The organism is Gibbsiella dentisursi, assembly GCF_039539505.1.
Taxonomy (GTDB): Bacteria; Pseudomonadota; Gammaproteobacteria; order Enterobacterales; family Enterobacteriaceae; genus Gibbsiella; species Gibbsiella quercinecans.
The window spans coordinates 806,967-864,042 of record NZ_BAABDG010000007.1; the positions used below are offsets into that span (position 1 = coordinate 806,967).

General features: G+C 56.1%; 55 protein-coding genes (2 of these 55 only partly in view). 30 read left to right on the top strand and 25 right to left on the bottom strand.

What is annotated here, in order from left to right; genetic code table 11:
- The 3 genes in view from ABFX35_RS17815 to ABFX35_RS17825 are tightly spaced (at most 51 nt apart) and all read right to left on the bottom strand, a layout consistent with a single transcriptional unit that may run on beyond the window.
- Positions 1-361: the beginning of a reverse transcriptase family protein gene (locus ABFX35_RS17815; RefSeq protein WP_346082339.1), read on the bottom strand. 611 nt of this gene lie to the left of the window's left edge; only the first 361 of its 972 coding nucleotides appear in the window; it begins with the start codon at positions 359-361; the stop codon falls past the left edge of the window.
- A complete protein-coding gene (locus tag ABFX35_RS17820; RefSeq protein ID WP_004104673.1) occupies positions 342-632 on the bottom strand; it encodes a helix-turn-helix domain-containing protein in 291 nt (96 codons plus the stop codon). The genes ABFX35_RS17815 and ABFX35_RS17820 overlap by 20 nt, the downstream gene beginning before the upstream one ends.
- Before the next feature lie 51 nt (positions 633-683).
- The gene (locus ABFX35_RS17825) at positions 684-923 is read right to left on the bottom strand and encodes a hypothetical protein (RefSeq protein WP_004104674.1); all 240 of its coding nucleotides are present in this window, start codon (positions 921-923) and stop codon (positions 684-686) included.
- Between the two features lie 1,011 nt (positions 924-1,934).
- On the opposite strand from ABFX35_RS17825, the gene ABFX35_RS17830 reads away from it, so the two are divergent.
- The 11 genes from ABFX35_RS17830 to ABFX35_RS17880 all read left to right on the top strand — a co-directional run bounded on the left by ABFX35_RS17830 (position 1,935) and on the right by ABFX35_RS17880 (position 9,323).
- A complete protein-coding gene (locus ABFX35_RS17830; protein WP_346082340.1) occupies positions 1,935-2,345 on the top strand; it encodes a GNAT family N-acetyltransferase in 411 nt (136 codons plus the stop codon).
- Between the two features lie 415 nt (positions 2,346-2,760).
- Positions 2,761-4,122, top strand: a complete 1,362-nt coding sequence (locus ABFX35_RS17835) for a hypothetical protein (RefSeq protein WP_346082341.1) — start codon at positions 2,761-2,763, stop codon at positions 4,120-4,122.
- A gap of 246 nt (positions 4,123-4,368) precedes the next feature.
- Complete coding sequence (locus ABFX35_RS17840; protein WP_346082342.1) at positions 4,369-5,238, top strand: GTPase family protein; 870 nt, start codon at positions 4,369-4,371, stop codon at positions 5,236-5,238.
- A 260-nt stretch (positions 5,239-5,498) separates the two neighbouring features.
- Positions 5,499-6,188 carry a transcriptional regulator gene (locus ABFX35_RS17845; protein ID WP_346082343.1) on the top strand — a complete coding sequence of 230 codons (690 nt, stop codon included), beginning with the start codon at positions 5,499-5,501 and terminating at the stop codon, positions 6,186-6,188.
- A gap of 22 nt (positions 6,189-6,210) precedes the next feature.
- Complete coding sequence (locus ABFX35_RS17850) at positions 6,211-6,840, top strand: hypothetical protein (RefSeq protein WP_346082344.1); 630 nt, start codon at positions 6,211-6,213, stop codon at positions 6,838-6,840.
- Positions 6,816-7,337 (top strand): IrmA family protein, encoded by a 522-nt coding sequence (locus ABFX35_RS17855; RefSeq protein ID WP_346082345.1) that lies wholly within the window; start codon positions 6,816-6,818, stop codon positions 7,335-7,337. Before ABFX35_RS17850 ends, ABFX35_RS17855 begins: the two co-directional genes overlap by 25 nt.
- Positions 7,338-7,467: 130 nt before the next feature.
- On the top strand, positions 7,468-7,887 hold the full coding sequence (locus ABFX35_RS17860; protein ID WP_346082346.1) for an antirestriction protein: 420 nt from the start codon (positions 7,468-7,470) through the stop codon (positions 7,885-7,887).
- Between the two features lie 14 nt (positions 7,888-7,901).
- Positions 7,902-8,369, top strand: a complete 468-nt coding sequence (radC, locus tag ABFX35_RS17865) for a RadC family protein (RefSeq protein WP_346082347.1) — start codon at positions 7,902-7,904, stop codon at positions 8,367-8,369.
- A 10-nt stretch (positions 8,370-8,379) separates the two neighbouring features.
- Positions 8,380-8,706, top strand: coding sequence for a type IV toxin-antitoxin system YeeU family antitoxin (locus tag ABFX35_RS17870; protein WP_346082348.1), 327 nt, complete (start codon positions 8,380-8,382; stop codon positions 8,704-8,706).
- A gap of 30 nt (positions 8,707-8,736) precedes the next feature.
- Positions 8,737-9,117, top strand: coding sequence for a TA system toxin CbtA family protein (locus tag ABFX35_RS17875; protein ID WP_346082349.1), 381 nt, complete (start codon positions 8,737-8,739; stop codon positions 9,115-9,117).
- Positions 9,114-9,323 carry a DUF5983 family protein gene (locus ABFX35_RS17880; protein ID WP_346082350.1) on the top strand — a complete coding sequence of 70 codons (210 nt, stop codon included), beginning with the start codon at positions 9,114-9,116 and terminating at the stop codon, positions 9,321-9,323. The genes ABFX35_RS17875 and ABFX35_RS17880 overlap by 4 nt, the downstream gene beginning before the upstream one ends.
- A gap of 804 nt (positions 9,324-10,127) precedes the next feature.
- Here the strand turns inward: ABFX35_RS17880 and ABFX35_RS17885 are convergent.
- Genes ABFX35_RS17885 through dapA form a run of 5 tightly spaced genes read right to left on the bottom strand, consistent with a single transcriptional unit; the run spans position 10,128 to position 14,818 of the window.
- Complete coding sequence (locus ABFX35_RS17885) at positions 10,128-10,814, bottom strand: GntR family transcriptional regulator (protein ID WP_279026338.1); 687 nt, start codon at positions 10,812-10,814, stop codon at positions 10,128-10,130.
- Between the two features lie 49 nt (positions 10,815-10,863).
- Complete coding sequence (hydA, locus tag ABFX35_RS17890; RefSeq protein ID WP_346082351.1) at positions 10,864-12,282, bottom strand: dihydropyrimidinase; 1,419 nt, start codon at positions 12,280-12,282, stop codon at positions 10,864-10,866.
- Positions 12,282-13,028: an amino acid ABC transporter permease gene (locus tag ABFX35_RS17895; RefSeq protein ID WP_346082352.1), complete on the bottom strand. Its 747-nt coding sequence runs from the start codon at positions 13,026-13,028 to the stop codon at positions 12,282-12,284. The genes hydA and ABFX35_RS17895 overlap by 1 nt, the downstream gene beginning before the upstream one ends.
- A gap of 23 nt (positions 13,029-13,051) precedes the next feature.
- On the bottom strand, positions 13,052-13,882 hold the full coding sequence (locus tag ABFX35_RS17900) for an ABC transporter substrate-binding protein (RefSeq protein WP_346082353.1): 831 nt from the start codon (positions 13,880-13,882) through the stop codon (positions 13,052-13,054).
- Positions 13,883-13,918: 36 nt separating this feature from the next.
- Positions 13,919-14,818, bottom strand: coding sequence for a 4-hydroxy-tetrahydrodipicolinate synthase (gene dapA / locus ABFX35_RS17905; RefSeq protein WP_121554535.1), 900 nt, complete (start codon positions 14,816-14,818; stop codon positions 13,919-13,921).
- A gap of 86 nt (positions 14,819-14,904) precedes the next feature.
- Between dapA and ABFX35_RS17910 the strand changes: the two genes are divergently transcribed.
- Genes ABFX35_RS17910 through ABFX35_RS17920 form a run of 3 tightly spaced genes read left to right on the top strand, consistent with a single transcriptional unit; the run spans position 14,905 to position 19,818 of the window.
- Positions 14,905-17,838, top strand: a complete 2,934-nt coding sequence (locus tag ABFX35_RS17910) for an FAD-dependent oxidoreductase (RefSeq protein ID WP_346082354.1) — start codon at positions 14,905-14,907, stop codon at positions 17,836-17,838.
- Positions 17,839-17,852: 14 nt separating this feature from the next.
- The gene (locus ABFX35_RS17915; protein WP_346082355.1) at positions 17,853-19,088 is read left to right on the top strand and encodes a M20/M25/M40 family metallo-hydrolase; all 1,236 of its coding nucleotides are present in this window, start codon (positions 17,853-17,855) and stop codon (positions 19,086-19,088) included.
- Position 19,089: 1 nt separating this feature from the next.
- The gene (locus tag ABFX35_RS17920) at positions 19,090-19,818 is read left to right on the top strand and encodes an amino acid ABC transporter ATP-binding protein (protein ID WP_279026351.1); all 729 of its coding nucleotides are present in this window, start codon (positions 19,090-19,092) and stop codon (positions 19,816-19,818) included.
- Positions 19,819-20,181: 363 nt separating this feature from the next.
- On the opposite strand, the gene ABFX35_RS17925 is transcribed toward ABFX35_RS17920, so the two are convergent.
- Positions 20,182-21,150 carry a LysR family transcriptional regulator gene (locus tag ABFX35_RS17925; protein WP_279026353.1) on the bottom strand — a complete coding sequence of 323 codons (969 nt, stop codon included), beginning with the start codon at positions 21,148-21,150 and terminating at the stop codon, positions 20,182-20,184.
- A 267-nt stretch (positions 21,151-21,417) separates the two neighbouring features.
- On the opposite strand from ABFX35_RS17925, the gene ABFX35_RS17930 reads away from it, so the two are divergent.
- From ABFX35_RS17930 to ABFX35_RS17940, 3 genes are read left to right on the top strand one after another with little or no spacing between them, the layout of a single operon-like run.
- Positions 21,418-22,860, top strand: a complete 1,443-nt coding sequence (locus tag ABFX35_RS17930; RefSeq protein ID WP_346082356.1) for an NAD(P)-binding domain-containing protein — start codon at positions 21,418-21,420, stop codon at positions 22,858-22,860.
- Positions 22,853-23,350: a CMD domain-containing protein gene (locus tag ABFX35_RS17935; protein WP_346082357.1), complete on the top strand. Its 498-nt coding sequence runs from the start codon at positions 22,853-22,855 to the stop codon at positions 23,348-23,350. Before ABFX35_RS17930 ends, ABFX35_RS17935 begins: the two co-directional genes overlap by 8 nt.
- A 1-nt stretch (position 23,351) precedes the next feature.
- Entirely contained in the window at positions 23,352-23,927 is a 576-nt protein-coding gene (locus tag ABFX35_RS17940; protein ID WP_346082358.1) for a peroxidase-related enzyme, read from the top strand.
- A gap of 87 nt (positions 23,928-24,014) precedes the next feature.
- On the opposite strand, the gene ABFX35_RS17945 is transcribed toward ABFX35_RS17940, so the two are convergent.
- From ABFX35_RS17945 to smrA, 11 genes are all read right to left on the bottom strand, one after another.
- The gene (locus tag ABFX35_RS17945) at positions 24,015-25,499 is read right to left on the bottom strand and encodes a tripartite tricarboxylate transporter permease (protein WP_279026360.1); all 1,485 of its coding nucleotides are present in this window, start codon (positions 25,497-25,499) and stop codon (positions 24,015-24,017) included.
- Positions 25,496-25,978, bottom strand: coding sequence for a tripartite tricarboxylate transporter TctB family protein (locus tag ABFX35_RS17950; protein WP_346082359.1), 483 nt, complete (start codon positions 25,976-25,978; stop codon positions 25,496-25,498). The genes ABFX35_RS17945 and ABFX35_RS17950 overlap by 4 nt, the downstream gene beginning before the upstream one ends.
- Positions 25,969-26,895 carry a tripartite tricarboxylate transporter substrate binding protein gene (locus ABFX35_RS17955; protein WP_230472620.1) on the bottom strand — a complete coding sequence of 309 codons (927 nt, stop codon included), beginning with the start codon at positions 26,893-26,895 and terminating at the stop codon, positions 25,969-25,971. The genes ABFX35_RS17950 and ABFX35_RS17955 overlap by 10 nt, the downstream gene beginning before the upstream one ends.
- 435 nt (positions 26,896-27,330) lie before the next feature.
- A complete protein-coding gene (locus tag ABFX35_RS17960) occupies positions 27,331-28,338 on the bottom strand; it encodes a family 8 glycosyl hydrolase (RefSeq protein ID WP_413541299.1) in 1,008 nt (335 codons plus the stop codon).
- A 3-nt stretch (positions 28,339-28,341) separates the two neighbouring features.
- Positions 28,342-28,824 (bottom strand): cellulose biosynthesis protein BcsD, encoded by a 483-nt coding sequence (gene bcsD / locus ABFX35_RS17965; RefSeq protein WP_346082360.1) that lies wholly within the window; start codon positions 28,822-28,824, stop codon positions 28,342-28,344.
- A 15-nt stretch (positions 28,825-28,839) separates the two neighbouring features.
- The gene (locus ABFX35_RS17970; RefSeq protein WP_346082361.1) at positions 28,840-32,793 is read right to left on the bottom strand and encodes a cellulose biosynthesis protein BcsC; all 3,954 of its coding nucleotides are present in this window, start codon (positions 32,791-32,793) and stop codon (positions 28,840-28,842) included.
- Between the two features lie 61 nt (positions 32,794-32,854).
- On the bottom strand, positions 32,855-35,251 hold the full coding sequence (bcsB, locus tag ABFX35_RS17975) for a cellulose biosynthesis cyclic di-GMP-binding regulatory protein BcsB (RefSeq protein ID WP_346082362.1): 2,397 nt from the start codon (positions 35,249-35,251) through the stop codon (positions 32,855-32,857).
- On the bottom strand, positions 35,248-37,347 hold the full coding sequence (gene bcsA / locus ABFX35_RS17980) for a UDP-forming cellulose synthase catalytic subunit (RefSeq protein WP_279024520.1): 2,100 nt from the start codon (positions 37,345-37,347) through the stop codon (positions 35,248-35,250). Before bcsA ends, bcsB begins: the two co-directional genes overlap by 4 nt.
- Before the next feature lie 55 nt (positions 37,348-37,402).
- Entirely contained in the window at positions 37,403-38,176 is a 774-nt protein-coding gene (gene bcsQ / locus ABFX35_RS17985; protein WP_279024522.1) for a cellulose biosynthesis protein BcsQ, read from the bottom strand.
- Positions 38,167-38,880 carry a cellulose biosynthesis protein BcsO gene (locus tag ABFX35_RS17990; RefSeq protein WP_279024524.1) on the bottom strand — a complete coding sequence of 238 codons (714 nt, stop codon included), beginning with the start codon at positions 38,878-38,880 and terminating at the stop codon, positions 38,167-38,169. The genes bcsQ and ABFX35_RS17990 overlap by 10 nt, the downstream gene beginning before the upstream one ends.
- 298 nt (positions 38,881-39,178) lie before the next feature.
- The gene (gene smrA / locus ABFX35_RS17995; RefSeq protein ID WP_346082363.1) at positions 39,179-39,751 is read right to left on the bottom strand and encodes a DNA endonuclease SmrA; all 573 of its coding nucleotides are present in this window, start codon (positions 39,749-39,751) and stop codon (positions 39,179-39,181) included.
- A gap of 204 nt (positions 39,752-39,955) precedes the next feature.
- On the opposite strand from smrA, the gene ABFX35_RS18000 reads away from it, so the two are divergent.
- Both ABFX35_RS18000 and ABFX35_RS18005 read left to right on the top strand, forming a co-directional pair.
- Positions 39,956-40,294 carry an MbeD/MobD family mobilization/exclusion family protein gene (locus ABFX35_RS18000; protein WP_095847515.1) on the top strand — a complete coding sequence of 113 codons (339 nt, stop codon included), beginning with the start codon at positions 39,956-39,958 and terminating at the stop codon, positions 40,292-40,294.
- A 49-nt stretch (positions 40,295-40,343) separates the two neighbouring features.
- The gene (locus ABFX35_RS18005) at positions 40,344-40,790 is read left to right on the top strand and encodes a DUF1198 family protein (RefSeq protein ID WP_279024528.1); all 447 of its coding nucleotides are present in this window, start codon (positions 40,344-40,346) and stop codon (positions 40,788-40,790) included.
- Between the two features lie 31 nt (positions 40,791-40,821).
- Here ABFX35_RS18005 and ABFX35_RS18010 read toward each other — a convergent pair whose 3' ends face one another.
- From ABFX35_RS18010 to ABFX35_RS18020, 3 genes are all read right to left on the bottom strand, one after another.
- Positions 40,822-41,157 (bottom strand): DUF2002 family protein, encoded by a 336-nt coding sequence (locus ABFX35_RS18010; RefSeq protein ID WP_095847513.1) that lies wholly within the window; start codon positions 41,155-41,157, stop codon positions 40,822-40,824.
- A gap of 101 nt (positions 41,158-41,258) precedes the next feature.
- Entirely contained in the window at positions 41,259-42,464 is a 1,206-nt protein-coding gene (locus ABFX35_RS18015) for an MFS transporter (RefSeq protein WP_346082364.1), read from the bottom strand.
- Positions 42,465-42,542: 78 nt separating this feature from the next.
- Positions 42,543-43,565, bottom strand: coding sequence for a helix-turn-helix domain-containing protein (locus ABFX35_RS18020; RefSeq protein WP_346082365.1), 1,023 nt, complete (start codon positions 43,563-43,565; stop codon positions 42,543-42,545).
- Between the two features lie 146 nt (positions 43,566-43,711).
- Here ABFX35_RS18020 and ABFX35_RS18025 point away from each other — a divergent pair, with 146 nt between their 5' ends.
- Positions 43,712-44,758, top strand: coding sequence for an alpha/beta hydrolase family protein (locus ABFX35_RS18025; RefSeq protein ID WP_346082366.1), 1,047 nt, complete (start codon positions 43,712-43,714; stop codon positions 44,756-44,758).
- A gap of 111 nt (positions 44,759-44,869) precedes the next feature.
- On the opposite strand, the gene asr is transcribed toward ABFX35_RS18025, so the two are convergent.
- Positions 44,870-45,262 carry an acid resistance repetitive basic protein Asr gene (gene asr / locus ABFX35_RS18030; RefSeq protein WP_279024537.1) on the bottom strand — a complete coding sequence of 131 codons (393 nt, stop codon included), beginning with the start codon at positions 45,260-45,262 and terminating at the stop codon, positions 44,870-44,872.
- 213 nt (positions 45,263-45,475) lie between these two features.
- On the opposite strand from asr, the gene ABFX35_RS18035 reads away from it, so the two are divergent.
- The 10 genes from ABFX35_RS18035 to proX (ABFX35_RS18080) all read left to right on the top strand — a co-directional run bounded on the left by ABFX35_RS18035 (position 45,476) and on the right by proX (ABFX35_RS18080) (position 56,632).
- Positions 45,476-45,784 carry an ElaB/YgaM/YqjD family protein gene (locus tag ABFX35_RS18035; protein ID WP_279024539.1) on the top strand — a complete coding sequence of 103 codons (309 nt, stop codon included), beginning with the start codon at positions 45,476-45,478 and terminating at the stop codon, positions 45,782-45,784.
- 476 nt (positions 45,785-46,260) lie between these two features.
- A complete protein-coding gene (gene nrdH / locus ABFX35_RS18040; protein ID WP_095847504.1) occupies positions 46,261-46,497 on the top strand; it encodes a glutaredoxin-like protein NrdH in 237 nt (78 codons plus the stop codon).
- 9 nt (positions 46,498-46,506) lie between these two features.
- Entirely contained in the window at positions 46,507-46,911 is a 405-nt protein-coding gene (gene nrdI, locus ABFX35_RS18045; RefSeq protein ID WP_095847503.1) for a class Ib ribonucleoside-diphosphate reductase assembly flavoprotein NrdI, read from the top strand.
- Positions 46,893-49,037: a class 1b ribonucleoside-diphosphate reductase subunit alpha gene (nrdE, locus tag ABFX35_RS18050; RefSeq protein WP_095847502.1), complete on the top strand. Its 2,145-nt coding sequence runs from the start codon at positions 46,893-46,895 to the stop codon at positions 49,035-49,037. Before nrdI ends, nrdE begins: the two co-directional genes overlap by 19 nt.
- Positions 49,038-49,045: 8 nt before the next feature.
- Positions 49,046-50,005: a class 1b ribonucleoside-diphosphate reductase subunit beta gene (gene nrdF, locus ABFX35_RS18055; protein WP_279024543.1), complete on the top strand. Its 960-nt coding sequence runs from the start codon at positions 49,046-49,048 to the stop codon at positions 50,003-50,005.
- A 147-nt stretch (positions 50,006-50,152) separates the two neighbouring features.
- Entirely contained in the window at positions 50,153-51,748 is a 1,596-nt protein-coding gene (locus ABFX35_RS18060; RefSeq protein WP_346082367.1) for an ATP-binding protein, read from the top strand.
- A gap of 418 nt (positions 51,749-52,166) precedes the next feature.
- Positions 52,167-53,366 (top strand): glycine betaine/L-proline ABC transporter ATP-binding protein ProV, encoded by a 1,200-nt coding sequence (gene proV / locus ABFX35_RS18065; RefSeq protein WP_095847499.1) that lies wholly within the window; start codon positions 52,167-52,169, stop codon positions 53,364-53,366.
- Positions 53,363-54,520, top strand: coding sequence for a glycine betaine/L-proline ABC transporter permease ProW (gene proW / locus ABFX35_RS18070; protein ID WP_346082368.1), 1,158 nt, complete (start codon positions 53,363-53,365; stop codon positions 54,518-54,520). The genes proV and proW overlap by 4 nt, the downstream gene beginning before the upstream one ends.
- A 63-nt stretch (positions 54,521-54,583) precedes the next feature.
- On the top strand, positions 54,584-55,579 hold the full coding sequence (gene proX / locus ABFX35_RS18075; protein WP_346082369.1) for a glycine betaine/L-proline ABC transporter substrate-binding protein ProX: 996 nt from the start codon (positions 54,584-54,586) through the stop codon (positions 55,577-55,579).
- A 51-nt stretch (positions 55,580-55,630) separates the two neighbouring features.
- A complete protein-coding gene (proX, locus tag ABFX35_RS18080; protein WP_279024550.1) occupies positions 55,631-56,632 on the top strand; it encodes a glycine betaine/L-proline ABC transporter substrate-binding protein ProX in 1,002 nt (333 codons plus the stop codon).
- Positions 56,633-56,662: 30 nt separating this feature from the next.
- Here the strand turns inward: proX (ABFX35_RS18080) and ABFX35_RS18085 are convergent, their stop codons facing one another.
- A protein-coding gene (locus tag ABFX35_RS18085) for a LysR family transcriptional regulator (RefSeq protein WP_279024551.1) crosses the window boundary here: on the bottom strand, positions 56,663-57,076 show its 3' portion. Its footprint extends 465 nt past the window's final position; the window shows 414 of its 879 coding nt (coding positions 466-879); its start codon lies off the right edge, out of view — the gene reads right to left on this strand; the stop codon is at positions 56,663-56,665.

The window sequence follows — 57,076 nt, forward strand, 5'->3', positions numbered from 1 at the left end:
ACGGGAAAAAACGCGTGATATCTTCATTAATAACAATCGTAGAACCAGCGTGTAAAGTTGCATTAGTTTTATAATCACAACCTTTCAGACTACCTGTCAAATATGCTGGATAAATAACGTAATCAAGAATATTGCGCCTGATATTGCGTTGTACTTTTTTTAGAGGTGCATATGCATCCCAAGTCTGGCGCGAACTTCCGTCAGGCTTAGTGATAGTGCTGGCGAGTCGGTACATATTGTCCGCACGATTGGCTAGATTAAGTAGTTCGATAGGAGAGATGTTCAGCGCTTTTGATAGCGCTGTCATACTGCTGATGCGTCGTTTGCTATAGAAGGGTGAGTCAGACAGAGTGTGAATCATTAAGCAGCTCCAACGCAGTACGCGCAAGTTCCCCCTGGAGTCCCTTATCAATACCGTTAAGATCACCGGCCTCTGCAGCAATAAAGAAAATAATGCTGACAGGAATGTTGAGAGCAGAAGCAATGCTGTTAAGGGTTGAAAGCGTCGGATCTCGCTTATTGTTTTCGAGCATGGAAAGATAAGAAACAGAACATTCTGCCTTCCGAGCTAAATCCGTCTGTGATATTCCCCTTCTGGTTCGGCATAACTTGATAGCCTGTCCGATATTCATAATTAACTCCGCAAATAAATATTGGGCCTGCTGCGTCTTGGCTCTGTTGCATTATTTCATCCAATCATCAATGTTTGTGATCAGACGAACCACAACGTCAATAATACGCAGTGCCCGGAAGACTATATCGTCAAACCGGAACCCGCTTCTTACCGGGCTGTCACGATGTATGCGTAACTGACGCAATACATCTTCCAGCTCTGCCAGAGCGCCAGCATCGAGTTGGCTGCAGTGAGCATCGCGCAGCTTTTCAAGCGTTGCGATGGTGTTCTTTAAAGTATCGTGATTCATGTTGCTCTCCTTTGAATCGGCAAAACGCCGAAGCCCCGTAACAAGGCGATGGCCGAAAGGAGCCAACCCGATGCGCAAGCCCAACACCAGTCTTCGCGACGATGAAGCCCCGTTAACTCCGATAGTGCAGTTGCCTAGTAGCCGCGTATCGCGACTGGCTACATATCACCATCATGACGAACGTGCTTCAGACTGACCGATTACGCTGGTCTGCCCGTCAAAATCTCCAACACCGGATGAAGGAGCGGCCTGATAAACAGGCAATTACGCTAGACCTTCGCTGTTACGATGAGAACAATCATTTTAAAGAACACAGCTCAGGCGAAACGCCTGACCTGTGATGAGTAGACCATAGACTTCGATCAAAATCAATAAAATTTCACTGGCAGTGAAATTTTATTGCTTATTAAATACACCTTATACACACAATTTCATGTTGAATAGACAGCCCCCTATGATTGTTCAAGATTGCTGCATAACTATTTCTTCAGTTAGCTTACATAGCAAGTTGAACTGGCGCTGACAATATTCTCACTATTTCAATTGGCTCGGTCTGCGCAATCAGCGAGACTTCAAGCAACAGGGCTAAAGGTATGTAATGGTTAACTAAATGTGCTATTAAGTCCGCGATCTATGCTTTTACACAAAGCGGGCGAGTTATCTGAAATGAAGATCCGCCGTGAGCGAAATCGGACATTAAAAATGGCCATAAATCTTGTCGTTAACACTTCTGATCGAGATGGGCCAAGCAGGCTAACATAAGCGGTGTCCATAAGTTCTGACACCGGGAACTGTCTGTGTTTAACCTAAAAGGGATATAGGTAAAGGTTGAAATCGTAACTATAAGCTAGGTAGCAGCCAATGGATTTGTCTGGAACCCGTTCAGCAAGTCCATTGAAGCTTTCAAAACCTAGAGAGCATTCTCATTTCCCAGATTTATCACTCTCACTCAGGACACAAAGAAGTGTATTGTTGAAATGATTAATATCATTTCATAACAAGAGGATGAACATGGATATCGTTAACGCCCCACAGGAACATCTCCTGGACCAACTCCAGAAACAGATGGACGATGAAAATCGGAACAGTTCGCCTGAAGGCATTGGGATTATGGATTTGGGCAGCAATGTTGATTGCTGGCACTGTATGGCTCTTGAGGATGGAGTGCCACTCGGCGCCGCTACCGTACAACTAGGAAATGAACTATACAAACTTTATGTGGCACCGCAGCACAGGACCAGACATATTGCTGAAAAGTTGGTTAGTCATGTAATGGCCTCTTTGAAAGAGAAAGGTGAAACGGAAATGTTCATCGAAATGACCAATAACTCTCTTCCGTTCTGGGCAAGATTTGTTGAGAAGCATCAGTTAGAGTACGACACCGTTCACGGACAGCTTAAAGCGTTTATAAAACTGAAATGACGTCACCTTGACAGGTTACGTATCACTCGTTAAAAAGTTCAGAGAGCAGTGTTAACGAAGGGGGCCGTTCGGTTCCCTTCATCGTTGGTTATTACTGTCAGTAAATTATGTTTTTCTGTTTACAGAGTCTGAACATAGCTGTTCGTTATTGCGGTTTTCAGTATCGGGTGCATCATCTGACACAACGGCAGGATGCTGCTGTGGCTAATTCTGCATAGAAGCCCCTCCTTGATTAAGAATAGCGTTGCATCGACCCATTTAACTCACAGCGAAAGGCGGACATTCGTGCATTGCATCGTTATCTTTCAAAATTACTCGAGCTAGTTTAGGCGCATGTTTACATTGATAAACTCTTCGGTGGATGAAGAAATGCTATGATATTATCTCCAACACTTCAACTTATTGAATTTTAATTATGGACAGTGGATTCATAGATCTCGATATACTTCTCACCCGAATTAGACATACTCAATCGAAGGCATATTTTCTTGATGCTGTTAAAGCCTACAAAGCGGGCGCATTACGCGGTGCATTAACCTCTGCCTGGGTAGCACTTGTCTACGATCTGATAGCAAAATATCGTGAACTTAGCGCCATGGGCGATGCGGCCGCAATTGCATTTCTTCAGTCTTGGGATAACGCGACTAAGTCAGGCGACATTTCCAAACTCCTTCAACTTGAGGGAGGTATTCTCGAAGACGCAACCGGCAACACTCAGGTAGTTAATAGAATAGCGAGGACTCATTTAAACCGTCTTCGCGAAGATAGGCATCTTTGCGCGCACCCGGCATTTTCGGCTGAAGCCGATTTATTCGAGCCGTCTCATGAGTTGGTGCGGCTTCATTTAGTAAATGCTGTGGAGTTCGTGCTATCGCAAGAACCTCTGCAAGGAAAAGCGATCTTCGAACTTTATGATGTTGATGTCCAGTCGCCGGGCTTTCCCACGGATAGTAAACGCATTATTGATTATGTCGAACAACGTTATCTCACTCGCGTTCGCTCTCAGAATGTAAGTAACTTTGGTACGGTTCTCGCAAAATCACTTCTTAAAGGAGTACCGGGCCAATGGGAGTCGCTTAATCACCAGATTACAACCTCACTAGTCGCAGTACGGGACCGTGCCGGTAACGCTTGGCCAGACGTTTCTCTGACAGTTGTAAGGCTGATCGATAGACTAGAGCCACAACACCGACTTAGAGCGATAGCTTTTATTGCAGCATTTAATGAATTCTGGCCGCAGCTTCAGGAACCGACGCGAACAGCCTTGCTAGAGACTATCGAGAAGGCTGCTCCTGGCGGGATTACTGATTACAGTATCCTAATGGGCGTGACATTCCAGCCGCTTAGGGGCGTGCTTCTAAAACTAATAGCCGGATTCACTCAACAGCAGTTGATTGGGGCAATCAACTTTCGCCCCCTTCCAGATCTCTGGGATAGAGCAATCGAGTTCTACCAAGAATCAGAAAGCTGGCGTGGATCAGAGGGGAACTTTGCTTCTCTCATCACACCGTTCGCTGGTCATCTTAACCAGCAGCAGTTTGCTCAACTTCTGGATGCTATCATTGCTAATGGACAGAATTGGGATGCCGCTGGAACGAATAAACTTCTTCTGGGAATGCTCCGCAATGCAATGCCCGCAGACCTACCAAACCCTGACGCGCGTGCTCGCTTTTATCAACATTTGTATGGTCATAGAAATGTCGCCAAGTACAATGACGTAATCACTATTTTCCAATCCGATGGCTGGCAATTGCCACCGCCAGAGGAGGACGATTAAGGCAGCATACACATTGGGGGAAACGTCCGTTGTTAGCACAAAGTAGCCCGCCATAACCTCAATAAGATACACATTGTCCAAATTGCACTCAGTCACGGTGTATTTTTCGTAGTTAGCCAAAATCGAACTCATCGCCCATCTTGGCTATCATACATTTCATTTAATTTCAGATAGATATAATCTCAGTGACTCCCCCGCATCCTTTATGGATTGCGGGGATTTTTATTTCAACGCTGAGATCTCTGTATGACTAAATCTGACGGCCTTCAAGCCATCGAGAAGCCACTGTCTTCCCTTCCCACAACTGTTCGAAATCTTATCCTCAATCACTTCCACACACTCACCAGATACGAACCCGTGATTGGCATCATGGGGAAAACAGGGTCGGGCAAAAGTAGTGTCTGTAACGCGCTATTTGCTGGTAACGTTACTCCAGTGAGCGATGTCACTGCATGTACCCGAGAGGCGCTGCGTTTTCGTCTTTACAGTAACGAACACAGTCTGATACTGGTCGACTTGCCCGGCGTTGGCGAGAGTGAAATGCGCGATGATGAGTACGAAGCTCTGTACCGCAATATTCTTCCTGAGCTAGATCTGATCCTGTGGGTTATCAAAGCTGATGATCGCGCTTTCTCGATTGATGAGCGTTTTTATCAGCAGGTGATGGCTGGCTATCAACACAGGGTGCTGTTTGTCGTTAATCAGGCCGATAAAATCGAGCCCAGCAATGAATGGGACGCCACCAGCAATACACCATCATCGAATCAGTCGGCTAATATTGATGCAAAAAAGGAATCCATTCGTCACCTGTTCTCCCCCTTTAACCCAGTATGCAGCATCTCTGCCAGAACGGAATGGAACCTTCCGATGCTGGTCGAAACCATGATGCGTTGTCTCCCGGATCGAGCGACCAGCCCTCTGGCAACGCAACTGCACGAGAGGTTGTGCAGTGAATCCGTAAAAAAGCAGGCGCGTGAAGATTTCGGTCGTGCGACAGGCGCAGTGTTTGATTCTGTGACAACGACTCTGCCTCAGTCATTCAAAGCCGTGATTAATAGTATCCAGGATGCCGTAGTGTCGATGGCGCGTGCCGTCTGGGACTGGATTTTCTTCTGACGAAATGAAACATCATCATGTCGATGGTGAATTATTTCGTTTATCCATAGGTTTACAGACAATTCCAGCATCACCGACACAACCTGTCGGCACAACAAGAAGATAATACCAGCTGTAAACTTGTACCCCCTCCCTATCTCGCACCCAGAGTACCAATCCGCACTAACCATGTGGCCACGCGTCACCGACATAACCTGTCCACCGCGCACATTACAGTAACGCCATCTTTATTAATTACTTACCTGTTTTGGAGATCATAAATGTCTCAGGCTGAGCGTCGCTCTGATCGCTTGTCTGTCCGGCTGTCGCTGATTATCAGCCGCTTGATCGCTGGTGAAACGCTGAATGTGCGTTTGCTTGCGGCAGAGTTTGGTGTTTCGGAACGCACGCTGCAGCGTGATTTTCGCGAACGGTTGATTTACCTCGATCTCGAATATCAGAACGGCTGCTGCCGTCTGTTAACGGGAGGGCGACATGAACTCAGGGAAGAAGCTGCGATGCAATTTGCCCGGCAGTCAGGTATTGGCACGCTGTTTCCGGATATGGACAGCCATCTGGTCAGCTCACTTCTCAATCGTCAGGGCTCGCCGCCGTGCCTTGTCTGGCATCAGGAATCGCCAGCTTCCCCACCCCGTCCAGGTATTTTTACTCGCCTCGTCAGAGCAGCGACTGAACAACGCCTTATTACCCTGCTGGCCGACGGATGCCGTTTTGATGGCCTTGCACCTTACCGGTTGATTTTCAGTGCCGGTGACTGGTTCCTGGTGGGGGAGCATCTTGGGCAAATAACCGTTTTCCCGCTGCATATCATCCATTCCGTCACGTGTCATTCAGAAATGTTTACACCGAAAAGAGAGTTCACCAGCGTGCTTTCCCGCCCGGAATTTCTCCAAGCATTACCTCATTTTCGCTTTTTCCATTCACTGCTCGTCGCACCAGCGGTGGGTTGATACTTCAAAAGGAATAATCACTATGAAACTGCTTACTACTACAGCGCTGGTCGTCAGCATTTGTCTTGGGGCTGTTTTTGCAGCTGAAGCTGGAAATATTGTCGGCACTGTTAAGGCCTGGCAATACATGCAGGCTGAAGGCTGGAAATCAGCCGATGGCTTGGATGACAACACACTTCACAACACGCTCTATCAGGCCAGTGTTGTTGATAACTACCCGTGGACAAAACAGTTTCTGATACGTGTGCGTGGTGGTGGTGCACTGTTTCTTGCCGATAAGAAGACTCACACGATTCGACAACTGAAAGTGGAGCCTGTAGGTGAAACCTTCAATGACATTGAAACGGTTTATCAGGGAGAAAACAAAGGTGAAGGATGCTATTTCGCTATTATCGACAATCAATCTTCAGCACGGCAAAAAGCGATTGATGACCTTCTTAGTTACCCGCCCGTTGATGATGTCGATGCTAAAGCAAAAAAGATCAGACAGCAGATGACCCCGAAAGTCGTTATGGTCATGCCGGATAATTGTGTGAATAAGCAGCAACAGGCTGCTCTGGCAGCTAAACGTTCGGAAGAGGATCGGAAGTTACAGCAATGGGTAGCACAGCAAAGTCTGGCGGAATTATGTCGTCGTACGGGCAACTGCTGAAGTCCTTCCAGCAACAGCAAAGCGACCCTTTATCAAAATCAGGAGCATCATTTTTGAACCGATTTGTTAAAGCCTTACCTTTTATCGCAGGTTTTACGTGGTGCCATTTGCAACCCGCACAGGCCGACGAACAACGCTACATCAGTATCCGTAACACCGATACCGTCTGGGCTCCCGGCAATATTTGCGTTTATCAGTTTCGCCTTGATAACGGCGGAAGCGGTACAAGCTTCGGCCAACTGAATGTGTCACTGCGTTTGAAAGACGAAGCTGGCAAAACACTCGCACAAGGCGTCATGGAAGTGGCTCCCTTTGGAGAAAGTGACGCAACACGTTCACAAGACGCTTTTCTGGAACACGAATGTGTTGAAGGTGTCAGTGCTGTTGAAATTCTGAAGGTAACAGAATTGCATGCAGGTCATCAGACCGTTCTGCCACTGACCATATTCGATCCGCAGTATTACCAGCCATTGTCAGTATCAGTTGCCTTAAATTAACCGTCACGACTGGCTGAGAGGCGCAACTGCCATACCCCACCTTATCAGCACCCACTTAAAAAACTTCAGGCCATGCCTCCTCCGGGAAGCATGGCCTTTTTTGTTTTCAAACCACTAATACGGAATCAACATGGATCAAATCACTTCACACATCACCGCGTCACCCGTAACGGACAGGCAGCGCCTTGACTTCTGGCCGAAGCACTTCGGCAAAATCCCCCAGTGGATGCTGCTGGAGCCTCGTGCTTTCGCCTGGATGGATCGCCTGTGCGATGCCTACAACGGCGGATACTGGAATTATTACACGCTCAGCAACGGAGGTGCCTTCATCGCACCTGACAGCGAAGATAGCTGGGCCATGTTCAACAAACTGAATGGCAACAGTGCGGAGATGGGCAGCGAAGCCGCTGGCATTACCGTTTGCCTGCTGAACTGGAGCCACCATTCCTGCAGAACCGGAAGCCCCGCCATGAGTGAGCACTACTATCAGCTTCGTGAATTTGCGCTGAGCCATCCTGAAAGCAGCGCCATCATGCACATCATCGACTGACAGCGGAGAACACTATGGAAAATACCGTATTGCCTCACCCGCTCACTTCACACCGCACCATAAAACGCGCCCTGACACTGCTGGAAAATTATCTGCGTGAACCGGGCGTGGCGTTTGCCTCAGCAAACGCTACCCGCGACTGGCTGCGGCTGAACCTTGCCGGACTGGAGCGGGAAGTGTTTATAGTGGTGTTTCTGGATAATCAGAACCGGCTACTGGCACACGAAACGCTGTTTTGCGGCTCCATCGCCAGCACGGAAATTCATCCCCGCGAGGTGGTGAAAGCCGCATTGCGGCATAACGCCGCCGCAGCCATCTTTGCCCACAACCATCCATCCGGATATGCCGAACCCAGCAATGCGGACCGGCGCATTACCGAGCAGCTAAAAAAAGCGCTGGCGCTGGTTGAGGTGCGCGTGCTGGATCACCTGATTGTCGGCAGCAAAGAGATTGTTTCGTTTGCCGAACGTGGCTGGTCCTGAAGGAGGACATATGCATTCTCAACAATGGGGGCTTACGTGCAGTAAAACGCCGTACTTCGGTGCTAGGCTGGTGCAGGAAGGCAACCGACTGCACTTTCTGGCTGACCGGGCAGGATTTACCGGCGACTTCAGCGACGATGAAGCTCTTCGCCTTGACCAGGCTTTTCCGCTGATAATGAAACAGCTGGAGCAGATGCTGTCAGCCGGTAAGCTGAATCCCCGACAGCAGCAACGCGTTACCCTGCATCACATCGGATTGACCTGTGAAGCCGACACGCTCGGTTCGCACGGTTATGTTTACATCGCGATTTATCCCTCTTCGACTGTAACCGGCTGACCGGCCACCTCCCAAAACAGGACACACCCCATGCAAACTTTACCCTTACCCGAACCACGGGCGGCTGAGCCATGCCCGTCGCCCGTGCAGGTCTGGCAGCTGCTGCTCACGCATCTGCTGGATAAACATTATGGCCTCACGCTTAACGACACGCCGTTTGGCGACGACAGAGTGATTCAGGCGCACATCAACGCCGGTATCTCCCTGTGTGATGCTGTCAATTTCATTGTGGAAAGGTATGAACTGGTGCGCACCGACCATAGCTGTTTCAGCCTCACCGAACGCTCTTCACTGATTGGTGCCATCGACATTCTGCGTGCCCGTCGTGCGACCGGACTGATAGTAAGCAGCGGCTACAGCACCATTACCCGCATCACAACGGGCCGGTATCAGGGAGGAGAAGCACAGTGAAAATCCGCCTGAACCTTAACGCTGACAGCATCAATGTGCTGGCGCTGAACATGGGGAAAATCGCGGTCGATGTTGACGGTATTGAGATCGCGGAGCTGATAGCTGCCGTTAATGCTCAAGGGCTTACGCTGCGTATCGCGGAGGAACCCGGCGAGGTGATTGTGGAAACCAGCTCTCACCTTCTCCTAAGTAGCCTTGTAAGATAAGGCCAAGCGGACCGATAAAATGAAAATTAGTTTTAGGCACCATCTTAGGCACCAAAGAATAATTGAATTGAAGAATTAGCATTTTAATTCAGGTGGTTAGCGGACTAATTCAGACTCCGCCAGCCCACGGACTTTTTGTGCCAGCTAAATGCGGTGGCGGCCTTATCGCTGGCGTAGCTGCAACCAAGCATTCCGGCGGCAGCTCTGTCATCAGATACACATGTTTTGCGCCAACTCTTTTCAACCAATTTATCAGAGGAGAACTAAACCGATGCCAGGGCAGGCTTTCAGCCTGAGTGTCTACTGTACCTGCCTGCTGAATGTGTACCACTGTATGAAACTGAAGAGATTGCGCTAAAACCAATCATGTGCCCTTAATCCATTCATTTACCCCAGTGAAGGCTCAATAATGAGTATAAAACAGTCAGCGGCCGCAAATATTCAACACTTTGCCTGAAGAAACGCAGTGGAACGATATCGGAAAGGAAGGCATTCGTCATCACGTCCGCTCCTCGCAGGGATAGCGGATATTTACTTAATCATAATATATTGGTCATGCTGCAAGTTGCAGGTATGTTGGCTTGGTTACCCGGCTTATCCTGATAGCTCTTTGCATCGCCGCCCTGCTGCAACGCGAATGGTTTTGGTATATACTCACCGTATTTCAGGCTGCAGATACGTCGGCAGCACTTAATTATATGGCCCACGACGGGGCCTCAACTACCAGCAGCGCTGAAATCCCGGCCGGCATATTTTTCTGCTATCCGAATTATTTAGAGTATATATTTTTATTCCTGGTGAAAATTAGCCAGATAAAGAAACAATCACGTCATTGCGCAATTTACTAATATGCGTTCTCATCGCCTCAACGCTTTTTACCGCATCGCGCTGAGTCAGGTAATGAATAATATCCTGATGCTCGACATGATTTTCACTCTGGCGATGCAGTGGGCTGTGCAGGCGAAACAGGCGCACATTAATACGCAGCTTTTCCAGCATTTGCACCAGCACTTTATTGCCTGAGGATTCGGCGATAAAATTGTGCAGCCGGTCATCAAAGCGCCAGTATACATGTTCCTCATGCTCGCCAGACATCAACGCCTGCAGCTCGCTGGCATACTGGCCGAGTTCGTCCAGGTCGATACGCTCTACCGCGCGGTTTACCGCCTCGCACTCCAGCACCTCGCGCAGCGCCATGGTGTCCAGATATTCTTTAATATCCACGGAACGCACCGCATAAGAGCGAGCGCCGCGCCTCACCAGCAGATTCTCGCCCGCCAGTCGGACCAATGCTTCACGCATCGGCGTACGCGATACCTGCAATTCATCAGCCAGCCGCGATTCAGACATCTCGCTGCTGCCCGGAATTTTCCTTTCCAGAATCAACTCCCGCAGCAGCAGGTAAACCTGCTCAGAAAGACTGGCTGATTTCAGATAAAGTGGCTTAGCCGCCATAATCGCGGCAAGCACGTGATCCTGATAGTCTGACATGGAGCATGTTTACCTGTGTCCATAAAAGTAAGGGCCTAAGTGTAACGAATTATATGGCCGGAGGGAAAGGCGCCGCGCAGGGTAAAAAGCGCCCGTCGCCCGCCTGGCCACAAAAAGCCCCATCGACCCATACTACTTTGCCGCGCGCCAGCGTGATCGATGGCCAGGCGCGCAGCGCCTTACCCTCATACGGCGTGTAATCGGCGGCCGAATGCAGATCCGCATGGCGGATCGTTTTATCGCTCTGCGTATCCCAGATAACAATATCCGCATCGGCGCCAATCGACAGCGTGCCCTTCTGTGGATACAGCCCATACAACTTTGCGGGCGCCGTCGCGGTCAGCTCGACAAACCGCTGCGGCGTCAGCCTGCCGCTCAACACCCCTTCGCTCATCAGTAACGGCATACGCGTTTCCAGCCCCGGAATACCGTTGGGCACCCGATCGAACGAGGCGTTATCGCCATGCAGCTTCTTGCCGTGCGGATCGTCATAGTTATAGGGCGAATGATCGGACGAAAAAATGCTAAAGGTGCCGTTGGTCAGCCCGGTCCAGATCGCGTTTTGGCTGTCGGTATCGCGAGGCGGCGGGCTGCAGATACATTTCGCGCCGTGGAAATGATCGTCGATCCCCAGATCTTCCGCAGTCAGGAACAGATACTGTGGACAGGTTTCAGAGAAAATATTCAGCCCCTTGCCACGCGCCCAATAGATCTGCTCCAGCGCAGAGCGGCTGGAGACGTGCACCAGTAAAATCGGTACATCGACCAGTTCGGCCAGCGAAATCGCCCGGTGCGTCGCCTCCCTCTCGCCGATCTCGCTATGCGCAACGGCATGGAAACGCGGCGCGCTCTTACCCTGCTTTAACAGACGTTCAGTCAGCCAACTGATGCAGTCGTCGTTCTCCGCGTGGATCATGCTAAGCGCCCCCAGTTTGCGCGACGCATCCAGCACGTCAAGAATGTCGCGATCTCTGAGTTTCAGCGCGTCATAGGTCATGTAAATTTTAAATGAGCTATAGCCGGACGCCACCATGCGTGGCAGTTGTTCATTCACCACTTCAGGCGCGGCGTCGCTGATGATCAGGTGGAAGGCATAGTCGATACAGGCCTTACCGTCGGCGCGCCGATGGTAATCGGCCACCGCATTATCCAGGCTTTGCCCCTTAAACTGCATGGCGAACGGGATCACTGTCGTGGTGCCGCCGCAAGCGGCCGAGCGGGTGCCAGTGAGAAAGTCATCGGAACCGACAGAACCGTCGGCCGAAGGCTGATCGAGATGACAATGCGCGTCGACCCCGCCCGGCGTCACCATCCGCCCCGCCGCGTCAATAGTCTGTTCCGCCAGCGCCGGATCAAGCCGTTCGCCAATGGCGGCAATCCGCCCCTGATGAATACCGATATCGCCGGTAAAGCGATCCGCCGCAGTTACGATGTCGGCCCGGCGGATGATCAGATCATATGCTTTCATTAGCGCGTCTCGTTATTTAATTTGTTGCCGGCGCCGATCGCCGCCCCGGCCTTTTCGTCCTTCGGCGTATGCTCGCTGCGGTAAGCGTTAGCGTAATGTCGCTCAATGCGCCGCTGTATCAGATCCCACAGCGTGGTCAGAATCAGGTAATAAGTGGCGGCCACCATAAACAGCTCCAGCACCATAAACTTTTCCTGAATCAGCATCTGCGTACGGCGCAGCAGCTCTTCCATCGAGATCACCGAGGCAATCGAGGTGGTTTTCAGCAAGCCGTTAAAACTGTTGCCAAGAGACGGCAGGATCAGCCGCATCGTCTGGGGAAAGATAACGTAGCGCAGCACGCCCACACCGCCGAACCCCAGCGCTTTCGCCGCGTTGATCTGGCCACGCGGGACCGCCTGCACGCCGCCGCGGATAATCTCGGCCAGATAAGCTGCCTCATTCAGAATTAGGCCAATCAGCACCGCCTCCACAACGGTAAAGCGAATACCTATCTGCGGCAGGCCGGTATAGATGATGATTAACTGCACCAGCAATGGCGTGCCACGGAATATCCATGTATAGAATTTGGCCGCCTGGCTCAACCAGACTATCGGGGAGAGGCGGGAGAAAGCGAGTAACGCACCCAGCAGTAGGCCTCCGACCATCCCCACCAGGGTAAGACAGATGGTATAAACAACACCCATCATTAAATAATGATTGAACAGGTACTCGAAGTAACCTGCCCAGCTCCAGCCGTGATTCATTGCTCATCTCTCCCGTAAGGCAGTTACAAGGACGGGCCGTGAACGGTAAAAGTTCCGGACGTCGTTTGCGCATTAAAGCGTTTAAACAGGGCATCCAGGCTGCCATCGGCACGCATCTCGTTTAGGACTTTCGCCGTGGCCTCCGCCAGGGCGCGATCGCGGAACGCAAGAGAAACCGGCGTTGGCTCCAGGCCGGAAATCACCTGGCGAAACTGTCCCTGCCGCTGGTATTCATTGGCCACAGCATCCAGGCTGATCACTGCGTCCACTTGGCCGGCGCGCAGCGCCTGAAAAGCGATGGCGAAGTTATCAAAGGTGAGGATCTCGATCGGCTTGAGCTTTTTAGCCTGCAGCTCAGCGCTGACGCGGCGGATCGCTTTTTCTTCAAAACCGCCGATCTCCACGCCCACGCGCTTACCGACCAGATCCTCAGGCTTGCTGATGCTGGCAGGGTTATCCGGCATCGTCGACAGGCCCACTGACTGATTTTCATACGGGATCATCCACATGATTTTGGCGCGTTCCGGCGTAAAGAAAATACCGGTATTGATCATGTCCCAGCGGCCGCCCTGCAGCCCCGGCACCATGGCGGAAAACTCGATACGAATATAGTTGGGCTCAAGGCATAGCCTCTTCGCAATCTCTTTGCCCAGCTCGATACGCATCCCCTTCAGTTGGCCAGTGTTATCAACAAACTGTAAAGGCGGCAGCGTCGGGTTAGTGGACATATTTAACTGACCGGGAACGATCAGCTGCGCGCCGGCTGGCGCGCTACAGGCGGCGGCGAAAGATCCCGTGCTAACCAACAGCCCGGACAGCGCAACAGCGTGAAGCAAAGCAGACAATTTTTTCATATCGTTTTCCCCAGTAATGAACAAAGAGAGAATCGGTTACTGCATATTGATGCTATTAAGCACACCGAGCTTATCCAGCGCCTGGCGCAACGCCTGTTGGGCGGACGCCTCCAGCGGCAAACGCGGCGCGCGCGGATCGCCGACCGGCAGACCGAGCATATCGAGCCCGGCTTTGCTGGCCGAAACATAGAATGGCCCGCCCACGGCCCGGACGACAGGCACGATCTGTTTATAGATCGCCAGCGCTTCGTCGCGGTTCTGCCGGTCCACTGCAGCTTCAAACATCTGGGCGCACAGTTGCGGCAGTAGATTAGAGGCGACGGCAATCCAGCCGCAGGCGCCCAGCCAGAAGGATTCATAACCGAGAATGCCGGCGAATACGTTCATTTTGTCGCCGCACAGTTCGATGATGTCGCGCACCCGGGTGACTTCCAGCGTCGATTCCTTGATGTAATTCACCGTATCAATCTGCGCCAGCCGCGCGACCAATTTGGGTTGCAGATCAACATTCGCCGTAGCCGGGTTGTTGTAGATCATGATCGGAATGCTGATCGCTTCGCCGACTTTGCGGTAATGGGTGAAGAGCTCATCATCATTCGGGCAGCTATAGAACGGCGGAATGATCATCACGCCATCCGCCCCCATCGCCTCCGCTTCCCGGCTGAGTTCGATACAGTCGCGGGTCCATTCAGCCCCGGTGCCCATTAGCACGGGCACACGCCCTCTGCTGGTGCGAATCACCGTTTCGGTGACCAATTGTCGCTCTTCCCGCGTCATCGACAAAAACTCGCCGGTGCTACCAAGCGGAATAAGCCCATGAATTCCCTGTTCTATTTGCCATTCCACCAGCCGTTCCAATGCTGGCACGTCAATTGCTGCTCCATCAGGAGTAAATGGAGTGACTAAAACCGTATAGGTACCGCGAAAAGTTTCCATCGTTCTGTCCAAATGTAAATGAGGTTATTGCATACGAAGTGTATACGTATACAATGTGTATGCAACCTTTTTTTGGACAGGATCAAATGCGCCTTATTCATCCCTCAATTGAATGTGATTCTCCGACGATCCAGATCTGGTTCAACGGCACCCCGATTCCCGCCCAGCAGGGGGAAACCATCGCCGCCGCGCTGGCAAGAGCCGATCTGGTCAGCATTCGCCAGACTCAGAGCGGCGATCGTCGGGGGCTATACTGCGGCATGGGTGCCTGTTTCGAGTGCGTGGTGGAAGTCGACGGCTGTCCTGGGCAACGCAGTTGTATGACCAAAGTAGCGAACAGCATGCAGATCAGCAGTGCGCCGTCCACCCTTGACCAGCGCCAGGCGCTGAGCAATACGCCGTGCGAAAATGAACCGCCGCTGGAAACCTGTGATGTGCTGGTGGTGGGCGCGGGGCCTGCGGGGCTCTCCGCCGCGCTGGCCGCCGCACGCCAGGGGGCGAAAGTCTGTGTCCTCGACGAACGGGCGCAAAGCGGCGGGCAGTTCTATAAACCGCTGGCGCCATCGCACCGCTTTGTCCGCCGGGTGCCGGCGCAGTTCGCCAATGGACTCTCCCTCCTTACACAGTTGAAGGATGTTGGGGTTACCCTGTATCAGAACACTACCGTCTGGGGCGCCTTTGCAGCCGATGAAATCGCGGTGTTGATCGACGGTAAAGCGAGACTGTTCCGTCCCCGTAAACTGATCATCGCTGCCGGCGCCTATGAACGGCCGGTGCCCTTTCCCGGCTGGACCCTGCCGGGCGTCATGACCACCGGCGCGGCGCAAACTTTATCGCGGGCTTATCAGGTTATGCCCGGCCAGCGTATCGCGATCAGCGGTAATGGCCCTCTGAATCTACAGCTAGCAGCCGATCTGACCGCCGGCGGTGCCAGTGTGTGCGCGCTGTTGGAAACCGCCCCCCGGCCCGGCCTGAAAGACAGCGTACAGGCATTGAGGCTACTGAAAAATGCGCCGGACCTGATCGCCGAAGGGCAGAAATATATCGCGCGGCTGAAACTGGGCCGCGTACCGATGTACTGGGGGCAGACAGTGATTGCCGCACACGGCGCTGAACGGCTCGAGGCGATCACCGTTGCCCGGCTTGATCCGTCAGGCCAGGTCGTGCCCGGCAGCGAGCGGCGTATCGAGTGCGATGTGCTCTGCCTTGGCCACGGTTTTATTCCTTCCACCGAGCTGGCGCGCATGCTGGGCTGCGAGCAATACTTGCGCGACACCCCGTTCAGTACGCCGGCCATTAAAACCGATCCTGCCGGCGCCAGCAGCGTCGACGGGGTGTTCGTGGTGGGCGACGGCGCGGATCTGGGCGGCTCCCGCGTGGCGTTAGCCCGCGGCACGCTGGCCGGACTGGCCGCCGCCGCCGCGCTCGGGCTTGGCGACAATGCGCCCGCGCGGCGTCAGGCGGAAGCGAAGCTGCGGCGGGCGGAGGATTTTCAGCGCGCGCTGTGGCGTATCTACCAGGCGCCGCCGGTTAGTCTGTCCCATCTGCCAGACGACACGCTGATCTGCCGCTGTGAAAATATCACCCTTGGCCAGCTTCGCAGCCAGATCAAACAGGGCTATGACACGCCCGGCATGCTAAAACGCAATACCCGGCTCGGTATGGGCCCCTGCCAGGGGCGCTACTGTTCCGGCGTCGCTGCCCGCTTAATCAGCGAAATGACCGGGCGCCAACCCGACGTGGAAGGATTTTTCGCCCCCCGAGTGCCGGCCAAACCCGTTCCTATCGCCGCCCTAACGTTCGAAAAACCGGAATGGGGCGGCCACTTCCCGGCCATCACCCCCAACCTCGCCCGGCCGGTGGTCAACGACACGCTGCCAGAACAATCTGTCGACATCCTGACCATCGGCGCCGGCGTGCTGGGCAATTGCCTGGGCTATTACCTGGCCAGTCAGGGCGCCGACGTTCTGGTGATCGACCGCGACGAGGCCAATATGCAGGCTTCAGGCGCCAATGCCGGCAGTCTGCACGTCCAATTATTGTCATTTGATTTCGGCCAGAAAGCGCAGGCCGGCGGCGGCCCGGCAGCCCAGACGCTGCCGCTCGGCCCACACGCCATCCGTCAGTGGCAAATGCTGGAAGCGTTGAGCGGCGAGTCGCTGGAGATCAAAATCACCGGCGGCCTGATGGTCGCGGACAGCGAACAAGGGCTGCGTTTCCTTGAGCAAAAAATCCGCATGGAACGCAGTTACGGCATAGAGGCGGAACTGCTGGGCCAGGCGGATCTGCTGCGTCTTTCGCCGCACCTTGCGCCAACGCTGAAAGGGGCGGAATTCTGCCCGCTGGAGGGAAAAATCAACCCGTTGCGCGCCACCTATGTGGTCGGCCGTCTGGCTCGGCAACAGGGAGCGCGCTTCCAACGCGGCACCAACGTTCTGTCGATAGAAACGCTGCGCGAAGGCGGCTATCGCGTCACTACCAGCCGCGGCGTTATCCGCGCCCGGAGGCTGGTCAATGCCGCAGGCGCCTGGGCTGGCAGCGTCGGTCAGATGGCCGGTATTAACGTTCCGGTACGCGGCGCACCGCTGCAGATGATCGTGACTGAGCGGGCACCCAAAATGATCGACCACCTGATCGCCCATGCCGACCGCCATTTAAGCCTGAAACAGACCGTCAACGGCGGCCTGCTGATCGGCGGCGGCTGGAGCGCGGGCTTTTCCGCCGATATGCGCATGAATTACGCCCTGCGCCGCAGCATCGAAGGCAATTTATGGGTCGCCGCCAACGTGCTGCCGCCGTTGCGCGGGCTGCATATGCTGCGCAGTTGGGCCGGCATGAACGTCAACATCGACGGCGCGCCGATCATCGGCGAGGTGCCCGGCAAACCGGGCTTCTTCAACGCTGTGACCTCGAACGGCTACACGCTGGCGCCGATTGTCGCCCGCATCGTGGCCGATCTGATGACCCGTGGGCATACCGACATCGATATTTCCCCCTACCTTATTGAGCGTTTCAACTAAAGAGGCCGTATTGAATGAATGTGGATAAACAACGACTGGCAACTCTGATTGACGACGACTTCGCCGCCCAGGTCGATATGCTGAAAGCCCTGGTGCAGACGCCGTCGGATAATCCGCCGGGCGACTGCGCCCCGCATGCGGAACGTACGGCCCAGTTGCTGGAGGAAATGGGATTCACGGTAGAACGCCATCAGGTGCCGGCGGACGTTGTGCAGGGTGCCGGCATGCGCAGTGCAACCAACCTGATTGTGCGCGAGCATTTCGGCGCCGGCCCGACTATCGCACTCAATGCGCACGGCGATGTGGTGCCGCCCGGACAGGGCTGGAGCGTGGATCCCTACGGCGCGGAAATCCACGACGGCTGGCTATACGGCCGGGGCGCCGCGGTATCCAAATCGGATATTACCACCTTCGCCTGCGCGCTACGGGCGTTGAAACAGCTGGCCTCTCCCCTTGCCGGCTGCGTTGAGCTGCACGTGACCTACGATGAAGAGACAGGAGGCCAAACCGGCCCGGGCTGGATCCTCGATAACGTTAAAAGTCAGCCGGATTACGTGATCTGCGCGGCGCTGCCCTACCACGTAGTTACCGCGCACAACGGTTGCCTGCATCTGGAGATCACGGTGAAGGGCGTGTCAGCCCACGCGGCGATGCCGGACAGCGGCACCGATGCCATTGAGGCGGGCGTACAACTGCTGCAGGCGCTGTACGCCTATCGCGATAGTCTGGCGCTGCGCAGTTCGGCCATTCCCGGGATCGGTCATCCCACCATGGTGGTCGGCTTAATTAACGGCGGCATCAATACCAATGTGGTGGCTGATACGCTGACTCTGCGGCTGGACCGACGCATTATCCCGGAAGAATCCCCGGAAGAGGTTGAAGCAGAAATGCGCGCGCTAATCGCCCGCGTGGAGGAGACGCTGCCGCAGATCACGATTCAGGTGCGCCAAATCCTGCTGGCACGCCCGTTTACCCCGGTGGCGGGCAGCGATCGGCTGGCGGAACTGGTATGCAGGGAAGCCGAAGCCGTGCTGGGCGAACCGATTCCGGTGGTCGGCCTGCCGCTCTATACCGATGCCCGTCTCTACAGCAGCGCCGGTATTCCCACCATCATGTACGGCGCCGGTCCACGCACGCTGCTCGAAGCGAATGCCCACCGCGCCGACGAACGTGTGCGGCTGGAAGATCTGCGTCTGGCCACGCATGTTGTGGCGAACAGCCTGTTCTCTCTGTTATCCGAAGGAGTATAAAGTGATAAAAATCAACAATCTTTGCAAGTATTACGGAGACTTTCAGGTGCTGAAGAACTGCTCCGTTCAGGTGAATACCGGCGAAGTGGTTGTTATTTGCGGCCCGTCCGGCTCCGGCAAATCGACGTTAATTAAATGCATCAACGCGCTGGAAACCTTTGATCAGGGCAATATCCAGATCGATGAGATGCGGCTGGGCGATAAAAATACCCATTTGCCGGAGCTGCGCCGTCAGGTCGGCATGGTGTTTCAGTCATTCGAACTGTTCCCACATCTGACCGTGATGGATAATTTGGTGATTCCGCAGAGAAAGATCTTAAAGCGCAATAAGGCGGCCGCGCTCAGCAAAGGCCAGGAGCTGCTGCGACGCGTCGGCCTGCTGGAGCACGCCAATAAATATCCTGAGCAACTGTCCGGCGGGCAACAGCAACGCGTCGCCATCGCCCGAGCACTGGCGATGGAGCCTCGCGCAATGCTATTTGACGAACCGACATCTGCGTTAGATCCGGAAATGGTGGCGGAGGTGCTCGCGGTGATGGCCGAACTGGCGCACGACGGGATGACCATGTTCTGCGTAACACATGAGCTGGGCTTCGCGCGAAAAATAGCCGATCGGATATTATTTATGGATGCGGGAGAGATTGTTGAAGATACCGACGCCGAGCAATTCTTCCAGGCGCCGAAGTCACAGCGCGCGCGGGAATTTCTGCAGCAGGTGCTAACGCATTGAGGGAAGCTACTGCCAACCGATGGCGCCACCTGGCACACGCGGTGCGGAGCCAGCCTGGCGCTGGAGGGCGGATTGGATACGCGAGAATGGCAAACTGATTATCGGCTGCGGTTGTATGAACCGAACACAGGGGTCACAGGTTATAACTCGCACAGTCAACGAGATAGATAGGTTTACTGTGCCTTGGCCTGTAACCTATGTGCCAGGTTCATACACAGTTCGAACGCCTACTGAAGAAAATTAGCATCGAGACGGCGCTCAACACTGAAATAACTCACCGCCCAGGTTACGAAAAACCAGCCACATCAGGCTCTAATACCTGCAACGGCTACCCGGCACCACGGTTAATACCCAAAACCGCCCCTACAACGCCTTTTCCTTATTCAGCAGTTGCATCACCCGCTGATGCTCGCCCGGCGCCAGGCGCTGGAACATGGGCAACATAGCGGCGGCAACGTTGCCCAGGGCTTCCACCAGCGCCAACACCCGCTCGTTCGGCGCCCGGCCAAGCGGCGTGACCACGCCAAAGTAATAGGGAATATCAATCTCCAGCTCGCGGATCGCCACCCCTTGCACCGGCAGGCCATAGGCCGTCACCGGTTCCAGGATCGCAATGCCCAGCCCGGCGCGCACACAGGCAAGAATATTGGCAGAGGAGTTGGTTTCAACGATCGTTTTCGGCCGGGTGCGGTGCTTTGCCAGCGCCTTATCGAAGCGGCGACGCAGACGCCAGGGGTTGTGCGGGGCAATCAGCGGGCGCGATGCCACATCGCCCAGGCTAATCACCGCCTTGGCCGCCAGCGGATCGGCTTCCGGCAGCGCCAGCACGCAGCGCGCCTGGCCGATCCAGTGCAGGTTTACCGCATGGTGCTCCAGCGGCAGGCTACTGATGGCCAGGTCGGCCTCGCCAGTGATCACGGCATGGGCGGTTTGTTCAGCCGAGTCGCTGAGGATCTGCACGCCCGCCGTCAGCGCCATCTGCGCCAACGCCCCCGGCAATAAGCCGGAAGACATCGCCGGGGTGGCGGCAATCATCAGCGGCTTCTCCCCTGCCTGGCCGATCTCCTGCGCCCGCAGGCGAATTTGCTCCAGCGAAAGCAGCGCCTTTTCTACATATTGATGTAGCTTCAGTGCCTGTTCGGTGGGGTGAATGCGCGGGCCATTGCGCACAAACAACGGGTAGCCCAAAGAAGCTTCAAGATCCTGAATAAGCCGGGTCACCGCCGGTTGCGAACGGCCCAACACTCTGGCCGCCGCCGTCACGCTGCCGGCAGAGATCACGGTGGCGAACGCTTCCAGTTGGCGCAGATCCAGATCGTTTAGTGATGTCATGTTACTTCTTCTCCCCTGAGCGCCGTCAGCGCTTGGGCGCGCTAAAACGCCCGATAATCCGCGGTTAACCAGCGATAATAAATCGCCGTTTGTGAATAAGCTAATGATTAATTATTATTAATAAATCACATCAAACACCAATTATAATCCACAAAAAACATAATAAACATTCGCCTCTGGCGGCCTTCTCGGGCATGCTTACCGAAGGTTGCCGCTTAAACGGCGCCGCTCCATCGCGAAATACCGATCTGAAGGAGACACTGTTCGATGAGCAGTCATCACACCAATCTGAAGGCGCTTGAACAGCGGCTGGCAGACGATCTCAGCCTGCTGGAACTGCCGGCCAAACCCTGGATCCCGCCACGCCATTACCAGCAGCATGCGGTTCACGATGTGATCATCATCGGCGCCGGCATGTGCGGCCTCACCGCCGCCGCATCACTACGCTTTCTCGGCGTGGACAACCTGCTGTGCCTTGATAAATCGCCAGAAGGATTGGAAGGGCCCTGGCTGAAGTTTGCCCGCATGGAAACACTGCGCTCGCCAAAACAGCTCACCGGCCCGGCGCTGGGCCTGCCGGCACTCACCTTCCGCGCATGGTACCAAGCGCAATTCGGCAACGCCGCCTGGGAGGCGCTCGGGAAAATCCCCCGCACCCAATGGATGGACTACCTGGCCTGGTATCGCAAGGTGCTGCAGTTGCCAGTGGCGAACCAGGTTGAGGTAACGGATATTCAATCCATCGAACCCGGCCTGTTCGCGCTGCACACGCAAGATTTGGCGAACGGCGGCACACAGATTTATTACGCGCGGCGCGTGGTGCTGGCGAATGGCCGCGACGGCCTGGGCGGCCCTTACGTGCCGGGCATCGCCCACTCGGTGGATCAACGCTTCTGGGCGCACTCGGCCGATGATATCGATTTTACCCAACTCGCCGGCAAACACATTGCGGTGATCGGTGCAGGCGCTTCGGCGATGGACAACGCCGCCACCGCGCTGGAACAGGGGGCCGCCCAGGTGGATCTGTTTATTCGCCGTGGCGATATCCCGCGCATTAATAAATTCACCGGCATCGCCAGCCAAGGTGTGGTGCACGGCTTCCAGGCGCTGGACGATCGCTGGAAGTGGAAGTTCCTGCACCATACGTTGGCGGCACAAACCCCGCCGCCGCGTGATTCAACGTTGCGCGTTTCACGCCATCCAAACGGCCGGTTTTGGCTCAACAGCCCGGTTCTGTCGCTTAAGCAACAGGGCGAGCGCGTGCTGCTGGCAACGCCTTCCGGTACCCACGAACTGGATTTTGTGATTTTCGCCACCGGCTTTCGGGTTGATCTGGCTCAAAAGCCAGAATTGGCGCGCTTTGCTTCGGCCATCAAATTTTGGCAAGACGCCTTCACGCCACCCGCCGGTGAAGAACAAGGCGAACTGGCAACCTCGCCCTATCTGGGGGATGACTTTAGCTTCCAGGAGAAACAACCGGGCCAATGCCCTGCGTTGCGCCGCATTTACTGCTTCAACTACCCCTCCACCCTCAGCCACGGCAAACTCTCCGGCGATATTCCGGCGGTGAGTGAGGGCGCGCGCCGCCTGGCGCAGGGGATTGTGCGCAGCATTTTTGTGGAAGACCGCGAAACCCACTTCGCCAATCTGGTGGCGTTTGATACGCCGGAGTTGTTAGGGGATGAATGGCAGGATGCAAACCATGAATAATCAGGGCGAAACCCCACTCAACGTGGTGGATGCCGTGGCCGGCATTGCGCCCGGCTCTGCACTGTATGCAGTACGCCGCGCCCGCCCGGAGTTTGTCGATGGCGTCGAAGCCTGCCGCGCTACTGTGCTGTGGCCCAAGAACGATCAAGGGATCCCCAGCGCACTGCGCATCGCGCTGGCGCAACGCATAGCCCGGCTAAGCGGCAACCCGGCGCAGGCGGCGTTTTACCACACGCTCGCCCAGGGCGACGCCTATCAAGCGATCGCCAACGGCGGCTCGCCGTCGGCAGAAGACACCTGGCTGGCGGCCATCGTGCGCCATAGCGATCACGTTACCCTGCAGCCCAGGCACAGCACCGACCAGCATATTCACACGCTGGCCGAAGCCGGCCTGAACGCGCCGCAGATTGTCGCGCTAACGGAGCTGATAGCCTTTGTTAATTTCGAATCCCGCGTGATGGCGGGCCTACAGTTGCTGGGGGCGCTGTAACATGGCGAACAAGGCCGTAAAAGTCACGGTGAAAGCCCAGCACTGGGCGCCCTGGATCACGCCGGTTGAAGTCGCGGAAGCCACGCCGGAACAGCTGGCGGCGATGCAGGTCACGCCGTCCAATACTAAAATCTCGCCCTACGTGCGCACCCTGGCGCACGATCCGGAATCCTACCTGGCGCGTACCCGTCTGTTTAACGCCATCATGTACTGCCGTGGCGGCCTGGGCCGCGATGAGCGGGAACTGGGCGCGTTGGTGGCCTCTGGCGTTAACGGCTGCGTATACTGCGCATCCGTGCATGCTCGCCGCTATCTGGAGCTTTCCGGCCGGCAGGATGTGATCAACGCCTTATATACCCAAGGCTTTAGCGCCCGTTTTGCTCCGCGTCAGCAGGCAATTATCGATTTCTGCCGCGCACTTTCGCAAAGTGCCGATGCGGTTACCACCGAACAACTGCAGCCGTTGTTGGCCGCCGGCCTGAGCAAAGCGGAAATCGTCGATCTGATCCACGCCGCCGCCATTTTCGGCTGGGCCAACCGTTTGATGCATACGCTGGGCCACGCCACGCCCAGGTAGACGCCGTTTTATTTCCGCATCAGTGATAAAAAAAGCGCAACGGCCGGAATGGCGGTTGCGCTTTTGGCTGTGCCGTTGCACGCCGGCTCAGCGGCGGTTGCGCAGGTAACGCCAGCCAGGCGTCAGCAGGATAAATACCGAAAGCGCGATCAGCAGCCAGGAAAGCGGCGTATTGACCAACGCCACAGGATCGCCGCCTGAAATGGTCAGCGCCAGGTTCAACTGGGTTTCGGCAATCGGCCCAAGCATCACCCCCAGAATAATCGGTGCGCTGGGATAGCCCAATTTTTCAAGGAAATACGCCACAATGCCAATGCCGAAGAACAACCACAGATCAAACTCGGCGTTATTGACCGCATAGACCCCCACGGTGATAAACAGCATGATCACCGGTGCCAACAACACGGTCGGCAGGCGCAGCGCCTGGCCAAAAATGCGCGTGGCGGTCAGCCCGCCCACCAGCACCAACATCAGGGCAGAAATCAGCATTTGCAGCATAAAACCGTAGACCACGTCGGGGTGATCCTGAAACAGCTGCGGGCCAGGGCGCAGCCCCTGCACCAGCAGGCCGCCAAGGATCACCGCCGCCACCCCGGAGCCGGGAATGCCCAGCGTCAGCGCCGGGATCAGCGAAGAGGCGTTATCCGCGCCGTTGCCCGCTTCCGATGCCGCAACGCCGCGCGGGTTGCCATGGCCAAAGCTTTCCGGGTCTTTATCGCGGCGCTTGGCATCGTTATACGCCAGATAGCAAGACATGCTGCCGCCCGCGCCGGGCAAGATGCCGATGATGATGCCAATCACCGAGCTGCGTAACCACACCGGCAAAAACTCACGCCACTTCGCCAGCACCGAGCCCTGTTTGCGCAGATGCAGCAGGTGCGAAGACATGCCTTTCAGCGTTACCTTCTCCAGCATGTGGATCACCGGCGGGAAAGCGAACAGCGCCGTCAGCAGCACCACCAGATCCAGCCCTTCCGCCAGTTCCAATCTGCCAAACGTGTAGCGCTCGTCACCGGTGGAGATATCCTGCCCGATGGTGCCAATCACCAGCCCGATAATGGCGGCAATCAGCCCTTTCAGGAAATCGTTGCCCAATAGCGAGGTGACGGTCGCCAGGCCAAGGATCGACACCCAGAAATACTCCGCCGGGCCAAATACCAGGCTGACCTTCGCCAGCCCCGGCGCAAATAAGATCAGTGAAATCGCCGAAAGCACACTGCCCACCACGCCGGAGACTACCGCTACCTGCAGCGCATAGGCCGCCTTGCCCTGCTGGGTCAGCGCATAGCCATCCAGCGTGGTGGCGACCGATGCCGGCGTGCCGGGGATACGCAACAAAATCGCCGGTATGGCGCCGCCGTAGCTGCCGCCGTTGTACATCCCCGCCATCATGCCAAGCGCAAACAGCGGCTCAATGCCAAAGGTGAGCGGGATCAGCACCGCAATGCCGGTCGTCACGGTCAGGCCGGGCAACGCCCCAACCACCAGGCCGGCCACCGTGCCCAACAGCACCGCCAGCAGGTTCATGGGGGCCAGCACGAGTGGCAAGGCGTTAATCAGCGCATCGATCACAATAGGCTCCCCAGGAACGACTCCACAATGCCCTGCGGCAACGGGCGCTCCAGCAGCACGTTAAACACCAGCCAGATAAACACGATGGTACCGCCGATCACCCACAGCAGTTGTTTCCAGTCGCGATAACCGGCCAGCAACGGCAGCACCAGGCCAAACAGCAGGCTGGCGGCGATATACCCCACCCAGTCCATCAGCAACAGATAGAGGAGCACCAGCACAAAGCCCATCAGCACGCGGCCCGGCGCCTGAAACAAGCGTGCCGCCTGCGCGGCGGGCAAACGGCGCAGCGCCAGGAAAGATTTAACGCTGAGCACCACGCCGCAAATACCAAGCAGCACCGCCAGCGCGCGTGGGAAAGTGGCGCTGGCCGCGCTGAAATGGCCGGCCTCAACATACAGCCAAATGGCTAAGGCCACCCATAGGATGGCGAACAGCAACTCAACCCAAGCCTTACGGGGGTTAAAACTTAACGCCATGGCGTGATTTTCCAGGTTTCGGCCAGGTCAGTGTTAATGCGGGCGATTAACGCGCCGTAGCTTTTGGCATCCAGGTAGTTCAGCGGCATTTCGGCTTTTTGCGCGGCCGCCAGGTAGTCCGGATCGTTAACCACATCGTGCAGCGCTTTTTCCAACCTGGCGACAATCGCCGGCGGTGTGCCCTTCGGCGTAGCGATTCCCCGCGAGGCGCCAGCGATCAGATCGATATGCTGCTCGCGGAAGGTCGGCACATCTTTCACATAGTCCGAACGCTGTTCAGCCATCACGCCGAGGATACGTATCTGCCCTTCACGCGCCAGTTGCAGCGCTTCGCTCAGGTTCATGGTCGCCGCCGGCACATGGTTCCCCAACACCGCCTGTTTTACCGGTGCGGTGCTGCCGAAGAAGGCGGCTTTCAATTCAACGCCCGCCAGGCGGTTAAGGTTGAGCAACGCCACATGTTCAGAAGAGCCGGCCGCGCCAGACGTGCCGATCACCAGCTTGCCCGGCGCTTGCTTGCCGGCGTCGATAAACTGCTGCAGTGTTTGATACGGGCTCTTGCTATTCACCACCAGAATGGCCGGATCGTAAACAATATTGGCGATCGGCTGGAAATCATCCATGGTGTATTTGGCTTTCCCCTCCACCACCAGTGAATTGGTGGCCGGCGGGTTGATCATACCGATGGTGTAGCCATCCGGCTTGCTGCGCGCCAGCGCTGTCCAGCCGATTTCGCCGCCCGCGCCGGGTTTGTTGATCACCGCCACGCGCGCGCCGTCCGCCAGGTGTTTTTCCAGGTAATGCGCAATGGTGCGCGCCGCGATGTCGGTGCCGCCGCCCGGCGCAAAGGCGACAATCATCTGGATCGGTTTATCAGGGTAGCTGGCATCCGCCGCAGCAAAACTCGCGTGGAACATGGCAGCACCTGCCATTAAGCCGTATAAGCCAGAGCATAACTTCTTCATGATTTCCCCTCGATTTTGCTGCAACGCCGTGGTTACCAGTGCCGTCACCAACCTGGCACAGGTTAAATATCGCTATGATTTTTATATAAAAAAACAAAAAAACACGCGCCATGTGTTGCAAAATCATGCGGTAATTCATTCACCATGTACAGGCACATTTTTTTATAAAATTATGCCTTTTTATTATTAATAAACCGCATCAATAAAGTTTAACAATACTTTTTATGCATAATTGAAGGCGTCGATAAGCTAACCGATGAAGTCTAGCCAGCCAAGGCAATTCATTGACAGCGGCAGGGCCATGCTGGCGGAGCAAATCAGATCTGATTGCTGGCAGAGAGAGGGAAAGGTACCAGGCCGCCGGTCAGCGCACGGCCTGGCGCGCGCTTAATGGGCGCCGTTGGCGGCCCACCAGGCCAGCAGTTGCAGGCTGGAGGAGTAGTAATCATCCCCCTGGGAGAGTTGATCGCTGATGGCGCCGGTATTTGCCATAGTGAAATCGCGAATCGCCAGTTGGCCCGGCGACATCATGTAATTGGCCTTGGCGCCACTCAACACGTTAACCCAGGCCGGGGTGGCATTACGTGGAGTCTGCTGCCAGAACTGAATATAGGGCGCCAGCGCCGCTTGCCCAGGGTGCGCCCAGCGCAGATAAAGCGGGATGCGAATAGCATCGTAACTGAACAGCGCCGGCCACTTGCTGGCGGGCGCCAGTGTGCCGTCGGCATTGAGCGTGACCCAATCGGAAGGCAGCCGGTATTGGCCAAACGTCATTTGGCCAAGCATGGCCAGCGCGCTGGCATCCAGATCCTTCCACACCTTTAAATGGCTGTGTTGATAAAACGCCTGCCACGCCGGGAAAAGGAAGTAGGAAGGGTTAACGGTAATCGAGGTGGTTTGGTTAAAACCACTTAACCCGGGCAGCATCACGGTATAACCGGCGTATTTTATCACCGTGTGTTTGATCAGCGCCGCCTGCAGCTTCTCGGAAGCCTGGGTATAGCGGCTATCATGCCATTTGTCGCCGGCCAGCAGCAGCGCCCATGCCATCAGCGTATCACCGTCGGAAGCGGTATTCTTATCCGCCACCTTGGGCACGCTGTTGGGATCATAACGCCAGGAATACATCCCTACGTCGCTGCGAAACAGGTTGGCGTTTGACCACTGCCACAGCTTATCAAAGGTTTGCCGATCGTTATTGAACACCGCCAGCAACATGCTGAACCCCTGCCCTTCGGTATGGCTAACGTTTTTATTCGCCGTATCAACGATACGCCCATCAGCCATCAGGAAACGCTGTTTGTAGGTTGACCAACCGTTGCCCTGGGCCAGCGCCGCTGTGGAAAACAGCGCCAGCACCAGCAGACTGATAGCCCTTATCGACCGCATAAACATTCCTTACAATCCATTTTGGTAGCGGAAGATAAACGCGCCTTCCGCCGAATTATTCACCCAGCGCAGCGGCACGGTGGGGTGCCCGCCCTGGGACAGCAGCCATTCAGCGTACATGCCTTCAAGCAGTGAGATCAACGCCACGCGCCACAGCTCATCCTCCTGCCCCTGGGGGGAAGGCGGCCACGCCAAGTGCACCAGCGTGAGCTGCTGCTGGCTGGCTTCGATGGTTAACACGCCCCAGTCAAAGCGGCCGAGAATGGCATTCATATTGTCTTCCAATTCCCCCAGCGAACGGGAAAACGGCAGCGGGTGCTGGCCGGCCAAATTCTTGCCGACCAGGTTGAGAAAGCGCCGGCCGTCTTCATCATCCGAAGAGGACAGAATACCGGAAAACAAGGCCTGGGTAAGGACTTGCCAACCGGAGACGGCCTGCTGACGATGGCGATAATATTCCTGTTCGAGCTGTGTATAACGGTGTTCTTGCATATTCCCCACCAGCAATCAGTTGTCGCCCATCAAATAGCGGAAGTAAACCTGCGCTTTGCTTTCATTGTAGTCGCCGAAGGTATCGTAGCTGACCTGGCCGCCAATGCGCATGTTCCTGTTCAGATGATAATTGCCGCCAACCCCCAGATTCCAGCCAATGCCGTTCTGAGTTTTACCGGCGTAGTAGGCTTCGGAGGCATAGCCGGCCGTCACCAGATCTTCAAGCTCGGCCTGCAGCTCCGGGTTGTTCGGGTAGTAGGCGCTGCGATCTTGGGTGTATGACTGGTACCCCACCGCACCGCTAAGCTTCAGATCCCAGTTGCTGTATTGCTGGGTATATTCCACCGGGAACGACACGCTAACGTAGTTCTGCGGGCTGAAATAGCCCCCCTGGCCGTAGCTGTAGTAACTGAGGTTTTTATCGAAGTTGAGGTAGCCGACGTTAATGCCGGTTTTCAGCTCACGGTCATCCTCGCGGTATGGGCGAATATACAGGCCGGCGTTGGCATTGACCGAGCTATTGCTGGCAACGTTGTTGCCCAAATAGCTGTAATAGCCGGCACCGGCATAGAACCCGGCGTCGCCGTCGTCATAGGACAGGTTCAGGCTGCCGCCGTTTTTGGTAACCTGGCCCCAGGTATCGCCGCTGTAGGTATCTTTGGTGCCCACGTAAGACAGGTAGCTATCGGTAACCATCCGCCGCTCGGCAGTGGCGGTCAGCGTGGTGTAGTCCGTCAGCTTCGGCGACCACTGAATGCCCCCTACCAGCGTGTTGAGATCCTGGCCTAGCGGTGTGCTGCCGATATCCGCCCGGTAATTGTCACCGGACAGCGCCAGGTTCAGCTCAACGCCGGTAGTGCTTTGCCCGCCGGCATCAGGTGCGGAATAGGTGGTTGGATCCATACCGCTAATAGCACTATAGGCATCGCACTGTGCGTCCGATGCGGTTTGTGAACTGCTGCTACAACTGCTGCTATAGGCTCTGGTGGCGGCGGTCTGCAACGCCGACAGCGTATCCCCGGAAATCCCCAGCGTGCTCGCATATCCTTCGGCATCTTCTTTTGCATATTGTGCCTGGGCAAGCGCCCCCTGCCCAAAACGCGTGTTGCCGGTGCCGGATGGGTTGCCGGCATTCAGGGAAACCGGCGTCGCCGTCAGGCTTAAGCGCGAGGTCTCGAACGGCACAAACGAGAAAGTCATCGGCGCTTTGGCTTCCGTCAACTGGCTGAGGCCGCTTTCGCCATCGCGCCCGCGCACCGACAGATCGCCCTGTACCCACGTGGCCGTTTTGTCCCGCAGGCGATCGAGCATGGTGTCGATCTGCTGCTCCGTCGCACTGCGCTGCGCCACCGCGGTAGGCACACTGCCCGTCTGCAATGCCGCCGTGCCGGAAGAAAGCTGATCGGACTGCTGCCACGGCATCACCGTGCCGTAGACCGACTGCGTCGTCGGCCGGTTGCCGCGCGTCGTGCGATCGACAAACGGGTTGTCGGCCATCTGCAGGCCGGCGATTTGCAATGAGCCTTCCCCGCCGCCCAGGCCAATCATTTTCCCTTTGGCGGAGCGCAACAGCGCCTGCGCCTGCTGGTGATCGCCCTTCGCTTCCGCCACCCTGGCCGCCAACAGCAGACGATCCGGCGTGCGTGGGCCAGTCAGCCCTTGCATCAACGTATCCGCCCGCTGGGTATCCCCTTCAGCCAACGCGATATTGATCGCCCCCATACGCGCATCCTGCCCCGGGGTGTCATTGTTCATCAGGTAGGTATAGACCTGATTCGCCTGTTGGTTCATTTTGCCCGACTGGTACAGGCGCGCCATTGCCAGCATCAGATCGCGGTTTTGCGGATCGGCCTGCAGCGCTACCACCAGCCGATCGTAGGCCTCGGCATATTGGCCCTGCTCGCGCAGCCGATCGGCTTCGTTAATCACAAAGCCGTTGCGAATATCCGCCAGCACCGTTGAGGAGGTTGAAGACTGAATCTGCGGATCCTGCAAGAAGGCCAGCGCTTCATTGCTCAGGCCAGCTTCATTGAGCACCGCGACCTGATCGGCATAGTCGCCGGCATTGCCTTTCACCCCGGCCTGCATGCTCTGGCGCACCAGTTGCACCGCCAGCGGCAGTTGCCCGGTCGCAGCCAGTTTTTTCGCCAGTGCGCCCACATCGGCCGGCGCAGCCGGTGGGTTTTGCGCCAGCGCACGCAGCGTATTGGCAGCGGCAACGCTGTTGCCCTGTTGCAAATAGGCATCGGCGGCGGCCATCTGTTGGTTGAAATTGGCACGCTGGTTCAGCTCACGCATAGCCGCCGTCTGGCTGCCCGGTGGAATGCGCGCCATCAATGCACGGGTATAAGGCCAGTTTTGTTTTTCCGAGGCAAACAGCGCGGCGGCGTACAAATCGGTGGCGCCGGCCCCCGGGCGTTCCAGCGGCAGCATCAGCGCCTGGGCCTGCGCGGTTTGCCCCTGTTGTTGCAGAATGCGCGCCATATCCAGCCGCACCCAGACGTTGCCGGGCTGGCGCGCCTGTGCCTGTTGCAGCAGGCTCAGAGCACGCTGCGGCTCGCCATTGGCCACCGCCTGGGCCGCCTGGCGGCGCAGCGGTTCAATGGCATCCACCACCGGCGGCGCCTGCAGCCGGCTGCGCAATTCCGCCGGCAACGTTTGCAACACCTGATCGGCCTGGGCCGTTTTGTTCTGTTGGCGCAGCACGTAATACAAGCCGGCGCGGGCATTCTGGTTGCTGCCCAGCGCGCTGTATTGCTGTTCAGCCGCGGCCAGATCGCCTTTGCGGCGCAGAATATCGGCACGCAGCAGCGCGGCGGACACGCCCTTGTCATCGCTGCCTTGCGCCAACGGCGTCACGGCGGCCAGCGCGGCGTCATAGTTGCCGCGGTCCGCGCTCGCTTTGGCGTTGGCCAACTGCGCATAGAAGGCAGCGTCTTCCGCCTGGCTTTTCAACTGTTCGCTATTCGCGCCGCCCTGCTGGGCCGCGCGTGACAGGTAGTCGGCGGCTTGGGCAAAATCGCCGCTGCGCTGGGCGATATACCCCAGGCCGGCCAGCGCATCCTGATCGTTCGGATTGCCGGCGAGCACGCTGTTAAACTGGCTTTTCGCCGCGTTGACATCGCCGCTGTTTAGCGCCGTGAACCCCTGGCTTTTGGCGGCGCCGCCGATGTTCTTCTGGAAATAGCCCATCACCGCCGTATCATTCGGGTGGCGCGCCTGGTACTCCTGATAGACATCACGATCGCTTTCCTGCGGGGCCTGCCACAACAATGCCTGGCGCAAAGCGCGATCGGCCTCGGGGCTGTCGGCGGCCATGCCGCTAAGCAAGGCAATCCCCTGGCGGCGCGTGGTTTCCTGATAGGTCATGACCTTGCCCAGCGCCAGGCGCGCTTCGGCATCGCCCGGGCGCTGGGCAACCCGTTGTTCCAGGCTGGCTATCGCCTGCGGCAACAGTTTTTTATCCCCCGCCATGGTGAGGTAATATTCGGTCGCCAGGCTGTCCAATGGGGCATCGCCGTTGAAAATCACGCGGTAAGCGGCCAGCGCGCCGGTAATATTGCCCTGCGCCGCCATCTGGCGCGCCGAGGCAAGCTGCGAAGGCGGCACCGCGCGCAGCGTCTTGGCGTTCCCCAGTTCAATCAGCAACGGATCCTGCGGCGACACCTTCGCCAGCCGCTCACGCCATTGGGTCGCCGCCGCCGTATTGCCGCTTTGCAGGGAATACAGCGCCATCAGATACAGCGCACGGCTGTTGTTCGGATCGACCAACAGCACTTTCTGCAGGGCATCTTTCGCCAGCTCATCATGCGCCCGCGCGTGCCAGTACTCCGCCTGCTCAAACAGCGCCTTCATCGCCGGGTTGGGCGCATCCGCTGCCTGGGCCGGTATGGCACCCGCAAGGATCCCTGCGCTACCGACCAGGTACAGCACCCTGAGTATTGCCAAAGACAGCGTTGTTCTTTTCATTTTCCACCCCGGGAAGCGCCAGGCTGCTTAATAGGTAATGCGTTTATCATTGTCATCATCGTTATTTCTTTGGCTGCTTGCCCAAGCGCCTGGCCGAATGGCGCACCAGCATCAGATAGGCCGCGCTGCCCGCGATCAGGGAAAGCGCCACGGCGATCCACGCCAGGATTACAATATGGGTGCTGGCATACCAGATCACCATCATATGCCAGGGCATTTGGCCGCTCGGGAACTGTTGGCCAACGCTGAAACTGCGCACGCCATTTTCATCGGTGATCACGGCGAGATCGCCGCGCACGCCGGCGTTGATCTCCGGCGACTTCAGATCGTTATGGATTTTGGCCAATTCTTGCTCGTCGCTGCCACTCACCAGCACCACAACATGATTGGCCGACCACGGTGAACGGTAGCTGACAAAGCCGCGCCACTCGCCGTTAGACTGCAGATAACGATCGGCATCCAGCGGTTGGGTATACCAATCACCGGTCAGCCAGGACACCAGGCGCCGTAACTGGGTGGTCTTTTTCACCGCCAGTAAGTCAGCGCTGACGTCAAACGGCGATTGCTGCAACAACCGTTGGTTAAACCCGGTGTTCGCCAGCGTGCTGACTGCCAGAATATCGCGGGCAAACAGCGGGTTTTCCTGGGCGTTTTCCGGCAAGCCAAACGCCACCTGCACATTGCCCACCGGCACTCCGGTAGCATTACCGGCACGGGCGCTCATGTTCATCAGGCTGCGGATTTCCCCTGCGCTGGGCGCTTCCGGCAGCAACAGCAGGCTGCTGGAAAAATCCGCCAGTTTAGAGAAGGGATAGGAAGCGCCGACAAAGTAGGACAGGTTAGGTAGCTGGGTAAAGTGGTAGCTGCCGCTCAGATCGATATACGAGCGCGGATCAATGCGGCTTTTGCTGTTATTACTGGTGAGAATGCTGCACGGTGTGCCCTGCTTCGGCTTGATGTCGAAGTAAAACTGCAGTTGGTTATCGCCGTAGATCAGGTAAGGGGAAAGCTGCAACGTGTAGCTTTCCTGGCGGCTGTCGCCCCCCAGGCGGCGCCAGATATTTTCCAGCAGGCCAACTTTATTCACCGTCAGATCGCGCAGGAAAGTGCCGTTGATCGACACGTTAAGCCGCGATCGGTCTTCATCAATCCAGTGATCCGCCGGGAAGTGATAATCCAGGCGCAGCGGAATATGGCGGCCATCCCACATGAACAGATCCGGCGCGGCGCGGAAGGCCACCTTGATGCCCTCATGGTAAATGCCGTTCGATGTCAGCGCATTGTTCTGATCGCGGCCGATCAGTTCGCCCAGGGGCACGGGCTGCGAAGTATCAATCCAGCGCGGGGCATCATAAGGCGCCCTTGATGGGATCAACGTGTTGTCCACGGCCACCGTATCCATCTGATCGGGCAGCGGGCTGGTCACCAGCCGGTAGGCAGCCTGGCGCAATTGGACATCGTTATTGCCCAGCACCAGCAACAGTTTGTAAACCGGGTTCACCGGGTTATTGATAACCTTCAGTGAAGCGCCGTTGCTGGCCGGCAGCGTCAGCGAGCCAATTTTTTCGCCCGGCCGGCCAAACAAAATGCCGTTTTGCTCCGGCAGATCGCCCAGCACCACGGGGAAATCCACGCCGCGATAATCGGACACTATGCCAAAATAAGAGGCAACGATGGCCGCGGCACTAACGTCGCCCGGTTTCATCGAGGAGGAGAACGCCAGCGGGATTTTCGATTCCTGCATTTGCAACGAATCAAAGAATGGCCGTGGAAAATGGCCCAAATCCGGGCTGCTGTCCAGTTGTAACCCTTCCAGCTTCAACACGCTGTTCGGTTGCACGGTAACCCAATACTGTGAGGATTCCGACGCCTGGCAGGTCATGCTGTCGCCGCCGCTCACCCGGAAACTCAGGTTGTTGCTGGAGACGATCATCGCGCCGGGAATATCCAGTTCATAGGTGCCGTTGCCGCCGCTATCCTGGCTGAGCGGCAGGCTGCCCAGCGGCTGGCCGTTGAGCATCAGATCGAGCGAGGCGTCGCGGGCCAGCAACGCCGGCGACACCTTCAGCACCAGAGTCAATTTGGCATTGGTGATCACCTGATCGCGCGGCAGTGTGAACGTGATGCCGGATTGCAATTGCACGCCGCTCAGCGTCAGGCCACCGGGCTGCCCCATTTCTGCTACGGTCAGATCCGTGGCGAGCGGCTGCGCCGCTGGCCCGCCGGGCGGCGGCGTAACCGGCTCATCAGTTTGTTGTTGGGCTGTGGGAGCCGCCGGCGCCGTAGGCGCCGGCGGTAACCAATCGGGCAACGTAACCGTAGCGGCACCACCGGCGGCAGGGGCGGCTTCTTCCGCAGCGCTCTGCGCTGCGGGTAATATACCGAGCATCAGCAGCAGGCTACTGAGCAGTTTATGGCCGCAGAATAAACGCTTGCCGTTTTTCACACTGTATTTCATGCCGCTTCACCTTTGCTGGCAGGCGCAGCAGGCTTGTTTTTGGCCCGACGCTCTTTCCATGTGTTGTAAAAAAGCTCAAAGACACAGCGCACGATGCTGGCCAGAGAGCGCAGCGGGTTATCCTGTGGGTAACTCTCGCCGATCCAGGCGTCCGCACGGCATAAAACAATGCGCACCAGCTCACGGCGCCGTGGTAAAGACAGGTTCTTGAACTGCAGGCGGAGACGATCTTTGTCGCCGCTGATTTGCCGCACCGGGAAGCTTTCAGCGCCGGAAGACAACTGAATCTCCACATCCTCAATCTCCTCATTCAGGTAACGCTCATCCGGGGTGATCAGTTGAACGCCGCCCATGGAGATATCAATGGTGGTGGTGCGCAGGGAAATACCGTTGGCGTAGTGGATAATCGCCGGGATCGCCGCTTCCACGCGGATAGTTTTGCGCACCTGGCGGGTTTCCTTAGCAACGGCGATCGCCGCCAGCAGAATCAGTACGCTAAATCCGCCCCACAGCACGTTCAGCGCCACTACGCGCGGATCCACGCCAAAGTAATCGTGGAAAATGGCCCGCACAATGCCGTAACCGATGCCGATCGTCATCAACACGGCGACGATCAGATGCGGTTTTACGATGTTGAAGTCGAAGAAGCCGACGTCCAGCAGCCCGCCTTTATCCGTCACGTTGAATTTGCCGCGCTTGGGCGCCAGCATGGTGACGAGCGTCGGCAATACCAGGTGAAACGCCATTACGGTATCGTAAATTTCGCCCCAGAAACTGTAGCGAAAGCGGCCGTTCATGCGCGAGTTGACATAGATCGACATCACCAGATGCGGCAGCGCATAGGCAAAAATCAGGCTGGCCGATGAGGAGATGATGTTGAGATTAAACAGCAGGTAGACGCTCGGCGCCGTCAGGAACACCACCCGCGGCAGCCCCAGTTGGTAATACAGCATAGCGCTGAGGTAGCACAGGCGCTGCGGCAGCTTCAGCCCACGGCCAAGCAGCGGGTTATCGACGCGGAAAATCTGTGTCATGCCACGCGCCCAGCGGGTGCGCTGAACAATGTGCAGCCCCAGGCGCTCTGTCGCCAGCCCGGCGGCCAGCGGAATCGACAGAAAGGAGGTATTCCAGCCACGGCGCTGCATTTTCAATGCGGTGTGGGCGTCTTCAGTGACGGTCTCAACGGCAAAGCCACCGACTTCATCCAATGCAGTACGGCGGATAACCGCACAAGAGCCGCAGAAAAAGGTGGCGTTCCAGTTGTCGTTGCCCTGCTGGATCGGGCCATAGAATAACGCGCCTTCGCCTGGCATGGCACGCGCGGCGGACAGGTTGCGTTCAAACGGATCGGGGGAATAAAAATAGTGCGGCGTCTGCACCAGCGCCAGACGGGGATCCTTCAGAAAGCCGCCAACCGTCGCCTGCAGGAAGGCGCGGGTGGCCACGTGGTCACAGTCAAATACGCAGATCAACTCGCCTTTGGTGACCTTCATCGCATGGTTCAGGTTGCCGGCTTTGGCATGCGAGTGCTCGGCACGGGTGATGTAGCCCACACCGGCGTCCGCCGCGAACACGGCAAACTCGTTGCGCGTGCCGTCATCCAACACATAGATTTTTATTTTGTCTTTTGGGTAATCAATGCATTGTGCGGCCAGCACGGTGTCACGCACCACATCCAGGCTTTCGTTGTAAGTAGGGATATACACATCCACCGTCGGCCAAAGCGCAGTGTCATCCGGCAACGGCTCAATCTTGCGCTGCAGCGGCCACGTGGTTTGCAGGTAGCCCAGCAGCAGAATCCCCCAGATATACAGCTCGGCGAGGTACAGCCCGATGCCCAGGATGGCTTCGATGGTGGAGTTAAAATGCAGCGTTTCCGTCGTGCGCCAGTAGATATAACGTATCGACATCATGGCCGACATGATGACCATCACAACCGTAATACGCTTGCTTTTGCTTTGCCCTAGCAAAAACAGTATGGCGATGCTAATCAGACCGAAAATATACTGCTTCTCGCTATCCATCGGCGTAATGATAATCACCACGGCAACCGGTAATAACAAAAGCATCAGGAGGTAAAAAAGTATTTTATTCATAACATCAGGCCACCAAAAAATAATATTGATAATTATTTATATCTAATCGTGTGAATCATTCCCCCACGCCGATTTTAATCCCCAAAATGGCGGCAACCTTTTTGCTAATCAATTCAATATCAAACGCCGAAGCAGATACCGGATTAAAGTCAATTATGGCCTGTTGCGAAGCGTTAGCCTCCGGCACACACTCATCCCGGTGAACCGTTCCTAATAAATGCTCATGCAAACGCTGCTCAAAAAACTGCGTGACGTCACGGCTTAACGTACGGCGGGTATCAATTTGGTTGACGACATAATACTCGCCATTTTTATTATTGAGCGGCATGCCGATTAATTTATGTTGCTCCATATGCGGCAACAGCGACAGCGAGGCGGTATCCGCCAGCATCACCACCACGTGCAAATCGGCAATAGCCTGCACGGCTTTGAGCGCCGGCCCTGGGCCTGGCGGAAAGTCGGCGATAATCACCAGCCCCGGATAATTCAATACGGCGTTCAGGCCGCGCTTCAAAAACAGCGGTTCGGCCGCCAAATGGTGCTCAAACGCCAGGCGCTGATCTTCAGTCACGTCGCCATAGGGCAACACAAAGGTATTAGAGCCGGCCTTTAAAATAAACTGGCTCCAGTCCGATTCCTCCGTGGCATTCGCCACAAAACCGCGCGTATCCGAAATGGGCACGCCAAAGTGCAAACGCAGTGCGTTCTGCACGTCAAAATCAATCACCAGGACTTTACTGCCACTGCGGGCCAGGGAATAGGCCAAATTTGCAGCTATCGTGGTTTTCCCTACGCCACCTTTTGGCGAACAAACGCAAACTAACGGCATAATGCAATCATCTCTAGCAAGGGTTGGAGCGGTGTGTCGCGAGGTAATAATGCCGCGGCCTGCTGCGGTGCTTTTTGCTTAAACATCTGGCGGAACCCGCTATCCGCTGCCGCTGGCGGCGGTGTAGCCGCTACCGGCGCCGTTAACGGCGCCTTCTCCAACGGCAAAGGGGCAGCCGCTGGCGCAGCATCCTGCTGGCCTGGCGGCAAAAGCTGATTAAGGGAATCAAGCAGGTTCTGTTGGAGGCCCGGGGTAATGGATGCGGCTTGCAGCACCGGGTTTTCATCCTCCAGCGCCACCGTGGGCGCCGATTGCGGCGGCAACATCGCATGCAAGGAATCCATCAGGCGGGAGCCAGGTACCGGCGGCGGCACTTCGGAAGAAAAAGGATCAATCGCAGGAGCTGAGGTGGTTTTTGGCGCGCGCGGAGCGGCGGCCGCCGTTTCTGCTTGCTTACGCGCCTGCCGGGCCGCATTGGCAAACTCTTCCGCACTTACGGGCTGCGGCACGGATTGGGTAGTCATGCCTTTACCAAAAGGGAGATCGGAATCTTCTTCAATGGCGGAAATTTGTTTAATCAAACTCCATTTTTTCATTGAGGTTGCCAGATCTTCTTCCACCACCCTTTCATTTATCTCTTTATAATCAATGCCTTCTACTTTTGTTTTTTCAATAAAGCGCTTGATATCATCATACTTATTCATATAGGCAACCCTGTCTGGATTATCTTTTTATCCACGCAAAAGGCACTGACATCACCATTAATCAGGGAGACAAACGGCGGGTTCATAGTAAAAAAACACAGTCCATTGTAAAAACACCGTATTACGCTTTAATGTTACTCAAAGTGTAACGAAGATCAAAAAAATATCACGAGATTATTTTTATTGTGTACAGAAAAACATCTGCAAAGGTACATAAAGGAAACAAATATAAACCCTGCGTAATTATTGATTACGCTGCGTAATCCTTATATCCATTAGTTTTATTAAAACATTTTAGCTAACGGCTATGTTTGGCATGACGCTCGAAGTTATCGGCCCTTGCCGCCTCAGACTTGCGCAGCGTGACATAACAGGCGCCATCGCCGCCGTCCCGCGGCAAAGCCCGGCAAAACGCTTGCACCTGTTCGAGCTGCGCCAACCATTTGGCGACATAACTGCGCACGATGTTCGCATGGCTGTCATCCGCCCGGCCATAGCCGTGCACAATCAGCAACGAGCGCAGATTTTGCCTTTCCGCCTGGACAATAAAACTAAACAACGCCTGCCGGCACTGCTCCACCGTGCTGCCACGCAGGTTCAAACTGCCCTGCAGGGCATAGCGCCCCTGGCGCAGCTTATCCAGCACGCCCTGCTGGATCCCTTCACGTTTATATTCCAGCGCCGTAGCCCGGGGAATAATCGCCAGAAAATCAGTGCTAAGAACGTTATCCAACGGTAAGGCCCGCGCCTCCCGACGCTGGGTTTTATCCATATGATCCTGCGGTTTCAAGTACAGCGTCTGCTGCCGCCCGGCGAGCGGGATCACATCCGCCATCGCCTGCTCAAAAAAGCCTTGTTCATCGTTGCTCATCGTCGTGTCACTCTTACTGGCTTACTGGGGATAGCAAAAAAAGGCTGGGATCCTTCTCCGTCAGGGGATAGTGATGATTGTAAGACACCGCCGCAGGGTTGCAAGTAACAGATTGTCAACAAAGGGTGCGGCAACGGGTGAGCTTCTGAACAGTTTTCGCTATACTGCCAACCTCGATTGAGTGCCGCAATAAGGAAGAAGAAGATGACAATGCGCGAGCTGGATATTCGGTTTCAACATGCAATGAATGAATTGCAAGCCAGCTTCGAAAAGCAGCACCGTGAATGGCAGCAAAGCTATCAGGCACTGCAACAACTGCTGGAAGAAGCCAAACAGCGGGAAGCGGCTCTGCGCGCGCAGAATGAACAGCTGCGGCGCAAATTGAGCACCGCCAGTTCGGTGCCGGAACAGCATGCGTTGGTGAAACAAATCAAAATGCTGGGCGCTCATCTGGATGCGCTGGCGAAAGATGCCGCCACCTTCAACCACCACCTGCATAATTCGCAAACGCGCCCCGGCGGCAGTTTTGGCAATGAGCACTAGGCCGGTGCCTATGGCCCGGCACTGCGCCCCAACACAATAAGACAACGTCATGACGTGGATCATCATCGCCGCCCTGGTATTGGTTTTTATCGCGGGTTACTTCATCCTGACTTCCGATACCCGCAAAGCGGTGGCTTCACTGGCGCATCGGCTGAAGATCAAACCCTTGCTGATTGAGTCGATGATGCAGGAAATGGGGCCGCGCCAAAGCCAGAATTTCATCAGGATGCTGAATAACGGCTACACCGAAGAAATGCATCAGGCGGCCTATCTGATCTTTATCTATGCCACCTTTGTCAAACAGGCGGACGATGAGCAGATCGGCCACTGGCGTGAAATATTAACACGCGCGGGCCTGTCGCCGGAGTTGCTCAGTGAGCACACAGAAGCCGCGCTGTTTTATTTTGCCGATATGGATCTGGACGCATTTGAGCTGGCGCAGTTTCGCCGCAGCTATAACGAGCGTTTCAACCATGAGGTGCTGGTAGCGCTGTGAGTGCGTTCCCCCTCAGCCGGGGGAAAACGCATCAGAACATGCTGTACAGATAGCGTGAAAGCGCATCGCGGGAGCTAAAACCATGAGGGATACCATAACGCTGGGTTGGCGCATCACCGCTTAAGTCCAGCGGGAATTCGAGATACTGCTCGCTGGTGCGCACCGGTGAGGTCGGCGAGGCAAAATGCTGGCTCTTCTCTTTCAGCGCGGGGTGGATCACCAGGGCTGTTCGCCCCAAACGCGCTTCCCGGTTAACATACACATAGTGTTCGCCCTTACGGTAACCATAGGCCTGGTCGCTGACATAATCACGTACAAAGCCGGCACTCTCCAACACTCTAGCCACTTCATCCGGCCGTAAATACATTAATTTCTCCTTTTTTGTTTCTAAACAGCAGTGCGACCTTACCGCAAACGGCAGATGAAACAATAAATTTATTAATATAAATAAGGGTTTCAGAATAATCCCTAATTATGGTTTATTACCGTTCCACGGCGCGCCAGCGCCTGCATCCGCAGCGTTAACAGCGCGCCCAAAAACACCATCAGCGCCGCCGCCAGATAGATTGACGGCATACCGCTATAGGTGATCAGCAGCCCGGCCACCGGCCCGGTGATCCCCAGCGCCAAATCCAAAAACGCCGAATACAACCCAAGCGCTGTCCCCTGGTTTTGCTGCGGCACCTGCTTCACCGCCTCAACGCCCAGCGCCGGGAACACCAGCGAGAAGCCCGCTCCGGCCAGCAGTGCGCCGATCTGCACCATCCACGGCGCGATCGCCAGCCAGATCAACAGCAGGCCGGCGATTTCGATCGCAAAAGACACCAGCGTCACGTTCAGGCCGCCGTGGCGGTTGATGGCATTACTGAACAACAACCGCATACCGACAAACGCACAGCTAAATAACGTGAGCGTAAAGGCCGCGCCACTCCAGCTTTTCTCGGCGTAGTACAGTGTAATGAACGTGGCGATAACGCCAAACCCTACGGTGCCGAGCGCCAACCCCACCCCATACGCCCAGATGCGCCCAAACACGGCGCTGAAGGCAATACGCTTGCCGGCCGAAATCGCCACCACCGGTTTGCCGCTTGCCAGCCACAGCGACACCAGCACCGCGAACACAATCAGCCCGGCCACCCCGGCCAGCCCCCAGTGCTGATTAAGGTAAACGCCCAGCGGCGCACCGCCGGCCATCGCGCCATAGGTCGCCACACCGTTCCAGGAAATCACGCGCGCCGTATGTGATGAACCCACCAATCCGATGCCCCACAGCGTCGAACCGGTGCTGGCGAAACTTTCCCCCACGCCCAGAAACACGCGGCCAACGCACAGCAGGATCAAGCTCAGCAACGGCAGGCCGTCGAACCAATAGGCGATAGCGTAAAACACCCCGCTCAACCCGCAGCAGGCCAGGCCAAACAGCACCACCTTTTTCGGCCCGAACTGATCGGCGTAGCGGCCGGCATGCGGACGGCTGACCAACGTCGCGAAATATTGCGCGCTGATAATCAGCCCCGCCATCACCGAGTTATAACCCAGGTGGTTATGTACAAAGCCCGGTAACACCGCCAGCGGCAAACCGATGGTCAGATAACAGGTAAAAGTAAACATCACCACGGATAAAATCCGCTTGTTAAGCTGAAAATTATTTTCTTTGCTACTGATGGCGGTCATGGGGCGTGGCTCACAAACAAGGGGGAACAACAACGTCTATCAGCATACCCCAGCACAAACCGATGAGAAATGTGATAGTTATAACGAATTATTATTTTCATTCTCAGTTTGCTGCCTACGCCATTCACTGGGGCTCATGCCAAGGACGCGCTGAAATTCGCGATTAAAATTCGATTTAGTGACAAAACCGGCATCCAGCATAATTTCTGTCACGGGCTTTTCGCTGCCGCGCAGCCACGCCGCCGCCTGCTGGATCCGTAGTTGATTCACATACTGGGAAACGTTCATCCCGGTCTGCTGGTTAATGGCTTGTGAAACCTTACGGGCCGGCAGGCCCACCTTGCGCGCCAGGCTGGCCAGGTTCAGCTCCGGCGTTAGGTAAAGATTATCCTGTTGCAAACGCTGGCATATTTGGGCAAACCACGCCGCCGTCTGTTCAGGGGCAGCACGCTCATCACCACCCGGCTCCGCCACGGGCTCCACAGTGGCCTCTGGCGGCCGCATCAGCCCAAGCGCCAGGGCGACGCCAAGAGCCAGCAGCGTATTGCTGACGGTGGCCACCAGCGCCGCCAACCGCCCGTCGAACAGCTCGAAATCCACAATAATCACGATTTCAGCCATGCTGCACAATATCAGCACGGCGCCCAATGCCCGCCACAGCCGGTAGCTCAACCAGCTTTCCGTCAGCGCCACCTGTTGCAGGCAGTTCTCCCCCCGGCGCAGGTAAAACAGCATGGCGATGCCATAGCCCAGATAGCTGGCGACAATCAGCGCATCCAGCAACACCGGCGCCCACTGGACAACCAGCCACACCCACAGCGGCAGCAGCAGGTGCCCATAGGTATAACGGCTCAACCGCCCCTGGGCGCTGGTCAGCAACGCCAGGTAGCTCAGCACCGGTACCAGCACGGCGCCGAAGGGCTGCAACGGATTAAACAGCGCCACATGGTAGCCATAACGCAGCCCAATCAACAGACTCTGCCAGATACACAACAGCAGCAACAGTTGGAACGCCCAGCGCTGGCGCTGTGGGCGGCCAAGGCGCAACAGCAAGATCAAGCACATCAGGCTAAACAGAAAGGAAAGCGGAACAAGTGGCATAGCGATCCATCAGAGTAGTGACTGAAAGGCGAGTGTAGGGCCTTAAAACTGTTAAAACAATCGGTTGAGGTGCTGGATCGCGATCGAGGTCGCGGGTATTTCCTCCACGGGCAAAATGGCGTTTCCACCAGCCATGAGAACCCGAAATGAAAACCCTACTGCTGCTTATTGTATTTTTCAGCACATTGGCGAATGCCGCGCCCTATCAGGTCGCCAGCCATCAACAAACCTTTCACAATGGTGAGCGAGTGCTTACTGGGTGGGTACGTTACCCCACAACACAGCCCGGTGAGCAACGCGCGGCGAGCGCCCCGGCGCCTGAATGCCTCTCCGCAGTATTTAACTGTATCAACACCCATCCTGATGCCCCTGTCGCTTCCGGGCGTTTCCCGCTGATTGTGTTAAGCCATGGCAGCGGCGGCAACGCAATGAGTCAAGCCTGGCTGGCACAAGCCCTGGTGCAGCAAGGCACTATCGTGGTGGCGGTAAACCACCCCGGCAGCACCACCGGCGATTCCGTACCGGTACGCTCCGCCAGGCTGTGGCAGCAGACGCAGGATATTTCCGCCCTGATTACGGCGGTCAGCCAAGACCCACGCTGGCGCCAACATATTAATCCGCACGCCATCGGTGTGATCGGCCACTCCAAAGGGGGCTACAGCGCCATAGCCGCCATCGGCGGACGCATCACACGCGAGGGTTTCGCCCACGGTTGCCACCAGGCGCCAGCTACGCCGAGCTGCCAGTTCTATACCGCGGCCGGAGTAGATTTATCGGCCTTGCCGGCACGGCAAATGGATGCCGACTATACCGATCCGCGCATCCGTTTTGCCATCGCGCTCGATCCGGGGATGGTGCATTACCTGTCGCCATCCAGCCTGCGCAGGCTCAGTGCGCCACTGTTGGTTATTGTGCCGCAGCACTATATGGAAGGGAACACAGTGGGGAATCTGGGCGGCGCCAAACTGGCCGCCGATAGCGGTAAATACCCCATTCGCACGCTAACGTTGCCTGGCGGTAACCACTTCGATTTTTTGCCGACCTGCACACCGGCGGCGAAATCCATCCTGGAAGCGGACGGAGAAGCATTTATTTGCGCCACGCCGGCGGCGCAACGCGACGAATTTCACCAGCAGGCCATTCGTGCCGCCGTTGACTTTATCCGGCCATGGCTCCCGCCGCGCAGGGCATGACGGCACGCGGATGATTGTCCGGCCGGCGCACAAAAAGAAAACACCCGGGCAAGCCCGGGTGTCTGCATACTGGCACGGTGCCGTTAGTCGGCGCCGTTCCGTCACTGATGATTAAGCGGCTGGGGTAGCGGCTTTTTTAGCGACGGTTTTTTTAGCCGTTTTGTGGTGTTTTTTGGCAGCCTGCGCTTTTTGAGCGGCTGGTGCTGCTTTCTTAGTGGCTTTGTGGTGTTTTTTTACAGCCTGTGCTTTTTGAGCGGCTGGCGCTGCTTTTTTAGTGGCTTTATGATGTTTTTTAGCCGCCTGAGCTTTCTGTGCCGGGGCTTTTTTGGTGACTTTCTTATGGGCTTTCTTGTGAGTGGTGGTTTTAGCCGGTGCTTTCTGTGCAGCAGCAGGCGCCGCAGCAGTAGCAGGTGCTGAAGCGGGTGCAGCTGTAGTATCAGCGGCAAAAGCAACAGAAGACAGACCCATAGCGGCAGCAACGATCAGCGCAAATACTTTTTTCATAGTGACATTCCTCAGCGTTTTTTTCGGTAAGCCCCCAATGGAGCCGTTGCGCTGATAATAGAGGAACCCGTGTAGCGCTTCAGTAAGGGATTGGTTTCCTCGCGTAACCAAATGTACAGAAGCCGTTTGCCGTAGCTCAAACACACCACCACCGCCGGCAAAATGACCAAAATGGTCTATACTTACCAAACATGTGTCGAAACGGAGAGCCTAATGTTAAAGAAAAGCGAAAAAGTAGAACGAGATATCGATCAGGACGTCACTCTGCTTGCCGATACATTAGACGAAGTCCTGCGGGCTTCCGGTGATAAGAGTAAAGAGGAACTGAAAGAGCTGCACAATAAGGCGAAAGGGGTTTTACGCGATGCCCGGGCACGCTTTAACGATTCCCCTAGCCTGAAACAGCACGCGCGTGACGCGGTCAGCCATGCTGACAACTATATACACGACAAACCTTGGCAGGGCGTAGGCATCGGAGCTGCTGTTGGCATCGTGCTCGGCGTCCTGCTGGCCCGGCGTTAACACCCCCTGTAGTTATAAAGAGAAAACAACAAATGTGCGTCTGGCCCGTGGGTAACCACGGGCCGCTTACGTTTTATCCCCCGGCTTCCCTACGCATCCGGCGTTGATCGCTCTTCTTTGACGCGTCCCCATCCAGATTGCCAGTGAAACCGCACCTGGTTGTTTTACCGCCACGCTGCGCCGATGCGGGCGTTATCCGCCCGTTTGCCAACGCGCTTTAAAGACGGCCCACACTCGGGGCCGCACACGCCGGAAAAAAATTTTCCCCACGCAACCCAGCCCGGCTGCGGCTTGCATAAAAAAAGGCAAAAACACTATATGTAGAAAGGTTGATAAAACCAACATCAATATATAGTATTCATTGTGTCAGCCGCAGGGACATCGCGCCGGCTGATAACACTGCCAGAAACGCCGTAAGATGCTCTGTTTTCTGGTGTTGTCCGCCTTTCCTTCAAACCACAAGGTAAATGCGAATTATGAGCATTATTATTTACAGTAAACCTGACTGTGTCCAGTGCAATGCCACCTATCGCGCATTTGATAAGCAAGGGATTGATTATCAGGTCATCGACCTCACGCAGGATCAACAGGCCCTGACACACGTAAAATCATTAGGTTACCAACAGGTTCCGGTGATTATCGCCGGCGACGATCACTGGGCCGGGTTCCGCCCGGACAAAATCGGCGCGCTGGCCCAAGCTCTGGCATCGTGAGGTTCAGGCATGAATCCGTTGGTCTATTTCTCCAGCAGTTCGGAGAACACCCATCGGTTCGTTGAGAAGCTGGGCCTGCCGGCGATCCGTATCCCGATCGCCGGCGCCCGCAGCAAGCTGTTAATGGATCAACCCTATATATTGATTGTGCCCAGTTACGGCGGCGGTAGTCCCGTCGGCGCGGTGCCGATCCAGGTGATCCGTTTTCTCAATGTGCCACAGAACCGTTCCTATCTGCGCGGCGTGATCGCCGCCGGGAATACCAACTTCGGCGCAGCGTACGGCATTGCCGGCGACATTATCGCTAAAAAATGCCAGGTGCCTTTTCTTTACCGTTTTGAACTGCTCGGCACCGAGCTTGACGTTGCAAACGTTCGACAGGGAGTAACCGCATTTTGGCAACAACAGAACTGACCAAACCGGCGTCCGGCGCGCTGGATTACCATTCGCTCAACGCGATGCTCAACCTTTACGATGCCGAAGGGCGCATCCAGTTCGATAAAGATCGGCTGGCCGCACGCCAATACTTCCTGCAGCACGTCAACCAAAACACCGTTTTCTTCCATAACCTGGAAGAAAAGCTGCGCTATCTGGTAGAGGAAGGCTACTACGAGGCGCAGGTGCTGGCGCAGTATGAGTTCGCCTTTATCAAGCAACTGTTCCGCCAGGCCTATGCCAAGAAGTTCCGCTTCGATACCTTTCTGGGCGCCTTCAAGTATTACACCAGCTACACGCTGAAAACCTTTGATGGCAAACGCTATCTGGAACGTTATGAAGATCGCGTATGCATGGTGGCGATGACGCTGGCAGCCGGCAATACTCAACTGGCGCAGGATCTGGTCGAGGAAATTATTTCCGGGCGCTTCCAGCCGGCCACCCCCACCTTCCTCAACTGCGGCAAGCGCCAACGCGGGGAGCTGGTTTCCTGCTTCTTGCTGCGCATTGAAGACAATATGGAATCCATTGGCCGGGCGGTGAACTCTGCGCTGCAGCTTTCCAAGCGCGGCGGCGGCGTGGCCTTCCTGCTGACCAATATTCGCGAAGTGGGCGCACCGATCAAACGCATCGAAAACCAGTCGTCCGGCGTTATCCCAATCATGAAAATGCTGGAGGATGCCTTTTCCTATGCCAACCAGCTCGGCGCGCGCCAGGGAGCCGGTGCGGTATACCTTAACGCGCACCACCCCGACATCCTGCGCTTTCTCGATACCAAGCGGGAAAACGCCGATGAGAAAATCCGCATCAAAACCCTGTCGCTCGGCGTGGTGATCCCGGATATCACCTTTGAGCTGGCGAAAAACAACGAAGAGATGTACCTGTTCTCGCCGTATGACGTGGAGCGGGTGTACGGTGTGCCGTTCTCAGAGATCAGCGTCAGCGAAAAATATCGCGAAATGGTAGGTGACAAACGCATCCGCAAGTCCCGCATCAATGCGCGCGAGTTTTTCCAGGTGCTGGCGGAAATCCAGTTTGAATCCGGCTACCCGTATATGCTGTTTGAAGATACGGCCAACCGCGCCAGCCCGATCGCCGGGCGCATCAACATGAGCAACCTGTGCTCGGAAATCCTGCAGGTCAACCGCGCCAGCACCTACCGCGACGATCTGAGCTACGCGGAAGTGGGCAAAGATATCTCCTGCAACCTCGGTTCGCTGAACATCGCCAAGACCATGGACGCGCCGGACTTCGGCAAAGCGGTGGAAACGGCGATTCGCGCGCTGACGGCGGTGGCGGACATGAGCGACATCAGCTCGGTGCCTTCGATCGCCAGCGGCAACCGCGCCTCGCACGCCATCGGCCTGGGGCAGATGAACCTGCACGGCTACCTGGCGCGTGAGCGTATCTACTACGGTTCCGAAGAAGGGATTGATTTCACCAACATCTATTTCTACACCGTGGCCTACCACGCCATCCGCGCATCCAACCAGTTGGCGATAGAACGCGGCAGCAGCTTCGGCGGGTTTGAAAACTCCACCTACGCCAGCGGCGAATATTTTAGCAAATACATCGAGCAAAGCTGGCAGCCGCAAACCGCGCGCGTCAGCGAACTGTTCGCCCAGGCCAATATCAGTATCCCCAGCCAGGACGACTGGCAGGCGCTGCGCCAGTCAGTGATGGCGCACGGGCTGTATAATCAAAATCTGCAGGCGGTGCCGCCAACCGGTTCGATTTCCTATATCAATAATTCCACCTCCAGCATTCACCCGATCGTGTCACGCATCGAGATCCGCAAAGAGGGCAAGATTGGCCGTGTGTATTACCCCGCGCCTTACATGACCAACGACAACCTGGATTACTACCAGGATGCCTATGAGATCGGCCCGGAAAAGATTATTGATACCTATGCCGCCGCCACCCAGCATGTCGATCAGGGGCTGTCGCTGACGCTGTTCTTCCGCGATACCGCCACCACGCGCGACATCAACCGGGCGCAGATTTACGCCTGGCGCAAAGGGATCAAAACCATTTACTACATCCGCCTGCGCCAGATGGCGCTGGAAGGCACCGAAGTGCAGGGCTGCGTGTCCTGCTCGCTGTGAGGGATCTTATGACTATGCAACGTGTCCAGGCGATTAACTGGAACAAAATCGAAGACGACAAGGATCTGGAAGTGTGGAACCGCCTGACCGCCAACTTCTGGCTGCCGGAGAAAGTGCCGCTTTCCAACGATATCCCCTCATGGGCCACGCTGACCCCACAGGAGCAGCAGTTGACCATCCGGGTATTTACCGGCCTGACGCTGCTGGACACCATCCAGAACACCGTCGGCGCGCCGGCGCTGATTGCCGATGCGCTAACGCCGCATGAAGAGGCGGTATACTCGAACATCAGCTTTATGGAAGCGGTGCATGCGCGTTCTTACAGCTCGATCTTCTCTACCCTGTGCCAAACGCCGGACGTCGACGACGCCTACCGCTGGAGCGAAGAGAACCGCGCGCTGCAGAAAAAGGCCAGTATTATTCTGGCCCACTACCGCAGTGACGATCCGCTGTTGAAAAAGGTCGCCAGCGTCTTCCTGGAGTCTTTCCTGTTCTATTCCGGCTTTTATCTGCCGATGTACTGGTCCAGCCGCGCCAAGCTGACCAACACCGCCGATCTGATCCGCCTGATCATTCGCGACGAAGCAGTGCACGGCTACTACATCGGCTATAAATTCCAGAAAGGGTTGGAAAAAGCCGATCCGGCACGCCGCCAGCAGGTGAAAAACTTCGCCTTTGATCTGTTGCAGGATCTGTACGACAACGAAGTTCACTACACCGAAGAACTGTATGACGGCGTCGGCTGGACGGAAGATGTGAAAACCTTCCTGCATTACAATGCCAACAAGGCGCTGATGAACCTGGGCTATGAGGCCCTGTTCCCACCGGCGATGGCTGAAGTCAACCCGGCGATCCTTTCTGCGCTTTCGCCGAACGCGGATGAAAACCACGATTTCTTCTCCGGCTCCGGTTCGTCATACGTCATCGGCAAGGCCGTCAACACCGAAGACGAAGACTGGGATTTCTAAGCGCGTACCCGCCCCACCCGCCTCACGTTGCGCCAAACCCGGCGCAACGTGATCGGCCGCAATATTACTCGCACCGCATATCATGGTAGGCTTACCGGCTGAACGCACCACTGCGCCCTTGTTATTCACCGGATTAAGCGGCAGGCCATGCGCATAAAATTGTCTTTCCAAATCAAACTGTTTCTTGGCCTGGTCGCCTTTTCCTGCCTGCTGCTGACGGCGATCGGCAGCTATACCTATTACCGGCTGGATGCCAAACTGCATGAGGATCTTGGCGCCCGCGCCCAGGTGCAAGCGCGGGAAATTGCGCTGATGCCGCCGCTAATCAACGCGGTGCAACACAACGACACCGGGCAAATCGCCGCGCTGATGAACAAAATTCGCGCCGTCAGCGATGCCAGCTACATCGTTATCGGCAATAGCCAGACCCTGCATCTTTATCACTCACAATCCCCCAACAGTATCGGCACGCCAATGGTCGGCGGCGATAATAAACAGGTGCTGGCCGGCAAGAGCATCATTTCAGTGCGCGAAGGCGGCATCGGCATTTCGCTACGCAGCAAAGCCCCGATTCTGGATGAACACAACCGGGTGATCGGCATTGTCTCCGTCGGCTACCTAAAATCGTACATCGACAGTTTGAATGCCCGCAGCCTGAGCCAAATTGTGCTCTCCGTGGTGTTGCTATTGCTCACCCTGTTCATTTTCTCCTGGCTGCTGGCAAAAAACCTCAAACGCCAGATGTTTTGGTTGGAGCCGGAAGAGATTGCCCTGCTGGTCCGCCAGCAAAAAGCCTTGCTGGAAGCCATCTACGAAGGGGTGATCGCCATTGACGATCGGCGGCACATCATCACCATCAATCGCGCCGCACGTGAACTGTTAACGCTGCATCAACCGGCCAGCGTGTTGATCGGCAAAGAGATCAACGAAGTGATCAACGCCCAGCCAGACTTTTTCAGCCCGGCCAAGCTCGCGCAGAATACCCACGATGACGTTTGCCGCTTTAACCACGTGCGCGTCATCGCCAGCCGGGTACGTATCCTGCAGGAGGACAAACTGCAGGGTTGGGTGATCAGCTTCCGCGACAAAAACGACATCAATACGCTAAGCAGCCAGCTCAGCCAGGTGCGGCGCTACGCGGATACCCTGCGCATCATGCGCCATGAGCAGCTTAACTGGGCGGCGACCCTGGCCGGGCTGTTACATATGCATCGCTACGATGAAGCCGTGCGCTATGTCGAGGCGCAGTCGGAAGGGGCCCAGGAAATCCTGGACTTCATTGCGCAACGCTTCAGTTCGGCGGCGCTGTGCGGCCTGCTGTTAGGCAAATATGCCAGCGCCCGCGAAAAAGGCATTACTCTGCAGTTTGATCCCGCCTGCCAACTGCGCCAGCTCCCTGCTGCGCTGAATGAAACCGAGCTGATGTCGATCATCGGCAACCTGGTGGATAACGCCGTAGAGGCAACGCTGCGCGGCGCAACGCCGCAGGCGCCCGTCGAGCTGTATATCAGCGACAGCGGCACCGAACTGGTGATAGACGTCGCAGACCAGGGCGCCGGCATTGCGCCGGCGATCCGTGACACGCTATTTGAGCAAGGGGTAACGACAAAAGACAAGGGCGATCACGGCATTGGCCTGCACCTGGTCGCCAGCCATGTGGCGCAGGCGCACGGCAGCATAGAAGTGACGGATAATTCACCGCATGGCACCGTATTCTCCCTTTTTATTCCCAAAGCAAGATAACCATTAGGTTCATTAGGCGGGGTTACATACCCATGCAATAATTAAGTGTATTATGCAGCGAAATATCCCGCAGAAAATAGCCCCCCGTAAACCTAAAATGTAACGTCTATTTCCCCCAGAAAGCATCACGTATTACGGTAATATTTTAATACTAAGAATAATATTTGAAAATTTCACAACGAATTTATTACATCTAAAAATCAGTATGTTCGTGGAATTATTGCGAATAGTGAAAAAAATATGCAAGGTGGGCGAAAGTACCATAACCAATAAAAAAGCGGATGTAAACCGCAGATATACCCTTGAAGGAAGATTGAGACTTGTCTCAGAAACTCACTGTGTTAGGGTATAGGGCACTATTATTTTCTATTAGGAAATTTTTATCGTTTGAATTACTCCAGAGGAAACAGAAAATTGCATGGCAATTAAACTCGAAGTAAAAAACCTATATAAGATATTTGGCGAGCACCCAGATCGCGCATTCAAGCTGATTGATAAAGGATTATCCAAGGATCAACTGTTTGAAAAAACCGGATTATCACTGGGTGTAAAAAACGCAAGTCTGGCCATTGAAGAAGGCGAGATATTTGTCATCATGGGGCTTTCCGGTTCGGGGAAATCCACCCTGGTACGCCTTCTCAATCGTCTGATAGAACCTACCCGCGGGCAGGTTCTGATTGACGGTGAGGATATTTCAAAAATATCCGATGCCGCCCTGCGTACCGTGCGCCGTAATAAGATCAGCATGGTGTTCCAGTCATTCGCGCTAATGCCGCATATGAACGTATTAGACAATACGGCATTCGGCATGGAATTAGCCGGCGTACCACTGCGTGAGCGCCAGGAAAAAGCGCTGGATGCATTGCGCCAGGTGGGGCTGGAAAATTATGCTAAATCCTACCCGGATGAACTTTCCGGCGGCATGCGCCAGCGCGTAGGGTTAGCCCGTGCGATGGCAAACGATCCCGACATATTATTAATGGATGAGGCCTTCTCGGCGCTGGATCCATTAATCCGTACCGAAATGCAGGATGAACTGGTGAAATTGCAGTCTAAACACCAGCGTACCATCGTGTTTATTTCCCATGATTTGGATGAAGCCATGCGTATTGGCGATCGTATTGCCATTATGCAAGGCGGTGAGGTTATTCAAGTCGGTACGCCGGATGAAATCCTGAATAATCCGGCCAATGATTATGTCCGCACCTTCTTCCGCGGCGTTGATATCAGCCACGTATTTAGCGCGAAAGATATCGCCAAACGCCGCCCGGTAACGTTAATTCGTAAAACCCCCGGTATTGGTCCACGTTCAGCGCTCCGGCTGCTGCAGGATGAAGACCGCGATTATGGCTATGTTCTTGAACGTGGGCAGAAATTCATCGGCGTAGTGTCGATAGAATCGCTGAAAAAAGCCCTGGCGGCCGGCCAGACGCTGGACGATGCGCTGCTCGAAGCACCCGCACCGGTGCCGGCCGACATGCCGCTCAGCGAGCTGATTTCCCTGGTTGCGCAGGCGCCTTGCGCCGTGCCGGTCGTCGGCGAAGAGAACAACTATATCGGCATTATTTCCAAAGCCATGCTGCTGCAGGCTTTAGATAAAGAGGGCTCAACCGAATGACTGATCAAACTCAAAACCCGTGGGCCAGCACCGCAGAACAGAGTGCCGCCCCGGCCCATGACGCCGCAGGCCAGGCCGCGGCAAGCAGCGATCCCTGGGCCAGCTCCGCAGCGCCTGCAGGCAATGCGAATGATGCCTGGTCAACGTCACCGCCGCCCGCGTCACACGATGCCGCCAGCCAGGCCGCACAGGGCAGCGACTGGCTGAACAGCGCCCCGGCACAGCCGGAGCACTTCAACCTGCTCGATCCGTTCCATAAAGCCTGGGTGCCGTTCGATTCCTGGGTCACCAGCGGCATCGACTGGCTGGTGCTGCACTTCCGTCCCCTGTTTCAGGGGATCCGCGTGCCGGTGGATTTCATCCTGAGCGGCTTTCAACAAATGCTGCTCGGCATGCCGGCACCGGTTGCCATTGTGCTGTTCTCGCTGATCGCCTGGCAGCTTTCAAGCCTGGGCATGGGCGCCGCCACGCTGGTGTCGCTGGTGGCCATCGGCGCCATTGGCGCCTGGTCGCAGGCGATGGTCACGCTGGCGCTGGTATTAACCGCCCTGCTGTTTTGTATCGTGATCGGCTTGCCGCTCGGCATCTGGCTGGCGCGCAGCAGAAACGCCGCCAAGGTGATACGGCCGATTCTTGATGCCATGCAAACCACCCCGGCGTTTGTTTACCTGGTGCCGATCGTCATGCTGTTCGGTATCGGCAACGTGCCCGGCGTGGTGGTGACCATCATCTTTGCCCTGCCGCCCATCGTGCGTTTGACGATCCTGGGGATACAGCAGGTGCCGGAAGATCTGATCGAAGCGGCCGAGTCCTTTGGCTCCAGCCCACGCCAAATGCTGTTTAAAGTACAACTGCCGCTGGCGATGCCAACCATTATGGCGGGCGTGAACCAAACGCTGATGCTGGCGCTTTCGATGGTGGTCATCGCCTCGATGATTGCCGTTGGCGGCCTGGGCCAGATGGTGTTGCGCGGTATCGGCCGCCTTGATATGGGCCTGGCGGCGGTCGGCGGCGTCGGGATCGTTATTCTGGCCATTATTCTCGATCGCCTGACCCAATCTCTGGGGCGCGATCGCCGCAGCAAGGGGATGGGCCGCTGGTATGCTCACGGGCCAATCGGCCTGCTCGCCCGTCCATTCATCAAAAAAGCGTAATCGCTCGGCTCCCGGCGCCAGCCGGGAGCCATGGCACGCAACCATCACCGAAGGGGAACCATTATGCGTTCGGCAGGAATTTGGGCTGTCGCCCTTGGAGCATTGTTTAGTGCTCAAGCCTTTGCCGCAGAACTTCCCGGTAAAGGCGTCGTGGTAAAACCGGTACAAAGCACCCTTGCAGAAGAAAGCTTCCAGACAGAGCTGGTCAACCGAGCCTTGACGGCATTGGGCTACGACGTTCAACCCACGGCAGAAGTGGACTACAACGTAGCCTATACCTCGATTGCCGCCGGCGACGCCACCTATATGGCGGTGAACTGGGAGCCGCTGCAGGTGGATATGTATAACAACGCCGGCGGCGGGCAAAAGTTTTATCGTGAAGGGGTGTATATCACCAACGCCGCACAGGGCTATCTGATTGATAAGAAAACCGCGGATCGCTACAAAATCCACGATATTTCCCAGTTAAAAGATCCCAAGCTGGCGAAACTGTTTGACGCGGATGGCGACGGCAAGGCCGACCTGGCCGGCTGCGAACCGGGCTGGGCATGCGGCAACGTGATCGACACCCACCTCCATGCTTATGGACTTAGCCAAACCGTTACACAAAACCAGGGTAACTACTCGGCGATTATCGCCGATACCCTGACCCGCTTTAAACAGGGCAAACCGGTGCTCTACTTCACCTGGACGCCATACTGGGTCAGCGACGAACTGGTGCCGGGCCGCGACGTGGTATGGCTGACGGTGCCGTTTTCCTCCAGCCCCGGCTCGCTGAAAAACACCGACACCACCTTGCCTAACGGCAAAAACTACGGTTTCTCGGTCAATAACGAGCATATCGTCGCCAATAAACAGTGGGCGGCGGCCAACCCGGCGGCGGCGAAACTGTTCGCCATCATGAAGCTGCCGCTGGCCGATGTGAACGCGCAGAACCTGCGTATGCACAACGGCGAAAACAGCAGCGCCGATATACAACGCCATGTCGACGGCTGGATCCGTGCTCACCAGGCCACGTTTGACGGCTGGATCAAAACGGCTGCCGCGGCGGCGAAATAATCTCCTGCGCCGGTAACCCGGCGTCACATGACAAAAATAAGGTATTTCACTATGCGCAAAGCAGGAATATGGGCTCTGGCCCTGACAACACTGATGGGTTCATCGTTCACCTACGCCGCCGATCTGCCTGGCAAAGGCATTTCGGTACAGCCGGTGCAAAGCACCATCTCAGAAGAAACGTTCCAGACGCTGCTGGTCAGCAAAGCGCTGGAAAAACTTGGCTATGACGTCAAGCCGCCGCGTGAAGTGGACTATAACGTTGCCTATACCTCCATTGCCTCTGGCGACGCCACCTTCCTCGCCGTGAGCTGGGATCCGCTGCACGCCGATCAGTACAAGGCCGCCGGCGGCGATGCCAAGTTCTACCGTGAAGGCGTATACGTTAACGGCGCCGCACAGGGCTATCTGATTGACAAGAAAACTGCCGAGCAGCACCACATCACCAACATTGAGCAGTTGAAAGATCCCAACATCGCCAAGCTGTTTGATACCAACGGCGATGGCAAGGCCGATCTCACCGGCTGTACGCCGGGCTGGGGCTGTGAAGCGGTGATTAACCACCAGATAGACGCTTACGGCCTGAGCAAGACCGTTGAGCACAACCAGGGCAATTACGCGGCGATGATTGCCGATACCATCACCCGTTATAAAGAAGGCAAGCCGGTGCTGTACTACACCTGGACGCCATACTGGGTTAGCGACGTGCTGGTGCCAGGGCGTGACGTAGTGTGGCTGCAGGTGCCGTTCTCATCCCTGCCGGGCGCGCAGCAAAACGTGGATACCAAGCTGCCTAACGGCAACAACTACGGTTTCCCGGTTAACACCATGCGTATCGCCGCCAACAAACAGTGGGCCGAAGCTAACCCGGCAGCCGCCAAACTGTTCGCGATCATGCGCCTGCCTATCGCGGACGTGAACGCGCAAAACCTGCGTATGCATGAAGGCCAGTCTTCTGAAGCCGATATCGAAAACCACGTCAATGGTTGGATTAAAGCACACCAGGCGACCTTCGATGGCTGGGTCAAAACCGCCGCTGAAGCCGCACAGAAATAATGCCTTTCGGGGCGCAGCCCGCTGCGCCCCTTATTCCCCGATAACAATCCCCCCACCCTGCAAAAAACGCTCTGCGGCCTTTGACAGTGGCTGTGGCCATACGCAAAACACCTGGCGCCGCGGCCCATCCTGAATCGGGATCGACACCAGCGTGTTCAGGCGCTGCGCCGTTGAGATCGGCACGATGCCCGCCGCCAACCCTCGGCTGACCAGATTTTCCAGCCATTCGAAATGGTCGATTTCAAAGCTGACGTGCCGCTTGATACCTGCGGCCTGAAACGCGCGATCGGTCTGCCGCCTTGCAGCGGTGCCGCTATAAAAATCCACCAGCGGCACCTCCGACAGCGCCTTCAGGCTTACCCGTTCACAGCCGGCCAACGGGTGCTGCGCGGCCACCAGCGCCACCAGCGGCTCATCGATCAACCGACGATGGGAAACCGGCAG

Bases quoted from the DNA above. Each gene is read 5' to 3' on its own strand.
- ABFX35_RS17820 (WP_004104673.1), bottom strand. From the start codon at position 632: ATGAATATCGGACAGGCTATCAAGTTATGCCGAACCAGAAGGGGAATA.
- ABFX35_RS17825 (WP_004104674.1), bottom strand. From the start codon at position 923: ATGAATCACGATACTTTAAAGAACACCATCGCAACGCTTGAAAAGCTG.
- ABFX35_RS17830 (WP_346082340.1), top strand. From the start codon at position 1,935: ATGGATATCGTTAACGCCCCACAGGAACATCTCCTGGACCAACTCCAG.
- ABFX35_RS17835 (WP_346082341.1), top strand. From the start codon at position 2,761: ATGGACAGTGGATTCATAGATCTCGATATACTTCTCACCCGAATTAGA.
- ABFX35_RS17840 (WP_346082342.1), top strand. From the start codon at position 4,369: ATGACTAAATCTGACGGCCTTCAAGCCATCGAGAAGCCACTGTCTTCC.
- ABFX35_RS17845 (WP_346082343.1), top strand. From the start codon at position 5,499: ATGTCTCAGGCTGAGCGTCGCTCTGATCGCTTGTCTGTCCGGCTGTCG.
- ABFX35_RS17850 (WP_346082344.1), top strand. From the start codon at position 6,211: ATGAAACTGCTTACTACTACAGCGCTGGTCGTCAGCATTTGTCTTGGG.
- ABFX35_RS17855 (WP_346082345.1), top strand. From the start codon at position 6,816: ATGTCGTCGTACGGGCAACTGCTGAAGTCCTTCCAGCAACAGCAAAGC.
- ABFX35_RS17860 (WP_346082346.1), top strand. From the start codon at position 7,468: ATGGATCAAATCACTTCACACATCACCGCGTCACCCGTAACGGACAGG.
- radC (WP_346082347.1), top strand. From the start codon at position 7,902: ATGGAAAATACCGTATTGCCTCACCCGCTCACTTCACACCGCACCATA.
- ABFX35_RS17870 (WP_346082348.1), top strand. From the start codon at position 8,380: ATGCATTCTCAACAATGGGGGCTTACGTGCAGTAAAACGCCGTACTTC.
- ABFX35_RS17875 (WP_346082349.1), top strand. From the start codon at position 8,737: ATGCAAACTTTACCCTTACCCGAACCACGGGCGGCTGAGCCATGCCCG.
- ABFX35_RS17885 (WP_279026338.1), bottom strand. From the start codon at position 10,814: ATGTCAGACTATCAGGATCACGTGCTTGCCGCGATTATGGCGGCTAAG.
- hydA (WP_346082351.1), bottom strand. From the start codon at position 12,282: ATGAAAGCATATGATCTGATCATCCGCCGGGCCGACATCGTAACTGCG.
- ABFX35_RS17895 (WP_346082352.1), bottom strand. From the start codon at position 13,028: ATGAATCACGGCTGGAGCTGGGCAGGTTACTTCGAGTACCTGTTCAAT.
- ABFX35_RS17900 (WP_346082353.1), bottom strand. From the start codon at position 13,882: ATGAAAAAATTGTCTGCTTTGCTTCACGCTGTTGCGCTGTCCGGGCTG.
- dapA (WP_121554535.1), bottom strand. From the start codon at position 14,818: ATGGAAACTTTTCGCGGTACCTATACGGTTTTAGTCACTCCATTTACT.
- ABFX35_RS17910 (WP_346082354.1), top strand. From the start codon at position 14,905: ATGCGCCTTATTCATCCCTCAATTGAATGTGATTCTCCGACGATCCAG.
- ABFX35_RS17915 (WP_346082355.1), top strand. From the start codon at position 17,853: ATGAATGTGGATAAACAACGACTGGCAACTCTGATTGACGACGACTTC.
- ABFX35_RS17925 (WP_279026353.1), bottom strand. From the start codon at position 21,150: ATGACATCACTAAACGATCTGGATCTGCGCCAACTGGAAGCGTTCGCC.
- ABFX35_RS17930 (WP_346082356.1), top strand. From the start codon at position 21,418: ATGAGCAGTCATCACACCAATCTGAAGGCGCTTGAACAGCGGCTGGCA.
- ABFX35_RS17935 (WP_346082357.1), top strand. From the start codon at position 22,853: ATGAATAATCAGGGCGAAACCCCACTCAACGTGGTGGATGCCGTGGCC.
- ABFX35_RS17940 (WP_346082358.1), top strand. From the start codon at position 23,352: ATGGCGAACAAGGCCGTAAAAGTCACGGTGAAAGCCCAGCACTGGGCG.
- ABFX35_RS17950 (WP_346082359.1), bottom strand. From the start codon at position 25,978: ATGGCGTTAAGTTTTAACCCCCGTAAGGCTTGGGTTGAGTTGCTGTTC.
- ABFX35_RS17955 (WP_230472620.1), bottom strand. From the start codon at position 26,895: ATGTTCCACGCGAGTTTTGCTGCGGCGGATGCCAGCTACCCTGATAAA.
- ABFX35_RS17960 (WP_413541299.1), bottom strand. From the start codon at position 28,338: ATGTTTATGCGGTCGATAAGGGCTATCAGTCTGCTGGTGCTGGCGCTG.
- bcsD (WP_346082360.1), bottom strand. From the start codon at position 28,824: ATGCAAGAACACCGTTATACACAGCTCGAACAGGAATATTATCGCCAT.
- ABFX35_RS17970 (WP_346082361.1), bottom strand. From the start codon at position 32,793: ATGAAAAGAACAACGCTGTCTTTGGCAATACTCAGGGTGCTGTACCTG.
- bcsB (WP_346082362.1), bottom strand. From the start codon at position 35,251: ATGAAATACAGTGTGAAAAACGGCAAGCGTTTATTCTGCGGCCATAAA.
- bcsA (WP_279024520.1), bottom strand. From the start codon at position 37,347: ATGAATAAAATACTTTTTTACCTCCTGATGCTTTTGTTATTACCGGTT.
- bcsQ (WP_279024522.1), bottom strand. From the start codon at position 38,176: ATGCCGTTAGTTTGCGTTTGTTCGCCAAAAGGTGGCGTAGGGAAAACC.
- ABFX35_RS17990 (WP_279024524.1), bottom strand. From the start codon at position 38,880: ATGAATAAGTATGATGATATCAAGCGCTTTATTGAAAAAACAAAAGTA.
- smrA (WP_346082363.1), bottom strand. From the start codon at position 39,751: ATGAGCAACGATGAACAAGGCTTTTTTGAGCAGGCGATGGCGGATGTG.
- ABFX35_RS18000 (WP_095847515.1), top strand. From the start codon at position 39,956: ATGACAATGCGCGAGCTGGATATTCGGTTTCAACATGCAATGAATGAA.
- ABFX35_RS18005 (WP_279024528.1), top strand. From the start codon at position 40,344: ATGACGTGGATCATCATCGCCGCCCTGGTATTGGTTTTTATCGCGGGT.
- ABFX35_RS18010 (WP_095847513.1), bottom strand. From the start codon at position 41,157: ATGTATTTACGGCCGGATGAAGTGGCTAGAGTGTTGGAGAGTGCCGGC.
- ABFX35_RS18015 (WP_346082364.1), bottom strand. From the start codon at position 42,464: ATGACCGCCATCAGTAGCAAAGAAAATAATTTTCAGCTTAACAAGCGG.
- ABFX35_RS18020 (WP_346082365.1), bottom strand. From the start codon at position 43,565: ATGCCACTTGTTCCGCTTTCCTTTCTGTTTAGCCTGATGTGCTTGATC.
- ABFX35_RS18025 (WP_346082366.1), top strand. From the start codon at position 43,712: ATGAAAACCCTACTGCTGCTTATTGTATTTTTCAGCACATTGGCGAAT.
- asr (WP_279024537.1), bottom strand. From the start codon at position 45,262: ATGAAAAAAGTATTTGCGCTGATCGTTGCTGCCGCTATGGGTCTGTCT.
- ABFX35_RS18035 (WP_279024539.1), top strand. From the start codon at position 45,476: ATGTTAAAGAAAAGCGAAAAAGTAGAACGAGATATCGATCAGGACGTC.
- nrdH (WP_095847504.1), top strand. From the start codon at position 46,261: ATGAGCATTATTATTTACAGTAAACCTGACTGTGTCCAGTGCAATGCC.
- nrdI (WP_095847503.1), top strand. From the start codon at position 46,507: ATGAATCCGTTGGTCTATTTCTCCAGCAGTTCGGAGAACACCCATCGG.
- nrdF (WP_279024543.1), top strand. From the start codon at position 49,046: ATGACTATGCAACGTGTCCAGGCGATTAACTGGAACAAAATCGAAGAC.
- ABFX35_RS18060 (WP_346082367.1), top strand. From the start codon at position 50,153: ATGCGCATAAAATTGTCTTTCCAAATCAAACTGTTTCTTGGCCTGGTC.
- proV (WP_095847499.1), top strand. From the start codon at position 52,167: ATGGCAATTAAACTCGAAGTAAAAAACCTATATAAGATATTTGGCGAG.
- proW (WP_346082368.1), top strand. From the start codon at position 53,363: ATGACTGATCAAACTCAAAACCCGTGGGCCAGCACCGCAGAACAGAGT.
- proX (WP_346082369.1), top strand. From the start codon at position 54,584: ATGCGTTCGGCAGGAATTTGGGCTGTCGCCCTTGGAGCATTGTTTAGT.
- proX (WP_279024550.1), top strand. From the start codon at position 55,631: ATGCGCAAAGCAGGAATATGGGCTCTGGCCCTGACAACACTGATGGGT.